Here is a 56485-nt window from a genome sequence, read left to right on the forward strand (position 1 = left end):
TGATTCAAATTGTTAAAGAGCGACGCAGCTTTTGGCTGCTGCGGGAGTGGCATTCTACTCAACCGCCTTCTCGAGTCAAGCCTTATTTTACGAGGATTTTTCGAGGCACCGACGGGCTTGTTTGCGTTGCCGCTTGCCCTGTCGATGGAGGCGCATTATAGAGACATAGATCACATTAGCAAGCTCTCATCGCAATAAAATTGCAAAAAAATGCCAATTCTTAGTTATTCATATCAAAACACAGTTTTTATACAGACTTACCCACAGGGCAAACCCGGAAAGGGCTCATTCTGCACCCTATTACCTCCCGTTCCTCTCTGCCCGTCTCCTGTTCGAAGGGTTGCTGACCATATCAATCCATATATAAAGGAAGAGAATCGCAAAGTGACGCTCAGACCAGTCCTGCCTCAGCAACCCAGGCAGCGATCAGCTCGGCTGCCGCCATGGAGCGGCAACCCGATATATTCTGCCCGGCCCAGAGTGGCGAGAAACCGCGGTCACCCGCCTTTTCGGCTGCAGCACGCAACGGAGCCAATGCGCCGCTGGCATACGGGAAGTCTGGCGGCAGCACCGAAAGGGGGCCGAGTTCCCGCATCAAGCGGTTGACTATCCCCCGCGCCGGACGGCCGCTGAACAGATTGGTCAGTGCGGTGTGTTGGCCATGCCTCCCCTGCAGCGCCGCACGGTGCAGGGGCGAGGTCGTCGCCTCGTGGCAACAGAGGAACGCCGTTCCCACCTGCACGGCGCTCGCCCCCAGAGCAAGGGCGGCTCTGATGCCCTTCCCATCCACGATGCCTCCTGCAGCGATGACCGGGATCGCTACTGCCGCCACTACCTGTGGCAGAAGGGTAAAGGTGCCCTGCTGCAAGCTGAGATCCTCACTCAGGAAGTGACCGCGATGGCCCCCCGCCTCCAGCCCCTGGGCGATGACGGCATCGGCTCCGTGGTCGGCAAGCCACTGCGCTTCTGCCACCGTGGTGGCGCTGGCAAACACTTTTGCGCCTGTGGCTTTTACCTGGGCAAGCAATTCGGGCTCGGGCAAGCCGAAGTGGAAACTGACCACGGCAGGTCTGAACTCTGCAAGCAGGGCCGCATGCTCGTCATTGAAGGGGGCCCGAGAGGGGGCTCGCGACGGCGCCGCGGCATCCACCCCGAACTCGGCGTAATAGGGTAACAGTACCTGGCGCCAGCGCTGCTCCGCTGCCGGTTCCGGCTCGTGCTGCCGATGGCAAAAGAAGTTGATGTTGTATGGGCCTGGCCCGCTGGCGGCGAGGCGGCTAAGCTCCTGGCGCAGCTCGGCACCACTCAGCATGGCGGCAGGCAGGGAGCCCAGTGCCCCCGCACTGGTCGCCGCCATCGCCAGGGCGCTGTCCTGCACGCCCGCCATGGGGGCCTGAATGATGGGATAGCGCATCCCCAGTTCGGCAAAGAGCGTCATATGATGGTTTCCTGTTTCTGATGGTGAGTCTGGCTGTGCGCCAGAGGAGGGTTGAGTCGGCAGATCGCACCTGACGTGCTGACACGTCGTCTGGCGATATCGCCTGTCCAGTTCCCGGCCAGACATCCTGTCTTGGCTTTCATCCATCAGGCTCCTTGAGGTTCATTGCACATCGGGCCCGCGAAGGGCCCGAACGTGAAGTGTCAACGCACGCTGCGCAGCAGGAAGTCCGGCTGGCCACAGGAGCGGCGCTCCCGCTTCTGCATCTCGTCGGAGCAGGGAACGGCATCCGTCCCCTGCTTGTTGATGCAGATGTAGATCTCCCGCAGGAAGCGGCCCCCATCGGCGCAGGCCACCGTGATGTTATCGGGGGCCAGCCACTCGTTGGCGCTCGACAGATCGGCCTTGAGCTGGAAGCTGTTTTTGCGCAGCGGCTCTTCCGGCGATTGATAGGCGGCCGGGATCTTCACCTTCTGGCGCAGATCGCTGGCCAATTGGTGAAATGCCTCCTGGCTCAGCCCGGAACAGGTGCCGTGCTTCTCCCATTCATGGCGATAGAGGAAGCGGCTGGGGTAGAGCCCGGCAAACTGCTGCTCCATATCCGCATCCAGCCGCTCGCGGGTGCAGCTGGCGGGGTAGCCGCGCTGATACTGGGGCCAGAGCCCATGCAGCACGAACCCCAGCTTGCGGGCGCACTGCTCCCGATCCCCTGGCTTGATGGCGCAATGCTCGGGCGACCAGGAGAGTGCCATGGCGTAATAGTCAAACTCCCCCGCATAGCCTTTGCCCTGGGCGGCGGAGATCCACAACAGCGACCCCACCAGCCATACCATGACCTGCTTCATCTCTCGTTCCCCCTCATCTCTTTGCACCCGGTGGCGCCCCATTTTGCGCCCTCATGCTCCCATAACAGGGAGTCAAAGAACAATCGCTCAAAATGGCCTTACTCACTGTGGGTCAGACCAGTAAAAGGTTTCCCCTGCCGGATCAGAGGCGTAAGCTGGCTCTCCGGCGGGCCTTCATGACGCGCCACGTTTCCCCGATTTCATCAGCAACAGGACGTAACATGATCCGCAAGAATCCCTCAGGTCACCTGCCCGTTATCGACGAATCCGCCTATATCGACAAGACCGCCATCATCTGTGGCAAGGTGATCATCAAGGAGAACGTGTTTGTCGGCCCCTATGCCGTGATCCGCGCAGACGAAGTGGACGAGAGTGGTGACATGGAACCCATCGTCATCGGCGCCAACTCCAACATTCAGGATGGCGTCGTCATCCACTCCAAATCCGGCGCTGCCGTCACCATCGGCGAGTTCAGCTCCATCGCCCACCGCAGCATCGTCCACGGCCCCTGCGAAGTGGGTAACCGGGTCTTCATCGGCTTCAACAGCGTGTTGTTCAACTGCCACATCGGCGAAGGGTCCGTGGTGCGCCACAACTCCGTGGTCGATGGCTGCGATATTCCCCCCGGCTTCTATGTCCCCTCCACCACCCGCATCAACCAGCAGAGCGATCTGGCGCAGATCCCGCGCGTCACCGTGGACGCCACCGAGTTCTCCGAGGATGTGGCTCACACCAACATCGACCTGGTCAGGGGTTACAAGGCGCTCTCCAACGAGTTTTGATCCGGTGAGCGGTTCACGACACACAACGGGCGCCACGGCGCCCGTTGTCACAACTGTAAAGAGGGCGAAAAGAGGGTGTAAAGGTGGTTGAGCCGGGCGCACGCGTCGCGTTTGATGGGGGCGTTCCCATCAATGGAGTCATCATCATGTCACGCTATCCTGTCGCCCTTGCCCTGCTGCTGGGCACCACGCTCCTTCATGCCGGCGAGATGCCGCCCCCGATGGGCGCCCGCCAGGGAGGCCCCATGACACCGCCCCCCTCCGTGCTCTATCACGCCAGCAAGCAGGGTGCGGATCCCCAGGTCCTGGTCCAGGCGCTGTCCAAAAACATTGATGCCGCCAAGCCGGATACCCGCTACGAGGTCACGGTCAGCGTGCGCGAACTGCCGCCCCAGCCACTCAAACCCCAGCCCGCCGGTGCACCGCTCAAGGGGCAGTGAGATGAGTCTGCACCGCCCTTCACTCTGGCTGCTTGCCATGGCCATCGCCCTGCCCGCCATGGCGGGTCCGGGGAACATGGGCAGACCGGGCGGATGGGAGAGCCCTGCCCCGCAGTACGGCCATGGGGCTGGTCCCGGCTTCGGCCACCGCGTCGACCGGCTGCCGAGAGGGGTGGAAACCTTGCTGCTGGCCGGGCTCACCTACTATGTGCTCGACGGCATCTTCTACCGCCGGCAGGAGAACCACTATGTGGTGGTCTCCCCACCTCCTCAGGTCCTGGTGGTGGCAGAGACAGGGCTCATCCCCCTGGATCTGGATGGCCGCCGCTATTACGTCAGGGAGGGTCACTACTACCTGCGAGAAATAGACGGGCGCTACACCGAGGTGCCGCCGCCAGCGGCGCTGCGCTGAATCGCACGGAGGAACAGATACGAGCAGGGGGCCTTGGCCCCCTCTTTCATTACCGGGGTGTTTACCCCACTCAAGCCTGAGCCGCGAGCCTCAGGACGGGTCATGCAGGGGCAGCGTCATGGTCACTCTCAGCCCCCCCTGTGCGCGATTGCGCGCCTGGATGGTGCCGCCCTGCAGAATCACCGCCTTGCGGGCGATGGCGAGCCCGAGCCCGTAGCCCTTGCCCATGCGGGGTGAGCCAATGCGCACGAAGGGGTCGAAGATCCCCGCCAGCTTCCCCTCCTCCACCCCGGGCCCCCGATCGGCGATGGAGAGCTGTACCCCCTGGCCCAGGCGCAGCAAGCGAACACTCACCATCTGGCCCGACTGCGAGAAACGCAGGGCGTTGCGCACCACGTTCTCCACGGCGCGGCGCATCAGCTCGGCATGCCCCAGCAGGAGACAACCCTCCCCCAGCGCCTCCTCGAGCCCTATCTCGACTCCGGATTGCTGGGCTTCGAACCTGGCATCCTGGACGACGGTCTCCACCAGCGCCAGCAGGTCGTAGTGGCTCTGCTCAAGCCCGTGGCCCTGCTCGGCACGGGAGAGGGTCAGCAGCTCCCCTATCATCCTGTCCATCCGCTCCGTCTCGAGCCGGATCCGCGCCAGGGCGTCGCTTGCCTTCTCCGGGCGCTGCTCCGCCAGACCGATGGCCATCTGGATGCGGGCCAGGGGGGATCGCAGCTCGTGGGAGACGTCGTGAAGCAGTTGCTCGCGCCCCTCGACCAGTTGCTGCAACCGCTCCACCATGAGATCGAACTCCTTCGCCACCTCCGTGAGCTCGTCCCGACGCCAGCGCAGAGCGGGCCAGAGTCTGACCCCCAGATCCCCTCTGGCTACCCGATCGAAGCTGCGCCGCAGGGCGTTCATGGGTCGGGTCAGGTGCCAGGCGAACAGAATGCTGAACAAGAGTCCCCCCAGGCCGCCAATCCAGAGCATGGGCGGGGGAATGTTGAACCAGGAGAGGGGACCGGGAGCAGGCCCGCCGGGGAGGACGCGCGGGTCCGCTCTGGTCTGCAGCAGATAGGTCTGCCCGTCGCTGGCAATCACGGTGCGTGTCAGCACGGTGCCCGGGCCAGGTTCCCCGGAGGCTGTCAACCTGGATGCCCGGGGCGCTGGCCGGGGAGGCGCATCGGAGACATCGAGGAGTGTTATCTGCAGCAACGGCGGCGACATGGCCTGGCTCAATGCCGTCGCAGCCTCGATTCCCCCCTTTGCCAGCACGGCTGCCGCCATCTCCAGATGCTGGCTCGCCAACTGCTGGGCCAGGTGCTCTTCCGGGGGGTCACGCTCGGCACGAAAACCGAGCCAGAGCAGTTGGCTGACCAGCACGATGGCCAGCCAGAACCCCAGCAGAATCTTCCAGAACAAACGTCCCTTGAGGATCACCGTATCTTGTACCCTATGCTGCGCACCGTCTCTATGGTGACGGCCTCCCCCGCCTTCTGCTGCAGTTTCTGCCTCAGGTTGCAGATGTGCACATCGACGCTGCGATCATAGGCCTCCCTCGGGCGCCCTACCCCTTGCAGGGAGAGGGTGTCCTTGGTTACCACCTGCTCCGGTGCTCGCACCAGCAACACCAGCATGTTGAACTCGGTGGCGGTCAGCTCCAGCGGCTCCCCCTGCCAGAGACAGACCCGGTTGGCCGGGGTGACCGTCAGATCCCCCAGGATGAGGGCATCCGGCGAGGGGGTTGCGCTCCCCCCCTCGTTGACCCGCCGCAGAACGGCCCGCAGCCTGGCCACCAGCTCCCTGGGGTAGCAGGGCTTGGGCACATAGTCATCGGCCCCCATCTCCAGTCCCACCACTCGATCCACGTTGTCCCCCTTGGCGGTCAGCATGATGATCGGCAGGCGGCTGCGCTGGCGCACCTGGCGCAGCACCTCGGTGCCGCTCAAGTCGGGCAGCATCACATCCAGCAGCAGGGCGCTGTAACGGCCGGAGAGGGCATGGTGAACACCTTCCCCTCCGGTCAGCACCTGGGTGGTATCAAACCCCTCTCCCCCCAGGTATTCACTCAACATGGCGCCCAGTTCGGCATCGTCATCCACCAGCAGGATCTTCATATGCGGTCTCCCTTGTCGGCGGCCATTTTCGCCGCTTGCCACGCACTTGGCAGCCATTTTTACGAAACCCTTACGCTTGGCGCAAAGAGCCTTAACCCGGCTCTGGGGTAGAGTGCCGCCGTGATCGTCATTCAGGATACAGGTTGTCATGCCCACGTTCTCCCCTCGTCTCTTCTGGCTGCTGCCCCTGTGCGCCCTCGCCCTGTTGCTGGCCTGGCGCCCCCAGGCCAAGGCACCCGCCAGCGACTACATCACCGCCAGTGCCGAGACCCGGGATCTGGAGCAGCTCATCATGGCGGACGGCACCCTGAAGGCGCGCAAGCAGGTGAGCGTGGGCGCCCAGGTGTCGGGCCAGATCAAGAAACTGCACGTGACTCTGGGGCAGGAGGTCAAACAGGGGGAGCTGCTGGTCGAGATAGACGATCTGCCCCAGCAGAACGCCCTCAAGGATGCCCTGGCCCAGCGCGACAACCTCCAGGCCCAGCTGGATTCCAAAGAGGCCACCCTTCGCAATGCCCGTCTGGCATACCAGCGCCAGCAGCAGATCGTCGCAAGAGGCCTTGGCAGCACGGCCGACCATGACAGCGCCAAGGCGACCCTGGACGAGACCCTGGCCGATATCCGGGCCCTCAACGCCCAGCGGGTGCAGGCCGAGATCGCGGTGGACACAGCCCGGGTCAACCTGGGGTATACCCGGATCCTGGCCCCCCTCTCCGGTACCGTGGTGGCCATGCCGGTGGAGGAGGGGCAGACCCTCAACGCCAGCCAGAGCACCCCTACCCTGCTCAAGATTGCCCAGCTCGACACCATGACGGTGGAGGCCAGGATCTCCGAGGCCGACGTCATCAACGTCCGGGTCGGCATGCCGGTCTATTTCACCATTCTTGGCAACAGCCAGCGCCGCTTCGAGGGATCCCTGCGGGCCATCGAGCCCGCCCCCGACACCATCAATGACGACGACACCACCACCAGCAGCAGCGACAGCAGCGCCATCTATTATCACGGCCTGTTCGAGGTGCCCAACCAGGATGGTCAGCTCAGGATCAGCATGACGGCCCAGGTCTATCTGGTGGTCGCCCGGCTCAAAGATGCGCTGGTGATCCCGGCCATCGCCCTGCAGGGGGATCAGGTCAGGGTGGTCGACGACGGAGGCCGGATCAGCCTGCGCCGGGTCAAGGTCGGCCTGAACAACAAGGTGGATGCCCAGATCCTGTCGGGCCTGAGCACCGGTGAACGGGTCATCGTCAGCGAAGTGAGCGCAGGCCAGAGCAACGCCGCCGGGGGCATGCCGCCCCCCATGGGGATGTGACCATGGGCGCCTTGTTGCAACTGCGGGGCATCCGCCGCCACTTCAAAGAGGGTGAGCGCACCGTCACCGTGCTCGATGGCATCGATCTGGCGATCGCCCGTGGAGAGATGGTGGCCATCGTCGGTGCTTCGGGCTCCGGCAAATCCACCCTGATGAACCTTCTGGGCTGCCTGGATCAGCCGAGCGAGGGGGCCTATCTGGTGGCCGGGCGCGATACTGCCACCCTCAGCCGGGACGAGCTCGCCGCCCTGCGCCGGGAGCACTTCGGCTTCATTTTCCAGCGTTATCATCTGCTGGCGGATCTCGATGCCCGCACCAATGTGGAGGTACCCGCCCTCTACGCCGGTCTGGATCCGGCCGAGCGACGCCAGCGGGCCGAGGCCCTGCTGACCCGCTTCGGCCTCGCCAGCCGGCTCGAACACAAGCCAAGCCAGCTCTCCGGCGGCCAGCAGCAGCGGGTCAGCATCGCCCGGGCCCTCATCAACGGCGGCGAGGTGATCCTGGCCGACGAGCCGACCGGGGCCCTCGACAGCCAGAGCGGCGCCGAGGTGATGGCGAGCCTTCAAGCTCTGCATCGCCAGGGCCACACCCTGGTGATCGTCACCCACGACATGGACATCGCCCGCCACGCCGAGCGGATCATCGAACTGAAAGATGGCCGGGTGATCGCCGATCGCCGCACGCGCGAGCCACAGGCCTTTCCCCTGGCGACCCAGGCCGCCACCAAGACGTCCGCCAAGGGGAAGACCCCGCTGATGGCGGGACTCGGGAATGCCCTGCAGATGGCCCTCAAGGCCATGGTTGCCCAGCGTCTGCGCACCTTTCTCACCATGCTCGGCATCATCATAGGTATCGCCTCGGTGGTGACCGTAGTGGCCCTCGGGCAGGGCTCCCGGGAGCGAGTACTGGAGAACATCAACGCCATGGGCACCAGCACCCTGGAGGTGTTCCCCGGCCGCGGCTTCGGGGACATGCGCTCCGCTACCATACAGACGTTGCGGATCGGGGACGCCGAGGCCATCGCCCGGCTGGACTACGTGCACAGCGTCACCCCCAGCCTCAGCACCAGCGCCACCCTGCGCCTCGGCAGTACCGCCGTCTCCGGCACCATCAACGGCGTCGGCGCCCAGTTCTTCCAGGTCAGGGGCTATCGCCTGGCCCAGGGCATGGGCTTTGATCGCCAGAGCGAGGAGAGCCTGGCCCAGGAGGTGGTGATCGACGAGCACACCCGGGACAAGCTGTTCGCCCCGACCCAGTCCCCCCTGGGCCAGGTGATCCTGCTGGGGGATCTGCCCTGCCGGGTGATCGGGGTCGCCATCAAGAACCAGAGCGGCTTTGGCAGCGACGAGACCCTCAACGTCTGGATCCCTCATACCACCGCCATGAGCCGCCTGCTGGGGCAGAGCCATCTGCGCAGCATCAGCGTGCGGGTGCGGGACGAGGTGAGCCTGGACGCCGCCCAGGACGGCATCAGCCGCCTGCTCACCCTGCGCCACGGCAGCCAGGACTTCTTCCTGCTCAACACCGACAGCATCCGCCAGACCATCAGCCAGACCAGCGCCACCCTGACCACGCTGATCGCCCTCATCGCCCTCATTTCCCTGATCGTCGGGGGCATAGGGGTGATGAACATCATGCTGGTCTCGGTCACCGAGCGCACCCGGGAGATAGGGGTGCGGATGGCGGTCGGCGCCCGGACCCGGGATATCCAGCAGCAGTTCCTCATTGAAGCCGTGCTGATCTGCCTGCTGGGGGGCGTGCTCGGCATCGCCCTCTCCCTGGTGCTGGGCCAACTGTTCGACCACTTCAGCAGCGGCGTCCGGATGAGCTACTCCCTTGCCGCCATGGGGGTGGCCTGCCTTTGCGCCAGCCTGATCGGGGTAATATTCGGCTTCGCCCCGGCCCGCCGGGCCGCCAGGCTGGATCCCATCCACGCACTGGAGCGCGAATAGCCCGCATTGACGCCGGGGTGACGCCACTCACCCCGACACCGGATCAGGGGCCGATGCCCGGCCCCGCCACCAAGCCTGAACGCCCGCACTTCTTCCCTGAATGCGCGGGTTCTTTGACCGGGTCCCGTACCCGGTCTTTTTTTGTCTCCCGCCCGCCACACCCACAAAAAAAGCCGCCCGAAGGCGGCTCTTGTCATCACGGGCCAGGCGGTTACCCCGGGCCATCAGGCGCCGATGATACCGCCATCGTCCCGGGTGATCCGCAACACAGCGGAGCGGGGAATGGCGGTGCCGCCGTCCGGGAAATGGGAGGGCGCCCCCTCCTCACCCGGGTGCTGCACCCCGACGAACAGGGTGCGCCAGTCAGGCGTGAAGGTGAGGCCCGTTATTTCGCAGGCCACAGGGCCGGTCAGGAAGCGGCGCACCTCGCCGCTCGCGGGATCGGCGCACAGCATCTGGTTGTTGCCCATGCCGGCAAACTGCTTCTCGTTGGAGTAATCGCCGTCGGTCTGGATCCAGAGCCGCCCCGCCTCGTCGAAGCCGATGCCGTCCGGGCTGTTGAACATGTTGTCCGGATGGATGTTGGCACTGCCCGCCATCAGCCCCTCCTTGTGCACGCCAGGGTTGCCCGCCAGCAGGAAGAGATCCCACTCGAAGCTGTCGCTCCCGTGATCGTCCCCCATCGGGCGCCAGCGGATGATCTGGCCATAGGGGTTCTCGGCCCTGGGGTTGGCGCCATCGAGAGGTTGGTTCTCCTTGAGGCCGCGGTTCTTGTTGTTGGTCAGGGTGCAGTAGACCTCGGCTCTGTGGGGATGCACGGCCACCCACTCGGGCCTGTCCATGGTGGTGGCGCCGAGCCGGGTCGCCGCCTCCCGGGCGAAGATGAGCACCTCCCCCTGATCGGCGAAGCCGTTCTCCCGGGTCAGACCGTGCTCGCCGTGCACCAGGGGCAGCCACTGGCCGGTGCCCTTGAGCTCCCCCTCCCTCGCCTCGAAGCGAGCCACATAGAGGGTGCCCTCATCCAGCAGATCCCGGTTCGCAGGATCGTTGCCCGGCGCCACCTTGTTCTTCGAGACGAAGCGGTAGATGTGCTCCCCCCGCTCGTCGTCGCCGAGGTAGACCACGGCGCGGCCATCCTGGTTGATGGTGAAGGCCGCATTCTCATGCTTGAAGCGGCCAAGGGCGGTACGCTTCTTCGGGGTGGAGGCGGGATCGCGCGGATCGATTTCCACCACCCAGCCGAAGCGGTGCGGCTCCTGGGGATGCTTCGCGAGATCGAACCGCTCGTCAAATTTGTGCCAGCCAAAGCCTGCATCCTCGGCGGCCAGGCCGTAGCGGGCGGCGCGCTGGTCCAGCACCGGCTTGCCCTCGCTGCCGAAGTAGCCGTTGAAGTTCTCCTCGCAGGTGAGGTAGGTGCCCCAGGGGGTCTGGCCATTGGCGCAGTTGTTGAAGGTGCCAAGGGCGGTGCGCCCCTCGGGATCGGCCTGGGTCTTGAGCAGGGCATGGCCCGCCGCCGGGCCGCTCAATGTCATGGGGGTCGTGGCGGTGATGCGGCGGTTGAGGGCCCCCCTGGGGTTGGCCTGCCACTTGCCACCGATGCGCACCAGCTCCACCAGGGAGACCCCGTGGGCCGCTTGGGCCTTGGCGACAGCCTCTGCACTGAGGGTCTTGCCACCATCTTCAAACAGGTATTCGTAGTTGGTGTATTCGTTGTTGACGGCGAGCAGGGCGCGATCCGGCCCCAGGGAGAAGAAGCTCATGCCGTCGTTGTTGTCGCCAAACTGGCGGGCCTGGGCCTTGGCATCGTTGCTTTGGGCAAAGGCGGGGGCATCGGGGAAGAGGGCATCTCCCCAGGCGATCAGCACCTCGGCCTTGTAGCCGGGCGGCACCACTATGGTGTCGGCCACCGAGGCGGGCACGGCCTGGAAGCCAAGCAGCGGCCGGGTGGCGGCAGCCACGGCCTGGGCCACGGGGCTCGCGGCAAAGAAGGCCACCATGCTGGCGGCGCCCACCCCTTTGAGGAAGCCACGGCGGCTCAGGCCCGCCTCGATGAGGCGGTTGAATGCCGGCTCCTGCTCACGGGGGTGGTTGGCACTGTCTTTCTCGTCAAAACGGCTCATCGGCTTTTCCTTGTTATCTCGGCGCAATCATTGCGTCATCACGGCGTCCGGCCACAGCATGGCAGCGCTTTATTAAACGAGGATGACAAATGATGAGATAACCGGCTGGCCCGGCAAGACGCCACCGCCAACGACAAGGGGCGGTGGACACCAGTCCCACCGCCCCAAGAGACACATCGCCGACAGAAGCTCTCCCCTCTATCTAGCCGCACCTCTTCAGACTGCTATGCCCGTTTGTACCGGATAGCGCCCGATGGCAACGTCTAGTTGCACTTCTTCAGACTGATATGCCAGTTGGCGCCGGATTGCACCTGATGTTTGGCGGCGAAGCTGTCCATGTTCAGCGCCACCGACACCTGCAACAGGCTGTTGAGGTAGACCAGGGGCTGCCCCTCCGGCACATCGCCAAAGCTGCTGACGTAGGGGGCCTTGCCCTCGTATTTCAGCGCATCCCCTTCGCTGATCCTGATGCAGGCGTTGTCCCCCTTGTGGATACCCGCCTTGGTCAGCAGGCTGTCGTCGATATTGGTCCAGACGTTGCCGTACTGCACGTCCAGGATCGGAATGGTGCCCTTGAGGGTACCGTCTTGCTCGGCCACCGCGGGCTGATAGGGGATGGTCACCACCTCGGCGGGCAGCAGAGGCCCCACCTGCTCGAAGCTGATGGCACCGGAGGCGAGGCGCGCGCCGGTGTAGGCGTAGACGTCGCGGCCGTGGAAGGTGTAGGACTTCTCGGAGCCCTTGAGGCGGTTGGTTTTCTCGTCGATCTGGCGCACCGCCTCGATGCCGAAGTGCTCCGCCACCAGGGTCAGGGTGCCGTTGTCCGGGCTGACGATGTAGTGGCCGCTCCTGGTCTTGAGTACCACCGACTTGCGTTCGGTGCCGACACCGGGGTCCACCACGCTGACGAAGACGGTGCCCGCGGGCCAGTATTGCAGGGTCTGATAGAGGCGGTAGGAGGCTTCCCAGATGTTGTAGGCCGGGATCTCGTGGGTCAGGTCATGGAGCGGCAGGGTGCGGTCCACCCCGAAGGCGACCCCCTTCATGGCCGAGACGGCGCCATCCTTGAGACCGAAGTCGGTCTGGAACACCAGAGCCTCGTTGGCAAGGGCACTCGCCCCCACCAGAGAGAGGGCGAGCACGAGGGCGCGGTGGACGATACGAATATCCATGTCAGGGCTCCTTTAAAGACGTTTGGACGTCCAGATTGCCACTCATAGCAATCTTTGCAACCCCTGATGCCCGAATGGGGGGCGAAATGACTCGCCAATCCGCCCCGTGCGGGTGTATCCATGGGGCATCCAACGCCGGGAGCACATCAGATGACCAGAGAGCATCACGACACCATTTTGCTGAGCCTGGGCAATACCCGAAGCCAGGTCGCGCTCACCGCGGCCGATGGCTCCAGCCAGACATTTGCATTGACACTGGGGCTCGATGCCCTGACCCCGGGACCCTTTCGCCAGGATCCACCGACGCCCCTGGAACTTGAGCAAGCCATCATGGTGGTGGAGGATGTGCTGATGCCCCTCGCGGCACGGATCCCGCCCCACCCCGTGCTGCACCTGCAAAGCCCGGAGCCCCTGGCCGAGGTGCTCGGCAACCGGGTGCAGAGCCGGGAGAACATAGAGCGGTTGTTCGGCCAGCTTGCCGCCATGGTGGAGGGGGATCCCCTGGCATCGGCCCAGTTGCCGAGGGAGAGGCGCATCGCCGCCGCCCTGCTGATCCTGCGGGAGTGGATGCACCACCTGGATGCCGGGAGCGTCGTCCTGGTCGATGGGTGATGCCCTGTCACACAGCGGGTTCGAAGCGCCGCCGTGACACCGCCCAGGCCAACCCCAGGCTTGTCAGGGTGCTGCCGACGAAGAGCAGATCCAGCGCGACGCCAAGACCGGCCCCGTCGCTCACCCAGCCCAGCAACACGGGTACCCAGTTCGCCACATAGGCGATCACATAGAAGAGGGAGAGCAGCCGCGCGTGGCTGGCCGGGGGCGCGATGCGATTGATCAAGGTTGCACTGCCCACGAACACGGCCCCCTGGGCATAGCCCGCCACCAGCAGCCCGAGTCCCGCCAGCCAGCTGGGCAGGCCGTGAACGGCCCCGGCAAAGAGCAGCACGCACAGCGCCAGGGCCAGCACGCCGCTTTGCAGGGTATGGCGGGCATCGAGGCGACGGGCCCAGAGCTGGCAAAGCCCGGAGAAGACCAGATAGGCCGCGACGAGATAGCCGAACAGCCCCAGATCCGTCATGCCCAGCATCTCGCTCACCACCTTGGGACCCATGGCCAGCAAGCTGGCCGCCACCGCCCAGGCGGTGAAGAGCGCCAGGGCGCAAAGGAAGAACCCGGCCCCCGTAGCCCTGAGCCCCTCTCCCAGGGAGCCGCCACCCTGCCCGCTCGGGGCGGCATCCGTCGCCCTGACCCCTTTGGGCCAGCTCAACACCAGCCCCCCGATGGCGCAGGCCGCCATCCCCAGGATCAGCAGAAACGGCAACGTGGTCGGGTAGAGATCCTGCTGCAGCGCCAGCCCGCTGAACACGGGGCCAAGGGCCAGCCCGGCGGTGAACGATAATGTGGCGCTCAGCGCCGCCCGCTTGCCCCCATCCCTGGGGCCAAAACGCAGCAGCGCCACATTGGCGGCACCGGTCAGGCTGCCCGTGCCAATCCCGGCCAGCAGCCGCGCCAGCAAAAGGGTCCAGAAGCTGTCGGCCAGGGAGAAGAGCAGTGCCCCGCCCCCGACCGCCACCAGGGCAGGCAGGATCAGGGTGCGCAGATCCGCCACGCGTCCTGCCAGATTGCCCACCCCGAACAAGGCGATGAGCACGCCCCCCGCATAGCCGCCATAGATGAGGCTGAGGCCGAGATCGCTCAGAGCCAGCGCCGCCTGGTAATGGGGATAGAGCGGGGTGGGCACGCTGCTGTTGAGCAGGGCCGACATCAGGGCGAGGGAGAGAAACCAGCGCAGACGAGGATGGACAACCTGACCTGGCTCGCAAGCCGGGACGCTTGAGACAGACATGGACACTCCAGTGGCAGACGAATGAAACCGCAATCGGGAGCGACATCATAGCGATCCCGCCCACCCCGGACTGCGGCAGTTCTGCATCACGCCGACTCAATCCTGCATCACGTCGGGGTGGCGCGCGCCCTTGGCCGGGGCACCGGACCCGGTCTATCCCCTTGTGCTGCCATCCCCGCTGGCATCTAATATTGCGGCGCCAATCGGGCGTTCTGCTTGAGTGAGGAGCAAGCATGATCAACTGGGACGATGCCCGCTTCTTCCTGGCCCTGGCACGGCGGGGCAGCCTGCGGCAGGCCGGGCTCGAGCTCGGGGTGGATCAGGCCACCGTCGGGCGACGGATCACCCTGCTCGAGCAGCAGCTGGGGGCCAAGCTGTTTATCCGCACCCCCAGACACTATCGCCCCAGCCCCCTGGGGGAAGCGCTGCTGCCCCAGGCCGAGGCCATGGCGCAGGCGGCCCTGGCCATGATGCGCACCGCGAGCCTGGGGGAGTTGGAAGGGGAGCTTTGTATCGCCACCACGGATACCCTGGCCCAGGGCTTCGTGCTGCCCGCGTTCACCCTGCTGCGCCAGCGCCACCCCGGTATCCGCCTCAAGTTGCTGACCGCCGTCAGCGTGAGCGACATCCCTAATCAGGAGGCGGATCTCGCTATTCGCAGCGTGCGCCCCGAGCAGGGAGATCTCGTGGTCAAACGGCTCGCCACCATCAAGATGGGGCTCTACGCCTCTCCCGACTACCTGGCCAGACGGGGCACGCCCCGTTCGGGTCAGGCACTGCAAGAGCACGACCTGCTGCTCTTTCCCAAAGAGCTGGTGGCCCGTCACTGGCTGAGTCTGTGCGGCGAACCGCTCCACGAACCCAACGTGGTCCTGCAGAGCAATGCCCAGCTGGTGCTGATGGCCGCCGCCCGGCAGGGGCTCGGCATCGCCCTGCTCTCCACCTTCCTCGCCGAGGAGGATCCCGCCCTGGTGCGCCTGCTGCCTGACCAGCACGATCCCATCGACATCTGGATGGTGCTGCACCCGGATGTGCAGAAGACGGGCCGAATGCGCGCCCTGGTGGCAGCCCTGGAGGAGGTGTTCCAGCCCCTGCAACAGACCCAGCCCTCCGCTCTCCCCTGTCAAACGCACAGGGATTGAGCGGGTATGCCCCCCATACGGGGCACTTTCTTCGCAACGAACCATGTTAGAGTCCGCCGCTGTTTTTTCCTTTGATAACGGGGCCTTACATGAAGAAGTTTGTTGTTTCATCCAGTGTCATCCTGATGGCGGGCTTGCTGACAGCCTGTGCGAGCGAGTCGTCGCGCACCCTGGAGGTGCCCAAGGTTGCCTCCTATCAGAGCCACTATCAGGGCGCACGCAGCCCCATCGCCGTCGGCAAGTTCGACAACCGTTCCAGCTACATGCGTGGCATCTTCTCCGACGGCGTGGATCGGCTGGGCAACCAGGCGAAAACCGTGCTGATCACCCACCTGCAGCAGACCGGCCGCTTCAGCGTGCTGGATCGCGACAACATGGCGGAGATCCAGGCCGAAGCCGGGATCAAGCAACAGGCTCAGCAACTCAAGGGCGCCGACTACGTGGTCACCGGCGACGTCACCGAGTTTGGTCGCAAGGAAGTCGGTGATCATCAGCTGTTTGGCATCCTGGGTCGTGGCAAGTCACAGATCGCCTATGCCAAGGTCAACCTGAACATCGTCAACGTCACCACCTCGGAAGTGGTCTTCTCTTCCCAGGGTGCCGGGGAGTACGAACTCTCCAACCGCGAGATCGTCGGCTTCGGCGGCACCGCCAGCTACGACTCCACCCTGAACGGCAAGGTGCTGGATCTCGCCATCCGCGAGGCCGTCAACAATCTGGTGAACGGCATCGAGACCGGTGCCTGGCGCCCGGCCCAATGAGGAGAGACGAGATGACGCGGTTCCGTCCTTCCCTGCTGCTGGCCAGCGGCCTGCTGCTGAGCGCCTGCGCCCAGGGGCCGCAGACGCTCTACAACTGGGATCAATATCAGGGGGTGGTTTACCAGCACATGCAGGGTGACGACACCGGGGTCGAAGCGCAGATCGATGCGCTGGAGAAAAACCAGCAAGAAGCGAGCGCCAAGGGGCAGGCTGTGCCACCGGGCTTTCACGCTCACCTCGGCATGCTGTACGCCCAGCTCGGCAAGGATGCCCAGACTCGCGAGCAGTTCGAAACCGAGAAGCGCCTCTTCCCCGAATCGGCCCCCTTCATGAACTTCCTGATGTCCAACAAGAAGGGAGAGACCCAATGACCCTGCGCACCCTCCTTGCCCTCATGCTGGGCGCCCTCCTTCTGGGCGGCTGTGCACAGGGCCCCGGTTACGACTACAGCAACTTCAAGGAGAGCAGACCGACCTCCATTCTGGTGCTGCCGCCGGTGAATCACTCGCCGGACATCAAGGCGGGCCCCAGCCTGCAATCCCAGATCACCTATCCGCTCGCCGAGTCCGGCTATTACGTGCTGCCGGTAGCGGTCACCAACGAGACGTTCCGGCAGAACGGCGTGACCGAGCCCGCCGACATCCAGGCGCTGCCCATCAAGAAGCTCCACGAGATCTACGGAGCCGATACCGCCCTCTACCTCGACATCAAGGAGTACGGCACCAGCTATCTGGTCATCTCCAGCGAGACAGTGGTCACCGCCAGTGCCCGCCTGGTGGATCTGCGCACCGGCAAGCTGCTGTGGGAAGGCAGTGCCAGCGCCAGCAGTGCCGAGCAGCAGGGCAATTCGGGGGGCGGCCTCATCGGCATGCTGGTGGTGGCGGTGGTCAATCAGATTGCCAACACCCTGACCGACAAGGGTCATGAAATCGCCGGTATCACCAGCGTCAGGCTGCTCAGTGCCGACATGCCCAACGGCATCCTCCATGGCCCCCGCTCGCCGAAATACCAGGCTCGCTAAGGCGCCCGTCACAGTCCACACAAGAGGGCGCCATGCCCTCTTGTTTCAGTCGCCACCCCTTTCCCTGCCTGACATCGCATGACGCCTCATCGTCTATCTTTTTGATATTGTTGGCTCATTCTTGCGCATGCCGGGTGACGACCCACCAACTGCATCTGGTGATGCCCGGCAAAATCAGTTACAAGAATGGCCTCTGTCACCATGGACGAGTTCACTGCATGGCTGGATCACTGTTGCGTATCATCCCCCGTCAATGGCTCTACCGGTTTGGCTGGCTATGTCTGGCTCTGACAGGGCTCGGGCTGGTAGCCAACTACACCTACTTCGTCATCAGGCACGACATGGCGCTCATCACCGCCAAGCAAGCCAACCTGTTCGAGGTGTTCTATCAGCGGGCCCGCATCCTGGCGCCAGAGAAACTGGCTGACTTCATCGACAACAGCAGCATCAAGATGCCCATCTTCAGCGAGAACGGGGATGCGGCGGCCTATGCCTATGGCTATGATCTCCCCACCCTGAAGCGCCTGGCGGTCATTCCCGTGCTGCCCCCGGCCAACCAGATGCTCCTCGCCTACCTGTACGTCATCTCCAACCCCGAGGTCCTCAACCTCTACGCCTTCTATGACGATCGCCGCCTGCTTGGCATGGTCGCCAACAAGGGGATGCTGCCGAGCCAGCTGCTCCCGGTCAACACCGACCTCAATGACATCGAGCCCTGGACCCACTTTTTCGGTTGCGCCTCCTTCGCCTCCACCCATGTCCCCTGCAGCACGGATGAAGCCTGGGTATCCGAGATCTACACCGACACCTTCACCGGACTGAATACCATCACCCTCTACTTCCCCTTCGTCTATTACGAGCCCGCCATCAAGGACTACCGCTATGGACTCAAGGGCATAGACATCGCCGTCGACCGGGCGTTCAAGGATGTGCTGCACCCCTTCGAGAGCCTCAATCCGACCCGGACCGTCCTCTCCTTCGAAGAGGTCGAGCCCTGCCGCCCGTTCCACCTCTGCCTGAGCACGCCGCTGATGCGCACTCAGGCAGGCAATGATCTCTACCTCAAGTGGTCATACAGTTACGGCGATTTCATCCGGTCCGTGCTCTACGGGGCGGCCTTCAAGCTCTATCTCATCATCCTGCTGCTGATCATGCTGACGGGGCGCAGCCTGGTTACCCGTCTGCGCATCCTGGCCCAGACCGACCACCTGACCCGGCTGCCACGCCGTGACATCCTCAATCAGGCGCTGCTGCGGGAGCACGACTACCTGATGATCCTCGACATCGACAACTTCAAGTCCGTCAACGACACCCATGGTCACGGGGTGGGTGACCTGGCGCTCGTCGCCTTCGCCAATCACCTCAAGACCAACATCCGCAAGGGCGATGTCGCCATTCGCTGGGGCGGGGAAGAGTTCATCGTGCTGTTCAAGGGGATGGACGATGACAAAATGATGCATCACTCCGCCGCCCGCCTGCTGGAGCGGCCATTGCGCATCCCCGAGCTGCCCGCCCCCATCACCTTCTCCGCCGGAGTAACCCGCATTCGCGATTACCTGACGGTGGCCGAGGCGGTGCAACTGGCCGACGACCTGCTCTATCACGTCAAGCAGCACGGCAAGCGCAATATCGCCTATTACCAGGGGCAGACCATCCGCCTTGTCCGCGATCCGGGTGACAATTCAGCCCCCTGAGCGGCCCGGCTTCTGCCGCTCCCCTGCTATCTGTTACCATCCCGCCCACGCTGATTGTTTCCGTCCCGGCCACGGGGCGGGATAACCCCATACTGGTGCCCTATGTCCATTGCCTCTTTCGCCGAACTGGCCCTCTCCCCCCGCTTGCAGCAAACCCTGACCGAGCTTGGCTACGCCGCCCCCACCCCGGTGCAGGCCAGCGCCATCCCCCTGATCCTCGCGGGGCGGGATCTGATGGCGGGCGCCCAGACCGGCACCGGCAAGACCGCCGCCTTCGTGCTGCCGCTGCTGGAGCTGTTGTTGCAACACCCGACGAGCGATGGCCCTCGCCCCATCCGTGCCCTGGTGCTGGTGCCGACCCGCGAGCTGGCGGTGCAGGTTGCCGAGAGCGTCACTCGCTACGCCAGGGGCACCACTCTCACCAGCACGCTGGTCTACGGCGGGGTGAGCATCGCCGCACAGGTGGAGGCGCTGAACGCCGGGGTGGATATCCTCATCGCCACCCCGGGCCGCCTGCTCGATCACCTGCGCCAGGGGGCGCTGAGCCTCGCAGCCCTGCGCCATCTGGTGTTTGACGAGGCGGACAGGATGCTCGACATGGGCTTTATGGACGAGATCCAGGCGCTGTTGAAGCAAATCCCGGCGGATCGCCAGACCCTGCTGTTCTCGGCCACCTGCGATGACAACCTGTTTGCCCTCTGCAAGGTACTGCTGCGCGACCCGGTGTTGGTGGAAGTAGCAACGCGCAACACCACGGCGGCCGAGGTGGAGCAGCGGGTCTATGCGGTGGACGGGGAGCGCAAGTTGGCGCTGGTCGAGCACATGCTGACCGTGAAGGGTTGGGCACCGGCGCTCATCTTCAGCCGCACCCGCCAGGGGGCGGACAAGCTGGCCCAGCAGCTCGGCAAGGCGGGCATCAATGCGCTCGCCTTCCACGGGGATCTGTCACAGAGCGCGCGGGAGAAGGTGCTGCTGGCGTTTCGCGCCGGCACCCTGCAGGCCCTGGTGGCGACCGACGTGGCGGCCCGCGGCCTCGACATCAGCGATCTCAACCATGTGATCAACCTGGAATTCCCCCATCAGCCTGAGGATTACGTGCACCGCATCGGGCGCACCGGCCGCGCCGGCAACAAGGGGCTCGCCATTACCCTGTTCAGCCCCGAAGACGCGCCCCTGCTGGAGAAGGTCGAAGCCGTGCTCGATACCCGGCTGCCCCAGCAGTGGTTCCCGGGCTTTGAGCCGGATCTCACCCGTTTCGACCCCGAGCCACGGCGCGCCAGCAAGGGCGCCCAGAAGCAGAAGGCCAGAAAGCAGGCCCTCGCGGGCAACAAGGGCGGCAAGGGACGAAAAGCCTGACACGACTGTTTACTGGGGCAGCCATGCGCCTGCCCCAGCATTACCCCTCTCCAGACCCAGGCCTGTGGGGTGACGCCGACCGCTTTCCTGCCCCCCTGTTCTGCTCCGCGCCCCCCTCCTCAGCCCGCTTGCCCTGACCCGGCGACCCTTTGCCACACTCTGCTACAAAAGAGGTAGTCAGGGGGCACACTTTCGCCACAAAGCAGGCGTGCAATGGAGGCATGGACAAGGAGGACATCATGAAACCCGCATCCCTCGTCTGGGCCCTGCCCCTGACCCTCACCCTGCTCTGGCTTGCTGGCCTCACCCAGTGGCCCGCCAGCGTCTGGCCCTGGCGCCACGAGCTGCTGATCCTGACCGGCCTGATTGGCCTTGGCGCCATGACCCTCTCTTTGCTGCTGGCCCTGCGCCTGCCCAGGCTCGAAGCCTGGTGCGGCGGGCTGGATCGCATGTTGCACCTGCACCGCAGCAGCGCCCTCTGGGCCACCGGCACCCTGGTGGCCCACTGGCTGCTGGTGGAAGCCCCCAAGTGGGCCGTCGCCGCCGACTGGCTGACCCGGCCGGCGCGCCGCAGTGCTGGTGCTGGTGCTGGCGCTGGCGCTGGCGCTGGCAATGATGCCCTCTGGCACAGCCTCGGCAATACCCTGGGGGAATGGAGTTTCTATCTGCTGCTGGCGCTGGTGGTGGTAAGCCTGCTGGCGGTGGTGCGCTACGAGCGCTTCAAGGTGGTTCACCGGCTGGCCCCGGTCATCTATCTGATGGGCTGGCTGCACGGGCTCTGCCTGCTGCCGCGCATCGGCGCCCTGACCCCGGTCGGCCTGACCCTGCTTATCGGTGGCGGGCTGGGTGCTCTTGGGGCGCTCTACTCCCTGCTTGGCCGGGTGGGGCGGGACGCACGCCGCCAGGGGACGGTCAGCGCCCTCACCCCTCTGGACGAGCGCACCCTGGAGATCCGGGTTGGCCTCACCGCCCCCCTGCACGGCTATCGCCCGGGGCAGTTCGCCTTCTTCGACTTTGCCGGGCGCGGCGAGCCCCACCCCTACACCCTGGTCGATGTCTCGGCGGATGGCCGCACCCTCACCCTGGCGGTGCGCGCCCTCGGGGATCACACCCGCTGGCTGCACCGCCACCTCAAGGTGGGGGATACGGTGATCGTGACCGGCCCCTATGGCGCCTTCGCCCTGCCGGCGCCAGCCCCCGCGCTCTGGGTCGGCGCCGGCATCGGCATCACCCCCTTCGTCGCCTGGCTGGAGGCCCTGGTGCGCCGTGGTGAACAACGCCCCGGCACCACCTTGCTGCAATGCGCTCCCAGCGCCGAGGCCGCCCCCTATCACAGTCGGCTGGCCGAGCTGTGCCGCCGGGCCGGGATCGACTACCGGCTGCATCTGGAGTCCGAGCGCGGCCGGCTGGATCTGGCCGCCCTGGGCGAGCGCCAGCACACCCCGGTGTGGTTCTGCGGCCCCGAGCCCATGGCCCACACCCTGGATGCCCATCTGGCCGCCCCGCTGCACCGGGAGCTGTTTCGCTTTCGCTGACGGGCCAACCGGCGCAGCCAGCCATCGGCTGCGCCGTTTTTCTCGGTGCGGGGCGCAGGCGGGCCGGCAAACAGCAAGATTGTCCAAGCGAGAGGCACACCCTTGGGGCTAGATTAGGGGGGCAGTCTGGTACAGGAGGGAAAGATGGCGCAGGACAACCAGTTCATATTCGCACACAGTCAGCACCTGGCGAGCCTGACTGCGCTGCGGGTCAACATGACGGAATTTCGCTACGACCGTCACGCCCACGAGGAGTACTCCTTCGGGGTCACTCTGGCCGGGCGGCAGAACTTCTTCTGCCACGGTGGAGCCCACTCCAGCCCGGCAGGCAGCGTCATCCAGTTCAATCCCGGGGATGTCCACGACGGCCATGCCGGGGACAACGCCAGCCTCGACTACACCATGCTCTACATTCCGCCCCACGAACTCACTCCGCTGTTTGCCGATGCCGCGGGCGAGCGGGCAATGGGGACCTACCGGTTGTTGCAGCCCCTGGTGCGCGATGAGGCGCTGAGCGCCTGCATCCTCGATCTGGCCCAGGCGGTACGCGGCCAGGCCGACAGCATAGAGCAGGAGTTTGCCCTCTATCGCCTCGCCACCCGGGTGATGCAGCAGGCGGGACGTTTTGAGCCCAATGGCCGGGTGAGTCGCATCGATCGCCTCCTGTTGCAGGCCAGGGACTTTATCCACGCCCACTTCCAGCAGGATATCTCCCTGGCCGACATCAGCGCGGCGGCCAACATCTCCAAGTACCACTTCCTGCGGCTGTTTCGCCAGCAGCTTGGCATCACCCCCCATCAATACGTGATCAACTGCCGTATCAATGCCGCCCGGCGCGCCCTGGCCGCCGGAGAGTCGGCGCAGGATCTGGTGTACCGCTACGGTTTCACCGATCTCAGTCACCTCAACCGTCGCTTCAAGCGCATCTATGGCATGACCCCCACCCAATACAGCGCCAGCCTGATCCGCTGAGCCCAAGGAACGCCCCCATGATTGAGCTCCTCGCCTATGCCATCGGCATCATGTATACCCCTGGCCCCGTCAACCTCATCGGCCTCAATGCAGGCCTGGGCGGCCGCACCCGCGCCTCCCTTGGCTTCTTCCTCGGGGTTGGCATCGCGATGTTCGTGCTCCTGCTGCTGTTTGGCTGGGCGGGCACCCGCCTGGTACGGGAAGATACCCTGATCTATGTCAGCCTGGTGGGGAGCCTCTATATCGCCTATCTCGCCATCAAGATCGCCAGCGACAGCGGCAACCTCGGTGCCAGCGAGGCGCCTGCCCGCCCTCTGGGGGTGCGCAGCGGCTTCGTCATCCAGCTGCTCAACCCCAAGGCGATGATCGCCACCCTGCCCATCACCAGCATCCAGTTCCCGGCAGCCCAGATCCACGGCTGGAGCCTGCTGCCCTGGTCCCTGCTGCTCGGCCTGCTGGCCGCCGGTGCCCCCGGCAGCTACTCGATGGCTGGCAGCCTCATCGGACGTCATCTTCAACATCCTCGCTGGTTCAGGTACTTCAACCTGCTGATGGCCGCCCTGCTGCTCTACAGCGCCATCGCCCTGGCCTACCAGCATGTCTACCTGCCGTTGGCCGCCTGAGCAGGTCAATTGCCCATGCCAAAAACGGTAAAACACCACCGATGAAATGGCACTGCAACTGAGAAGACACAGGCCGGGCACTGCTGCACCGGCCTTGCCCGGGTCATTTTCTCCATGAGCCGGCTATCCTCACGGGGTCTTGTGCCCGAAGTGACGCTACCCATGGTTCGCTTCGGTACCAGAGGCAGACCCCTTCCCTCATCGGCGTCAGCGCAGCAATACGACGCCATGACCAAAACCCTCATTCGGATATTGATGCGGGTTGAATGAATCAATATCATTTTGCCGCCCCTGGTCATGGATAAGAATGTTGTATGTCCTTTGATAAAAAGCACGGTGAGTTCATCTTCAATGTGCAGGAACACCTGGTCACCTGCGAGCTGATCGGCCCTTTCAATGAAGAGGGTATGCTGGCGTGGATTGCACAGATAAAGTCCGTGGTGAACAGCCTGGATGGAAAGCCTTTCTGCGCCCTGGTGGACCATCGCCAGCATCAGGGGGTGGTGCTATCTGCCCTGCCCCATCTGCAGGAGACCTACCAGTGGCTGACCCAGAAGAATCTGGTGGCCATCGCCTCCCTCTATTCGGCCAAGGTGCTCCATCACATCGCCCTCTCCTGCCTCTCCCTCACCCACCCGGACCATATCCAGGCATTCAACGACCCTCAAGCGGCCATCGCCTGGCTGGATGCGCAATATCGGGCGCAGTAGCCAGCCCGACCTGTGTTGATGGGCACTGTGCCGTGAAATCACCGGCCCGGTCTGGTTAAAAAGGCCGGTATCAACTCCCTCAGGTGCCACGCCCGGCAACAACCGATGGCAGAGCCCCCTGGGGCTGGAAATGGGCCTCCTTCGGGAGCACCGCAACCTGGGCGGTTAGCTGCCCCGGCACGGCAGTATCCTGGCCAAGGGGCATCTGCGCCGCCCGCACGCTGCCGCCCCAGAAACTCGCCACCAGTATCAAGGCCCCGACCAGCCCGTATTTGATCCAGGATTTCATCCTCTTGCTCCCCTCTCGTTGGCCCTTGCCACTCCTGTGGCAAGCCGGGCCTTTTAAGCAGTGGACAGAAGATACGGGGGATTTGTGAGGGGAAAATGAGGTTGTGTGAAGAGAAGGTGAAGTCAGGGGGACGTTCGGAAAAATCGGCAACGACCTCCTGTTCGCGATCGTCCGAATACGCTGCGCTATTTGAATCTACAGTCCTCATACCGTGGGTCTGAGAGACTGGTTTATTTTAGTGATTTTTATCCAAAAATAATGTATAAGCACTAGGCCATATCTATCTATAGAAATGAGATGATAAAATGATTAAACGCCTAATAATTAAAAATTTAGGACCAATTAAAGAAGCAGATATTTTATTCGGCAACTTAACTATAATATGTGGTAAAAATAGTGTAGGGAAAACTTATTTAAGTTACACTCACTATCTTTTAACAAGCATTTTTTTTGATGCATTCCGTTCATCTATTAAATATCCAGAGCTAGAAGCATGGATAAAAAACAACTACGCAGATGATGTATCTAAATTTACATTCACATTAAATGTAGATGAGATAAAAATAAACACCAATAAGATAATAAATGAATTGAGATCTGCTGATACTGCCATATTTCTTGCCAATAGCTTAGAGCTGAACTCTACCACTTTACCTGAAATAGATGTTGAGATTGACAACGACTTTTTGGAAAGAGTATCTAAAGGTAATGGAGAAATAAATGCATTTATTAGTGATAGTAATATCTCCATCAGAAAATCGGCTGATGAAAACTTATTTAAAATAGATATAACTCGTGAGGAAAATGCACAATCTACAAGCAATAAAAAAATAACTGATGATATATCAAATGTATTAAATTATTTCATTTGTAGAAGATTTCTTTCACACTCTCAATTTGCCATAACTTCTGAGCGTACAGGAATATCATTGTTTTATAATGATCTGGATAGCTCGTTAAGAAAAAACATCATTGATTTTGGTTATAAAAATCAAGCTGCTTCCAAAAGCATTTATATAAAGCCGATTGAAGATAATATAGCAACCATTCGCTCCTTATCTAATGGAAGGAGTTTTTTTAGATTATCAGCAGGTAACAGAAAGAATTCTGACACCGTAAAAATCATGCGTGATTTAATTGGTGGGAAATATAAGAGCGAAGAAAAAACCATCAAATTCATGCCTGAAAACCGTGAAAATGTTGTCGTTTCATTAAAGGCATCTTCTGGTGCAGCAAAATCGATGCTGCTATTAGACCATTTTGTTACTCAACTACAGACAATGAATGGCATTCTGATTATTGACGAACCAGAAATGAATTTGCATTTAGATAATCAGAAAAAAATGGCGCATTTATTGGCGGCATTGTCAAATAATGGCGTAAGAGTTATCGTTACGACTCATAGCGATCACTTTGTTAGAGAAATCAACAACTTAATAATGTTATCAAGTTCTAAAATAGACCGTAAATCCAAATCTGAATTATTGAAAAAAGCGAATGTCAAGGATGTATCCATTTTACGTCCAGAAAATATTTCAACTGTTGTCATAGAGTCTGAACTAGGTAAAACAAAGGCTATGGCTGTATCCGAATTTGGTATCGATCTTACTCTTTTCAATGATGAAATCATAAAAAGCATTGATATTGCAAATGAAATTAGCATGGCTATTTATGAAGGTTCATAATTTTCATGATAGAGATAATTAGAAATGTAATAAATCCTAATGTAAAGGTAAAGCATCAGGACAAACAAATAGTTTTCACTGAAGCTAGTGAAGATGCCAAATTAAAGAAGATTATTTTTAATCTTACTAATTTCCATACTCTTGGTGGCGGTGAGTTAAAAAATGCGATCGTTGTTTCTAGCGATCATGCATCAGACCTATTGCAACAATTTTCACATTTTATAAATCCGAACTGTGCAGATATCACTAGAAAATGCGATTACATTATATTTCATGCAAATGAAAATAAGTTAAATGTCATCCTTTGTGAATTAAAGTCAAGTGCTCTAGGGACTGCGGGGCGTTGTCCTGCACAATTTGAGTTTAGTGGGAAGTTTGCATCCTATATTATCGAGATAGCAAAGTCACATGGTCTTTTGCATCTTGACGATTTTAAACCAGAACAGATAATAACCACGTTCTATAAAATCGTCTTTCTACCAGGCCCCGCTATTGCTCAACACCCAGTTGGGGTTGACAATATTATTAAAAAGATAATGAAAATGGCAGATAACGGCATTATTTCAATTCCAATCACAGTAACATCAAAAGGTTCATGCAATATATCTTGGCGCCATTTCCTTGAAGCATTGGAATAAATAATGACTTTATATACAGCACTATCCAAAAGGAGTCATTGAAGGATGTCGTATATATTTATCCATTCGGCCAATTTTAACAGGCTAAGAATATATAAACTTTCTAATTACTCTTCCTGTGTATCAAAACCCTAGCACCTACACCACCAATTTCGGAAATAAAAACCACCTGTACATAGCAGGTGGTTTTTTCGTTATCATCAGCCCAACCCAGAACGACCATCACCCCAACGGCGGCGTGCGTGGCGGCACCATACGCTTGCTGCCGGTGGACTCGAAGGCCGAGGCGACGCGCAGCAGGTTGTTGTCGTCATAGGCGCGGCCGGCGAAGGTCAGGCCCACCGGCATACCGATATCGGCCATGATGCCCATGGGGACGGTGACGGTCGGCACGCCGAGGTGGCGAATGGCGAGGTTGCCGTTGGCAACCCAGATGCCGTTGCTCCAGGCGATATCGGCGGAGGCCGGATTCACGTCCGCATCAGCCGGGCCCACGTCGGCGACGGTCGGGAACAGCACGGCGTCGAGCTTGAGCCCGTCCATCCAGTCCTCCAGATCCAGCTTGCGGGTCTTTTCCAGCCCACGCAGGCCGTCCGGCACAGAGGCAATCTCGTCAAAGCGTTTGAGGCCGCGCTTGGCCATCTTGACGTACTCGTCCATGCCCGCCGCGAGATCGCCCTCGCGGTTCGGCAGGGTGCCCGGATCGTGGGGGAAGATCTTCGGCCCATCGACATCTTCAAGTTTGTTCAACTTGGGATCGCCGTTGGCGCGCAGGAAGTCGTCGAACGCCCAGCCGGAGAGCTCCCACAGCTCGTCGTTGAGAAACTCCGGGCTCACGATGCCGCGATTGAACACGGTCGGAGCGCCGGGTCTGTCCCCTTCACAGTTGGAAACCAGCGGGAAGTCCACTTCGATGACTTCGGCGCCTGCGGCTTCCAGCGCCTGACGGGCCTGTTCCCAGAGGGCAATCACGGCCTCGCGGGTATGGATGCGCTGACCGGTCGGGCCGCCGATGCCGGGATTGTCGCTGGTGCCCGCCAGTTCATCCTTGTTGATAAACATGCGCGGCACGCCGAGGCGCTTGCCCTTGAGGGCATCGGGCTTGGCAGCCAGCTCCAGATAGGAAGCCGGACGCACCTCGGACGCCTTGGGGATCTTGACCCAGGGCTGCAGGCGCCAGAGATCACCGCGAGTGTCGGCATCGTCGGCGACCACCACATCCAGCACTTCCAGCAGATCGGCCATGGTGCGGGCGTAGGGAACCACCACATCCATGGTCGGGGTCAGGGGCCAGTTGCCGCGCACCGAAATCACGCCACGGGACGGGGTGTAGGCACACAGGCCGTTGTTGGACGCAGGACCCCGGCCGCTCGACCAGGTCTCTTCCGCCAGACCGAAGGCGGAGAAGCTGGCGGCGGTGGCAGTACCGGCACCGTTGGAGGAGCCGGAGGCAAAGGGCGCGGTCAGGTAGTCGGCGTTGTAGGGGCTCTCGGCACGGCCATAGACGCCGCGCTGCATGCCGCCATTGGCCATCGGCGGCATATTGGTTTTGCCAAGGCAGATGGCGCCGGCGGCGCGCAGGCGTTCAACGGTAAAGGCATCGCGCTGGGCCACCAGATCCTTGAAGGCCGGGCTGCCGGAGGCGGCGGTCAGCCCCTTGACCAGATAGCTGTCCTTGGCGGTGTAGGGGATGCCGTCGAGCGGCCCCAGGGTCTCGCCACGGGCGCGGCGGGCATCGGACGCTTGCGCCTCTTTCAGGGCATCGGGGTTGGGCACCACGACGGCATTGAGGCGGGTTTGTGTCTCGGGGCCGTCATAGGCATCGATCCGGGCCAGATAGGCCTTGACCAGCTCGACCGCTGTGGTGCGGCCTGATTCGAGCGCATCGCGCAGCTCGGCAATGGAAACCTCGGTCACTTCGATCATCTGGGATCTCCTGTAAAAGGGTGACTGTTTGTCATGATGATCGCCGCATCGGCGCCGGCGCTCATCACATCATCAAGAGAGAAAACCCCACTGAGTGGGGTTTTGAATACTCACCGGAACCGGTTCTTATTTGCCGGAAGGGATCTGCTGGGTAATGCAGTGGATATTGCCACCGCCCAGCAGGATCTCCCGGGCCGGTACGCCGACGACCTTATGCTCCGGGAAGATCTCTTCCAGAATGCGCTGGGCTTCGCCGTCGGTGGCGGCATCCAGCAGCGGGTAGACGATGCGATCGTTGGTGATAAGGAAGTTCACGTAGGAACCGGCCAGACGGCCTTCTGCCTCGCGCGGCACACCGCTGCCGCTCTCGACGCCGGCGGACTCTTCCTGGGTGCAGTAGAGCGGGCCCGGCTGGGGCAGCTTCCACACTTTCAGCTTGCGCCCCTTGGCATCCACCGCCGCTTCCAGCACCTGGAGGGCGGCCAGGGAGCGGGCGTACTGGGGATCGTTCTCGTCATCGGTCCAGTGCAGGGCCACTTCACCCGGGCGCACGAAGCAGCACATGTTGTCGATGTGGCCGTCGGTTTCATCCATGTAGACCCCTTCGTCCAGCCAGATAAAGCTGGTGACGCCCAGATAGTCGCGCAGGTAAGCTTCGATCTGCGCTTTGGTCAGGTGCGGGTTGCGGTTTTCGTTGAGCAGGCACTCGGCGGTAGTCAGGCAGGTGCCTTCGCCATCCACATGGATGGAGCCCCCTTCCAGAATGAGCGGTGCATCGTAACGATCCATGCCGTGCTGTTCCAGCATCCGGGCTGCGACCTCTTCATCCTGGTTCCACGGGTAGTAGAGACCCCCCTTGTGGCCGCCCCAGGCGTTGAAGCCCCAGTCCACCCCACGGCACTCGCCTGCGGCGTTGGTGACGATGGTGGGGCCGGTATCGCGGGCCCAGCAGTCATCGCTGGCCATCTCCACCAGGGTGACGTGGGCGGGCATGATGGCGCGGGCCTGCTCCATAAACTGGGCCGGTACCCCCATAAACACAGGAGTGGCCTGCCCGATGGCATCCGCCACCTTGGCGAAGGTGGCCTGGGCGAAGCGACCGGCTTCCCGCCAGTTGTCCGGGCGGAACGGCCAGATCATCCAGACGGCCTGCTGGTGAGCCCACTCGGCGGGCATGGTGAAGCCGTCAGCGGCCGGCGTGGTGTTCATGGTCTTGATGCTCATCGCAAGGCTCCTTGCATGGATTGAGGCCCCCGATTTGCCTGGGAACCCTGAAAAAAATAAGAGTGGGTCGCAGTGTAAGAAGTTGCGCGCCCATCCATCAAATGAATAGGATTAATTGTCCCATAAACACGGCGAATAATCCCCCCATGAAACTGCACCAGCTCGACCTCAATCTGCTGCTCGCCTTTGACGCCCTGATGACGCAAGGGAGCGTGACCCGCGCCGCCGAATCGCTCTTTATCAGCCAGCCCGCCATGAGCCACTCCCTCGGCCGGTTGCGGGCCTTTCTCGGCGACCCGCTGCTGGTGCGCACGCCCCAGGGGATGTTGCCGACTCCCCGGGCCCAGCGCCTGCATCTGGGGGTGCAGCAGGCGCTGCGGCTGCTGGAGCAGCAACTCTGGGAGGAGGACGAGTTCGCGCCGCACCAGTCGAAGCGCCGCTTCGTGCTCTGCACCACGGATTACGTGGAGTGCGTGCTGATCCCGCCCCTTATCCAGCGCCTCAGGAAACTGGCGCCGGGCGTCACCATCGAGATCCGCATCCTGCGCGATACCCTGCCCGAAGCCGAGCTGGCGAGCGGCGAAATCGACCTGGTGCTGGGGTTTGACGAGTACATGCAGGTGCCGGGGTATCTGGGCAAGGAGACCTGGCTCACCGAACCCCTGGCCGGGCTGGTGCGCGCCACCCTGGAGCTGGAGGAGGAGCGCATCACCCTCGAGCAGCTAATCGAGATGCCCCATGTGTTCCACTCGCCGCTCGGCACCTCGGAGGCGAGCCTCGACCGCTATTTGCAGAGCCTGGGCCATAGCCGCACCATCTCGGTCAACAGCCAGAGCTATATGTCCGCCGCCGCTATCGTGAGCCAGAGCGACCACCTGCTGGTACTGCCCAGCATGGTGGCCGAGCTGCTCGCCAGCCACTGGCCGCTGAAAAGCCTGCCCCTGCCCGACGACGTGCCGGACTATCACCTCAACTGCGTCTGGCACCCGGTCCACGCCCAGCAACCGGCCTTGATCTGGTTGAAGGCATTGATGAAGGACCTGGTGAATCCGGGCTAAGCGGCAGCGGCTGGCAGTTCCGCCCCCTCATCCCCAACCCTCCTCCCATTCTTTTGTAAATGAGCGGGAGAAGGGGGCAACCCCCCTGCTGCGAGGGACATGCCCAGCAACAACAAAGGCTCCCGCGGGAGCCTTTGTTGTTTCCATCCTCGCCATCACGCCCGCAGGGCGCTCATCATCCGGGCGACGACACCGGCCAGCAGAGGGCGGTCGGGGTGACACTGGGCGAAGGTGACCAGCCCCTGGATATGGACCTGCAAGAAGGCGGTCAGGGTGGGGATGTCCCCCTCTTTTGCCAGCTCTCCCTTCGCCTTTGCCAGGGCCAGCTGCCCGGCCAGATCCTGTTCCAGCTCGCCGTAGATGGCCTTGAAGCGAAGGTGCAGCTCCTCGTCCTGCTCCGCCAGCTCCATCAGGGTGCGGGTCAGCAGGCAGGAGCCCTGCAGGGCATCGTCCACCACCTGCTCGAGGTAGGCGTGCAGCCCCGCCAGCGGGCTGGGCTGTGCCAGGCAGCGGCGGCGCAGGGCTCCCTTCTCTGCCACATAGTGATCGACCGCCGCCAGCAGCAGGCCGCGCTTGTTGCCAAAGGCGGCATAGAGGCTGCCCGGGTGCAGGCCGGTTGCGGCCACCAGCTCCTGCATGGTGGTCTTGGCATAGCCTTTGGCGCGAAAGGCTTCCATGGCGTTTCGCAAGACGGCATCCCGATCGTATTCGGCGCTGCGCATGGGGTCTCCGGTGGCAAGGTCCCGCGGGACGGAAAAAACAGGGCGGCAAGTTTACCCCAGCCTCCCCCGTCAATCCATGTTGAATGCTTGCTCAAAAAATACTTGCACACAAACCAAAAAACGTCTTGAATGCCCGTTCAAGAATCACTCCCTCAGGACAGACGATCATGAATACCCTGTTTCAGCCCTATCGCCTCAACGACACCCTCACCCTCGCGAACCGTTTCATGATGGCCCCCCTCACCCGCTGCATGGCGGGCCCGGGTCTGGTGCCCACCGAACAGATGGCCGCCTACTACGGCCGCCGCGCCGACATCGGCCTCATCATCTCCGAAGCCACCATCATCCGTCCGGACGGGCAGGGCTACCCCAATACCCCGGGGCTCTACAGCGCCGAACAGATCGCCGGCTGGAAGAAAGTGACCAGCGCCGTGCATGCCAACGGTGGCAAGATCTTCGCCCAGCTGTGGCACGTGGGCCGTCTCTCCCACCCCTTCTTCCACCACGCCGAAGTGCTGGCCCCCTCCGCCATCGCCCATGAGGGCACGGTACCGCGCATGCGCGAGCTGGTCTATCAAGTGCCGCGCGCCCTGACCGGGAGCGAAATCGCCCAGCTGGTCGAGGATTACGCCCAGGCCGCCGCCAACGCCATCGAGGCGGGCTTTGACGGGGTGGAGATCCACGGTGCCAACGGCTACCTCATCGATCAGTTCCTGCACCACGCCAGCAACCTGCGCACCGACAACTACGGCGGCAGCCCCGAGAACATGAGCCGCTTCGCGCTGGAGGTGGTGGATGCCATCGCCGCCCGCATCGGCGGGGATCGCACCGGCCTTCGTCTCTCCCCCGGCGCCTATGTGCACCTGGAGGGGGATGCCCGGGATCGCGCCGTGTTCGACCACCTGCTGGCCGAGCTGAACCAGCGCACTCTGGCCTATCTGCACCTGGGCATCTTCGATGACAGCCTCACCTTCGACTACCTGGACGGCCGCGCCTCCGACTACCTGCGTGCCCGCTACGACGGCCACCTGGTGGGGGTGGGCAACTACAACGCCGAGACCGCGCTCGAGGCCATCGAGGCGGACCGCTTCGACCTCGTCGCCATCGGTCGCCCCCTCATCGCCAACCCGGACTACCTCGCCAAGGTGAAACAGGGCGACGCCCTGGTGCCCTATGCCGACACCATGCTGGCCGAGCTGGTCTAACCCTCGCCGGCCCCTTGCCTGACCAAGGATGGGATCCGCGCCCCCGCGCGGGTTTCCAATGTTTGGGCCCCCTCCCGGGCCCTTTTTTCTGCCTGCCTTTCGCCCTTTTTCACGCAAATGGTTGTCATCAACAACCAAAGGATGGTATTGGTTGCGCATAACAACCAAATGCCATCACAAGGAGACAACCCCATGGATCCCCGCCCCCTGCGCGCCCTGTCGAGGGAACTGGTACGCGAACTCGGCATGCTCTCCCAGCAGTGCGGCTCGCTGGCCCTGAGCCCCCTGGAGGCCCACCTGCTCATCGAGCTGGAGAACGGTCCCGCCACCAACCAGCAGCTTGCCGAGCGCCTTCGCATCGACAAGTCCAACGCCAGCCGCCCCCTGGCCCGCCTCGCCGAGCGGGAGCTGATCGCCTGGCAACCCCACCCCTCGGACGGGCGCAGCAAGGAGGCGAGCCTCACCGAGCCGGGCAAGGCACAGCTTGAGGAGCTGCACCGGCAGATGGACGAGACCATGGCGGGGGCCCTGGCCCAGCTCTCCCCCGCCGAGTGCGAGCAGATCTGGGAGGGCATGCGGCTCTATCGCAGCGCCCTCTCCCGCGCCCGCCGCCAGCAGGGATTCGTCATCCGCCCCATCACCCCGGCCGACAATCCCCGGATCGCCGCCGTGGTGCGCGCCGTCTCCGCCGAATACGGCCTCACCGCCGACAAGGGGTACGGGGTGGCGGATCCCAACCTCGATTTTCTCCACGAGACCTATCAGGGGGAGCGCAGCCGCTACTGGGTGATTGAGGGACCGGACGGCACCATTCTTGGCGGGGGCGGCATAGCGCCGCTGGCGGGGGCAGCGGATGTGTGCGAGCTGCAGAAGATGTACTTCCTGCCCGCCCTGCGAGGGCTGGGCCTGGGACGGCGGCTAGTGTTGCAGGCGCTGGCCGAGGCCCGCGCCCTGGGTTACCAGCGCTGCTATCTGGAGACCACCGCCGTGCTGCGGGAAGCCACCGCCCTCTATGAATCCCTGGGCTTCGAACACCTGCCGGGGCCCCTTGGCTGCACGGGCCACGACGCCTGCGAGATTTGCATGGTGCTGGCGCTCGACTAGCTCAAACAACAAGGGGCCCATGGCCCCTTGTTGTTTCATCTGTCGCCCCCTGATCAGCCAGCGCGCTGCTCCAGGGTCCCAGCAGGCCGGGAAAGCGGTCGCTTGGCCCAGACCCCGGCCAGCAGAGAGCCGGACAGGTTGTGCCAGACCGAGAAGAGGGTGCCAGCCATGGCCGAGGCGGGAGTGAAGAATTTCATGGCCAGCGCCGTGGCGAGGCCAGAATTCTGCAACCCCACTTCGAAGGCCACGGTGCGGCAGATCCGCTCCTCAAAGCCCAGCCAGCGACTGACCCAGTAGCCCGCCGCAATGCCGATGCCGTTGTGCAGGATCACCGCCAGCGCCACGATGGGGCCGATGCTGGCGAACTGCCCTGCGTTGAGGGCGACCACGATGGCGATGATCATGACGATGGCGGCCATGGAGACGAGCGGCAGCACGGGCTCGATACGTGCCGTCAGGGAGTGGAGGAAGACATTGGCAACCACCCCGAACACCACGGGTATCAGCACTATCTTCACCAGGCTCAGCAGCATGTCCAGCACCGGCACGTCGACGCTCTTGCCAGCCAGCAGCTGCACCAGCAGGGGGGTGACGAGGACCCCGAGCAGGGTGGAGAGAGCTGTCATGGTGATGGAGAGAGCGACATCGCCCTTGGCCAGATAGCACATCACGTTGGAAGAGGTGCCACCGGCGACGCTGCCCACCAGCACCATGCCCACGGTCAACTCGGCATCAAAGCCCAGCAACAGGCTGACCAGCAGAGCGGCCAGCGGCATCACGCTGAACTGCAATACCAGCCCGAGGCCGATGGCCTTCTTGTTGCGCACCACGTCGAGGAAGTTCTGGGGTTTGAGGGTCAGCCCCATGGCCAGCATGATGATGGTCAGCAGCGGCACTATCTGGCCCTTGAGGCCGACGAAGGGCTCGGGCTGCCAGTAGGCCAGCAGGGAAAACAGCAGGGCCCAAAGCGGGAAGAGGTGGGTGATGCGTCCAAGCATGGTGTACTCCTTGTTATTGTCCAGACGCGGGCAGACCAGGGGATGCCCGCAGGGAACTTTCTCTTATACCAGCTTTGTCGCCGGCAGGCCCGTGTAGCGGCGCTCAGGAAGGGAAATAGAACCAGGCGGTCTGGATAAGACCCTCCTTCACCTCGAACACCGCCACGCTCTCGATGGGCTCGGGGGAGAGGCCGTGGATCAGCTCGTGATCGAACACCTTGTTGCCCAAGACGGTGCGTGACAGCAGCTCGGCCTTGAGCAGCGGGTTGTTGAATCTGTGCTGTGCATAGAAGGCCCGCAGCGCCCCCTTGCCGACTGTGCTCGGCGTCTCGGTCGGCATGCGATAGCCTTTGAAATCCGGGGAAAAGCAGGCCACGAAGGCGTCGAGATCGTGGGCATTGTAGGCGGCAAACTGCGCCTCTACGGGTTGGGTGACGGACATGTCTCTCTCCATGAATGAATTTTAAATCACTTATCATTTATTTTTATTCACCAATCAAGCCCCGGATGGGGATCGCCGCCCCTTCCAATGAAACGCCCCATAACAAAAAACCCCGCCGAAGCGGGGTCTCTCTGGTCATCAGCCACCCGCTGGGTGCGGGCGGGGTGATCAGTGTTCGCGGGTCTGGCGGAAGTGAACGTCCGGGTGACGCTCCTGTGCCAGGCGCAGGTTGACCATGGTCGGCGCGATGTAGGTGAGGTTGTCACCGCCATCGAGGGCCAGGTTGACCTCGTTCTTGCGCTTGAACTCCTCGAACTTCTTGACGTCGGTCCCTTCCACCCAGCGGGCGGTGGCGACGTTGACCGCCTCGTAGATGGCCTCGACGTTGTACTCGCTCTTCAGACGAGAAACCACCACGTCGAACTGCAGCACACCGACCGCACCGACGATGAGATCGTTGCTGATGAGCGGACGGAACACCTGCACCGCCCCCTCTTCGGAGAGCTGCACCAGCCCCTTGAGCAGTTGCTTCTGCTTGAGGGGGTCACGCAGGCGGATGCGGCGGAACAGTTCCGGCGCGAAGTTCGGGATACCGGTGAACTTGAGATCTTCACCCTGGGTGAAGGTGTCGCCGATCTGGATGGTGCCGTGGTTGTGCAGACCGATGATGTCGCCGGCACAGGCCTCGACCGCCTGTTCACGGTCACCGGCCATGAAGGTGACGGCGTCGGAGATGTTCACGTCCTTGCCGATGCGCACGTGGCGCATCTTCATGCCCTTGCTGTAAGTACCTGACACGATACGCATAAAGGCGATACGGTCGCGGTGTTTCGGGTCCATGTTCGCCTGGATCTTGAACACGAAACCGGAGAACTTCTCCTCGGTCGCCACCACTTCGCGGCTCTCGGCCTTGCGCGGCATGGGGGCTGGCGCCCAGTCGGTCAGGCCGTCCAGCATGTGGTCGACACCGAAGTTGCCAAGGGCGGTCCCGAAGAAGACCGGGGTCATCTCGCCGGCGATGAAGGCATCGTGATCGAACTCGGGAGAGGCGCCCTGCACCAGCTCCAGCTCGCCACGCAGCTGGGCCGCCAGATCGTCGCCGATGGCGGCATCCAGCTCGGGGTTGTTCAACCCCTTGACCACCCGCTTCTCCTGGATGGTGTGGCCCTGACCGCTCTGATACAGGTAGGTCTCGTCCTTGTAGAGGTGGTAGACCCCCTTGAAGGACTTGCCGCAGCCGATGGGCCAGGTGATGGGGGCGCACATGATGTTGAGCTCGCGCTCCACCTCGTCCATGACCTCCATCGGGTCGCGCACTTCGCGGTCCAGCTTGTTCATGAAGGTGAGGATGGGGGTGTCGCGCAGCCGGGTCACTTCCATCAGCTTGCGGGTCCGGTCTTCAACACCCTTGGCGGCGTCGATGACCATCAGGCAGCAGTCGACCGCCGTGAGGGTACGATAGGTATCTTCGGAGAAGTCCTCGTGACCCGGGGTGTCGAGCAGGTTGACCAGGCAGTCGGCGTAGGGGAACTGCATCACGGAAGTGGTGATGGAGATACCGCGCTGCTTCTCCATCTCCATCCAGTCGGATTTGGCGTGCTGGCCCGAGCCACGGCCCTTGACGGTACCGGCGCGCTGAATGGCCTGTCCGAACAGCAGGACCTTTTCGGTGATGGTGGTTTTACCCGCATCCGGGTGCGAGATGATCGCAAAAGTGCGTCTCTTGGAGACTTCACTCAGAAATTCAGCTGACATAATTCGACGTTCTTCTATTGAGCGGCGGCCTGGAGCCACCGTGGGAAAAATGCGGGACAGCACCTTGGAATCAGGGCGCCCATGCAGACAACGACACCACGCGGGCGGGTCAGTGACCGCCGGTGGAGACAGGAGAAGCGCGTTGCATTACATGGGTCTGGCCCCGGATCAAAGCAAAATTGCGCGGCATTATACCCGCGCGAGTGAAAAATACCCAGCCCGCTATCACGGGGGCCCGGGGTCGGCCTCACCGGGCCGTCATCACCCGGTTGCGCCCCGCCAGCTTGGCCTCGTACATGGCCTCGTCGGCCCGGCGTACCAGCTCGCCCAGGTTGTCATCCTCGGGTTTGTACTGGGCGCAGCCGATGCTGATGTGGATGGGGTGATCCGCAGGCACTCCCTCAATCTCGAGGCAGGCGACGGCTTGGCGGATCCGCTCCGCCACCTCGACGGCCTCGCCCAGGAGGGTATCCGGCAGCAGCACCAGAAACTCCTCGCCGCCGTTGCGCCCCACCCTGTCGAGGCTGCGCAACTGCTCCTCGATGCACTGGGCCACGGCGGTGAGCACCCTGTCCCCCACGTGGTGGCCCAGCTGGTCGTTCACCTTCTTGAAGTGATCCACATCCAGCAGCAGCACGCACAGGGGTTTGCCCTCCTCCCGGGCCTGGGTGAACCATTTGCGCCCCTTGGCCTGGATCTGGCGCCGGTTGTGGATGCCGGTCAGTTCGTCCGTCATGGCGAGACGCTGCATCTTGCGGGTGCGCCCGCGCTGGTGCACCACCAGGGTGCCCATCACCACCAGCAGCAGGGCCACCACCAGGTATTGCCAGTAGCGCCGCTCCTGCAACTGCTTGAGTTTCTCCGCCTGCAACTGCTGCTGGGACCTGAGGGTCTGGTTTTCCAGCTCCTTGCGGGCGAGATCGAACTCGAAACGCATCTGCAAGGAGCGCTGTTCCCGCAATCTGAGCTCGAGGGCCTGGCGGGTCTCGACATAGGTCTTGAGGCTGGTGAGGGCCGACTGGATATGCCCCTGACGCTCCAGCACCCGGGCCCGTGTCTCATGCACCCGGGCGAGGAAGCGCAGGTTCTGCTCCCGGGTAAAGATGGGCTCGGCCTCGTCCAGGTGCCGCAGCGCCTCGCCGGGTTGGTTCAGGGCCTCGAGGACCTCGGCCATGACGAGGTGCCAGTGGCCCAGGGTGACGCTGTCCGCCCCCTCCCCCTGATGAAGGGAGGCTGCCGCCTGATCGAGCTTGATCATGGCCTGGTCCGGCTTGCCCTGTTTCTGCAGGATGGTGGCCAGCTCGATTCGGCTCCAGGCCAGGACCCCTTCCTGGTTTGACCCCAGATAGTAACGCTCCGCTTCGGCCATCAGGGGCAGCGCCTTGTCGTACTCTTCGGTGTCGATGTAGAGGAGCCCCTGCTGGCTGTGAATGTCCACCAGGTACTCCTCGACCCCGAGCTGCCGGTAGTCGTGCTCCAGCTCCTTGAAATAGCTCTCGGCCCGCTCATAGAGCCCCATCCTGCGATAGGCATTGGCAATATTGGCGAGCACCTCGCGCCCCTTGGCCTCCAGCCCGAGCGCCTCGTAGCGCTGGTGGGCATCGATGAGATCCATCAGCCCCTCCGCCAGCTCCCCCTGGTAGGAGTACATCTCCCCCCGCAGGCTCAGGATGTCGGCACGCTGGCGCTCATCCCCGAGCCGGCGAGCCAGGGTCAGGGCGGCGTCGTAATCCTCCCCGGCCCCGGCCATGTTGCCGAGCAGTTGCCGGTGATACCCGCGGCAGGCGAGCAACCCCACCTCGGTGACCCTGTCCTTGCGGGCACGGGCCTGCGCCAGCCCCTGCTCGGCAAACGCCACCGCGCGGCGAAACTCCTCGTCTCGTTCACTCGGCTGGGCCCAGCACTGCAGCCGGGCAAGGCGGCCCTGCACCTCGGGCGGATAGTGTGCCTGTTCGGCAGTCAGGGCGGCGACGCGCTCGCGAAACACCTGCACCGGCATCGTCGACTCTTCCAGTCGCTGCAACGCCAGTTGCAACTCGTACCCAGCCAGTGGCGTCGCCTGGGCCAGGGCAACCCCCAGCAACAGACCACCTCCCATCAGGATCTTCATGCGGACATTTTCTCCTCTTCACTGGCCGGACGCCGCGCTCACCGCTGTCATCATATCCCCACAGACTCTGGGCGCACAGCCGCCAGAGGGTGGGAAAACGCCTCATATCGGACAAGAGCCTCCCCTATCCCCTTCTTTACAGAAGGAGAGAGTGCATCGACTATATATGCTTTCGAACAGGGGAAGGGATGAGGAATGACCTACGAGGAGCTGAGGGAGGCTTACGACAGGTTGTTGCTGGAGAACGAGCGTCTCAAACGCATCGCGGATGACGCGCGGGAGAAGCTGGACGCCGCCATGGACGGCACCGGCCTGTGCATCTGGCAGAACCATGTGCCCACCGGCAAACTCATCATCTTCAACCGGCGCTGGGGCTCCATGCTCGGTTACCAGCCCAAGGAGCTGTCGGCCCACTTCGACGTCTGGCGCGCCCACCTGCACCCGGAGGACAGGGAGCAGGTGCTGCAGGCCTTCTTCGACCATCTGGAGGGCAAGAGCCCGTTTTATCAGGCGATGCACCGCATGATCGCCAAGGATGGCAAGACCACCTGGGTGCTGGACCGGGGCCGGGTGGTGGAGCGGGATGATCAGGGCAACCCCGTCCGGGTGATGGGCACCCACATCGACATCACCCACGAGAAGGAGTACGAGCAGCAGCTCGCTCAGCTTGCCCACCGGGATCCCCTCACCGGCCTGTTCAACCGCACCGCGCTGCACCGCCACTTTCCCGGGGAGTACCAGGCCATCTGTTTCATCGATCTCGATGACTTCAAGCTGGTGAACGACAACCTGGGCCACCGGGCAGGTGACGAACTGCTGGTCTCCCTTGCCCAGCGCCTTCGCCACTGCTGCGGCGAGGAGGTACGGCTGGGGCGCATCGGCGGGGACGAGTTCGTGCTGCTGCTGCCCTGGGCGTGCGACGATCCCCGCACCAGCCACCTCGCCCGCCAGTGCATCGATGCCATCGCCACCCCCTTCGAGCTGCCCAACGGGGACGCCTCGGTGGGACTGAGCATGGGAATTGCGGCCATCCGGCCCCAGGACGATTTCGGCGCGGCACTGGCCCGGGCGGATCAGGCCATGTACAGGGTCAAGCGCAGCGGCAAGCGGGGTTTTTATATTGCCCAGCCAAGCGGTCAGCCGCTGCTGGATCAGGAGCAGGTCAACGAACGGGGCCTCTACCACAGGCCCACTCTCTGAGCCTGAGCACCCTCAATGGCGCTGCCAGCGCCGCAGCAGGCGTCCACGCAGGCCGCAATCGAGCAGCCAGCTGTTGTCGAACACCCGCAAAATGGCCGCCTTGGCGTGACGGGACATGGCGACCGCATGGAAGCGTGTCTGCTGCGCCCGTCGCCGGTTCATCCGCTCGAGCAGGGGGTGGGGCAGGTTCTGGGCGATGAAGTCGGAGATCACCAGCACGTCGGCCTTGGCAAAGGCGGGTTGTTCGAGCTGGGTCAGGGCCTGCTCCAGGCAGGGCACCAGATCGGTCCCCCCGTGAAAACTCATGGAGAGAAAGCGCTCCGCCTTCTCAAGCCCGGTGTCGGCGGTGATCTCCAGGGTCGCCACCTCGGTGGAGAAGAGCATCAGATAGCAGCCCCGCTTCTCCTCCATCGTCCCCTTGAGCAGGGCGAGAAACAGCGCCTTGGCACACTCCTCCGGATAGCCCCCCATGGAACCTGACGTATCGACGCAGACGATGAAGGGGCCACGCGGCTGCACCTCCTGCCCTCCCTGCTCGGGGGAGCGCAGCATCAGACGCTGGCGCGGCAGGGTGCCCCGCGACTGGTAGCTCAGCAGGCGCCGCTCCAGATAACGGCGATAGAACTCCAGTTCCAGCTCCGGCAGCGCCAGCATCACCGCCTCGCTCGGCAGGAGGCGCATCAGATCGCTGGCCGGGTGCACCCCCACCAGATCGTCGGGCACATCGTCACTTTGCACCTCCTCCAGCTCGTGCACAGGCACCGGCGGCAGCGTCCTGTCCTCGCTGCGCCGCTCCCGCTCGCTGCGCCCAAGCAGGGCGGCGATCTCCGCGAGCAGAGGCTCCTGCTGCAACATGCGGGCGTACTGCTTCACCAGCGCCAGGCTGCGCTTGTGCCAGCTCCCCTGGGCCAGATCCCAGAGCCCCCCGGCGGAGATCTGGTGCGGATCCAGGGCATCGGCCAGGGTCCGGTTGGCCAGCAGTTGATCCTCTATCTCCTGGCGCTGCTTCTCCCGCTCCGCCTCCGCTATCTGCTGCTGCAACTGCAACAGGCTGCCCACCAGGCTGGCGCGCCATTTCTCGATGAAGAGCTGGCGCAGCCCCTCGGTGGGCTGGGCCACTATCTGGCGCACCAGGCTGCGGGCATCCCCCGCGAAGGGGCTGTGCTGCTCAAGGGCTTCCAGCAGGGCGGGCAGTCGCCCCACCAGCTCCGGCAGGGGCAGTTGCCGGTGGGCCTGATAGAGCAGGTATTCCCGCTCGAGAGCCACCGGCACCGGCTTGTGACGCATCTCCTCCCCAAGCTGTTCGCTCCAGGTCTGGATGCGCTTTCTGAGCAGCTTCCCCTGCAGGGGCGAGCGCTTGAGGAACTCGGAGATCTTGGGGGTGGAGGCAAGCAGCAGCGCCATCTCCCCCGCCAGCTCCCCCTCCCCCATGAGCAGCCCCAGGTCCATCATGCCGATCTCTAGCATGGGCCACCCCGGATGTTGAGATGTGATGGAGTATCATGCTGACGAAACATGTTTTTCATCCTGTTTATTTCACCAATCCCACGTCAGGCGCGACGTCACCCCTGTGCATCGAGAAGAGGCAGACGATCCCGCCACTGCTGCAGCTCGGCCCCCAGCCGCTCCAGGTCCCGGCTCAGCACGAAGAAGCTGTCCTCCACCTGACGCAACCAGTTGTCCCCCACGAACAGGTGAGGCTGGTGACGGTCGAACAGGTTGCGCTGGCCCTTGAGGTTTTGCAGCACCCGGTTCACCTGGCCCGTCAGGTCGTCCAGGGCCGACAGCCAGGGGGCCATCACCACCTCGGGGATGGGGGTGCGCTCCACCAGCATCAAGGGCACGGGCTGGCGCTGGATATCCAGCACGTGCAGCCGCAACTGCTCGTCCAGCACCAGCTCGTAGTGCCCCTCCTTGGGGTTGCCGAGGGGCCAGCCCACCAGCGCCTCCCCGGTGGGGTGCCAGTGAGAGAGCAAAGTGCGATCGAAGGTGAGGGTGCCGGTGAGGCGTTCGGGATCACTGCCATCCAGGGGCGCCGGAGTGAGCAGCTGGAAATGCACCAGCTTGCCGAACGGCCTGGCGTTGGCCAGCGGCAGTTCGGTGCCGCGGGCGCGGCGGCCGAACCACTGCTTGCGCTTGACCGCCTTGCAGCCGATGCGCAGGGCGACCGCCCCCTGCAACTGCTTGAACTGCTCGCGCAGGGAGAGCAGCTCCCGGGTCAGCGCCAGTTGCTGGTAGCCGTAGAGGCGGGAAAACTCGCCGATCATCTCCAGCAGCGCGGTGCGGGAAGCCTCGTCGTGCCAGAGGCAATCCTTGAACAGCAACAGATCCAGGGGTGCCACCTCGTCGCGGCCATTGAAGAAGGCGCTCGCCTTGATGAGCCGCACGGCCTTCTTCCAGCGCCGATCCGAGACATAGCAGCCGTGCCCGAGCTGGCTGTCGAGCTGCTGGCGCAGCTGGTAGATGAGTTCGAAACAGGCGTCCGGCAGGCGCACCTGCTCGATGGCATCCTGCCAGGCGTCGTACTCTTCCCCCCGAATCTGCACCGCCGGGGTCAGGTTCTGATGGGACTGGCCATCGCTCGCCAGCATGGCCTGGAAGTTGGATTTCTCCTGCACCCTGTCCATCCAGACCCGCACCAGCATGCGGTCGTAGAGCGCCTCCAGCCCGCTGTCCGGGGCAGGCAGCTCGTTCGAGGCGGTGACCAGCAGCCGCATGGGAATGGGGTGCTGGCTGTCGCCGTTGCGAAACTGCCGCTCGTTGATGGCGGTGAGCAGGGTGTTGAGGATGGCGGGGCCCGCCTTCCAGATCTCGTCGAGGAAGACCACCTCGGCCTCCGGCAGGTAGCCGCTGGTCAACCGCAGGTACTTGCCATCCTCCTTGAGCGCCTGGATGGAGAGGGGGCCGAACACCTCCTCCGGCGTACTGAAACGGGTCATCAGGTATTCGAAATGGCGGGCATCCTGAAACGCCAGCTTGAGGCGCCGCGCGATCAGGCTCTTCGCGATGCCCGGGGGGCCCAGCAGAAAGACGCTCTCGCCACTCAGGGCCGCCAGCAGGCCGAGCCGCAGGGCATCCTGGCGCTCATACAGTCCCTCGCCAAGGGCGGAAAGGAGCCGTGGCAGGCGCTCATGAATGGGGGTGGCACGAACAGTATTCTGGGCTAAAGGCGGCATAGGCACAGTTCCGAAGCTGATAGGTCATCCGTGGTGACGGGGTCCGGCCTCTGGCCCCGCCCCACTCTCATTGTCTGTCATCTCTGCCCCCGGGGAGGCGCTCGTTTGCCATCGCCACAGGGCTAAAAGCGCACGTCCGGGGTGCAGCAAATCCCGCGAGAGTGTACTCTGCGCATCATTATTTACCCCAACGCAGATCAAGAGTGAGCCTTCGCCATGCAAGATCCCCTGCTGGACCCGCTGCGCCAGCGCATCCTGGCCCGCATGGGCATCCCCCTCTGGCAACAAAGAGGCAGACTCCTGGCGGGAGGCACCAGCCCCGACGGCGTCGCGCAGCCGGCAAACACGCCCGCCGACGAGGTGCTGGCCCCGCAGGAGACTGCCCCTCTGCCGACCGGCAAGCTCTGGCTGCTGGCAGAGACGCTGCCCGCGCCCTCCCTGCTCGGGGACATCTGCCGCTGGCTCGGCCTTGGCACGGACGAGGTCTCCCTGCTGTCCGAGATGCCTTCCCTGCCCGCGGGGGCCACTTCGCCCCTGCTCTGGCTGACGGCGCCGGACCCTCGCTGGCCCGATGCCCTGGTCTGCCCGCTCAAGCCCAATGGGGCGCACAAGCGCGCCCTCTGGCAGCAGTGCCGGCAGCGCCACACCCCTTGATGCTCACGACCATGGCACGGCCATGGTGTCCATCGCAAGCCTGAATCCCGTCCGGAGTGACCATGTCTGACCTCTTGCCCCACTTTCGCCCCCTGCTCGAATCGGACTTCGAAGCCATCTACCCCATCGAGCAGGCCGCCCACCAGGAGCCCTGGAGCCAGGCCAACCTGCTCTCCTGCTTCGGGCCGCGCTATCTCAACGGCCTGATGCTGGTGGACGGACGACCGGCCGGTTTCTACATCTCGGATCTGGTGGCGGGAGACAGCTCCCTGATGAATCTCTGCGTGCATCCCGATTTTCAGGGCAAGGGGCTGGGGCGAGCGCTGCTCAGGGAGTATTTGGCCCGCAGCAAGGCCGGCAAGGCCGAGGCCTGGTTCCTGGAGGTCAGGGCCGGCAACCGCACCGCCATCAACCTCTACGAGAGCGAGGGGTTTGCCGAATATTGCCGCCGCGCCGACTACTATGGTACCGGGCAGGAGAGGGAGGATGCCGTGCTGATGTCCCGTCTGTTCGACTTCGGCTGACAACCCGCAGCAGACCGCCGTCAGCGGGCGCCCCCCTCTGACCTCCCTGAATCCCCCGCTTCGCTTCCCCCTCAGGGCAGGGGCGCATTGTCGATGGAGGGGTCTTCCAGGCTCAGGGTCACCCTCAGCACGGCCTCGAAGGCGGCTCCCGAGAGGGGCATGAAGAAGCCGCGGCCGTAGGTGACGCCGGGCATCCAGATCTGTTCGATATCCACCGCGATCTTGATGGGGCGAAGCGGCTCACCCGGTCGCTGGACATAGATGCCAGGGGCCGTCGCAACCTGGGGGAAGCGGCGCAGAATGTGCTCGCTGCCATCCCCCGCATCCGGGTTGAGTCGCACCTTCACCAGCCCCGCCAGGGCGGATTGCATCTCGGGGGCACGCCACAGCCTGGTATTCAGCGCCTTGCAGCGTCGGCACTTGGCGCGCTCGATCACGTAGAGCAAGGGGTATCCTTCCCTCAGCGCCAGCCGCTGCGCCTGCTCATAGCCCTCGGCGCCGCTCAGCCAGGGATTCTCCTGCTCCCCCGCGCCCCCCAGCAGATACCAGAGGGCGCCTGCCCCCGCCAACAGCAGCAACACGCCGGTGAACAGGCTCTTGATCCCGATATTCATGGTGCAACTCCCTGAATGAATCCGATCCCTGCCCCCTATCATGCCTCACTCTCATCTGGTTGACGACTTTGTGATCCAGGACAAATGGCGCACACTTGTAAGCTGTAATGTTAGAGTTTAAACTCCAGCCCCGATTTTGGTGCCCCTGCGGGCGCACAACTGTTACTTGAGGATGCGTGAGATGTCGCAGTTTCATCTGGTTAGAGTGATGCGTGAGCGTATTGCCCGCCTTGGCAACAAGGCCGCCCTGCGCGTCCAGCAGGATGGCCAGTGGCGCGCCATCGGCTGGCGAACCCTGGGTCAGGCCATGGATTATTGCGCCCAGGGACTGATCCGGGCGGGCCACCAGTCCGGCGAGATGGTCGGCATCTATGCCCGCAACATGCCCGAGTGGACCCAGGCCGACCTCGGCATCCTGGCCGCCCGCGGCGTCAGCGTGCCCATCTACCCCACCAGCACCCTCGATCAGCTGCGCTACATCGTCAAGGATGCCGGCATCAGGATGCTGTTCGTGGGGGAGCAGCCCCAGTTCGATCAGGCGCTGCACCTCATCGACAGCGGCGAGATAAGCCACATCGTCGCCCTGGACGGCACCGTCGATCTGCGCGGCTGCGCCTCGGCCAGCCACTTCCAGGCCTTCCTCGTCTCCGGCAACCACCAACCCAGCGAGCAGGTGCTGCGCGAGCGCGAGCGCCACTACCGCATGGACGACCTGCTGACCCTCATCTACACCTCGGGCACCACGGGCGAACCCAAGGGGGTCATGCTCGATTTCGCCAACATGGCCGCCTGCTTCGAGATGCATGACGCTCGCCTCGACCTCAGCGAACAGGATGTCTCCCTCTGCATGCTGCCGCTGAGTCATGTGTTCGAGCGTGCCTGGAGCTACTACGTGCTCTATTGCGGCGCCGAGAACGTCTACATTCGCGACCCGCAGAAGGTGATGGATGTCATCGGCGAGGTGAAGCCCACCGTGATGTGCGCCGTGCCCCGCCTCTACGAGAAGGCCTACGCCATGATCCAGGCCAAGGTCGCCCAGGCGCCGCGCCTGCGCCGCGCCCTGTTCGGCTGGGCCACCCGGGTGGGCAAGCAGATGGTCGCCACCCGTCAGGCGGGCAAGTCCGCCTCTCCCCTGCTCTATGGCCAGCTCTGGCTTGCCGAGCGCCTGGTGTTTCGCAAACTGCGCGCCCGTTTCGGCGGTCGCACCCGCTTCCTGCCGGTGGCGGGCGCCCGTCTCGCGGACGAGGTGAATCTCTTCTTCCAGGCCATGGGGCTCAACCTCAAGTACGGCTACGGCATGACCGAGACCACCGCCACCGTCTGCTGCTATGAAGACACCCAGTTCAGGCTGGGCTCCATCGGCACGGCGCTAAACGGCATCGAGGTGAAACTCGGCGAGAACAACGAACTGCTGGTGCGCGCCCCCACCGTGATGCGTGGCTACTACAACAAGCCGGAGGCCACCGCCGAGGTGATGACCGAGGATGGCTTCCTGCGCACCGGCGATGCAGGCGAGCTGGATGACGAGGGCAACATCTACTTCACCGAGCGCTTGAAGGAGCTGATGAAGACCTCCAACGGCAAGTACGTGGCGCCGCAACTGGTCGAGGGGACCCTCGGCAAGGATCGCTTCATCGAGCAGATTGCCATCGTCGCCGATGCCCGCCACTTCGTGTCGGCGCTCATCGTGCCCTGCTTCGAGTCCCTGGAGGAGTACGCCCGCTCCATCAACCTGCAGTACCAGTGCAAGACCGAGCTGCTGCGCCACTCCCGGGTGATGGAGTTCTTCGAGGCCCGCATTCAGGATCTGCAAAAGGAGCTGGCCAAGTTCGAGCAGGTGAAGAAGTTCACCCTGCTGCCGAGCGCCTTCTCCATGGAGCTCGGGGAGATCACCCCCACCATGAAGCTGCGCCGCAAGATCATCGAGGCCAAGTACCAGCGCGAGATAGAAGCCATGTACAGCCACGTCTGATCGACGGGCCTGATATGAAAAAGCCGCTCATGGAGCGGCTTTTTGTTGGGCGTCTCTCCCTTATGGCAGCTTGACCAGGGGTTGCTCGCGCAGCTCGGTGGCCCGACCGCCCTGGATCTTCTCCACCTGGGCCAGGGCCTGCTTCACCTCGTCGGCATTTTGCAGCAGGCGATAGGTCAGATCGAAGGTCTTGGTCTCCCCCGGCTGGATCTTGGGGACCAGCCCGAGCGGGCGCTGGTACTTGGTGCTGTAGGCATAGCTGGTACCGGGTTCGATGCCGGTCACATAGCCCTGGGCCCGGGTGTCGGTGTTCTTCCACAGGGTCAGCACCGGCAGCTGTCGGGTGTTGTAGCCCACCGCCACTCCGGCGTTGCCGGCCCGGTTGTTCAGCACTGCCAGGGTATTGCCGTCGGCGTCGCTGTAGGGCACTAGGTTGAACACCATCTCGTCGAAGCCCTTGGTGGGCCCCAGATAGGTTTGCCAGCCCTTGAGTCCGGCCTTGGCGTAGTCATTGAACGGGGAGATCTGCTTCACCGGCGTGCTCACCCTGGCTCCCTCCTCCAGAATGGGGGCCCCGAAGTTGCCGTGATAGATGATCTGGTACTCGTTCTCGTAGTCCGCGTGGTTGGTCAGCTTGTCCTGCAGGGCAAACTCCGCCTGACCGGGCACCACGCTCAGCTGGGTCCAGGTGACCAGTTCGCTCATCTTGAAGGTGCGCTCGTCCACCCGGCCCAGCACGTGGATGGCATAGGGCGGCTCTTCGTCCACGGTCACGCTGACCACGGAGGCAGGAATGTTCTGCACCCGGCCATGCAGGCTCTTGAGGCGGCCGTCGTCATCCACTCCGGGATGACCCGTCCACTCGTAGCCGCAGCGCACCAGCATCTCGTTGAAGCCGTCGAGCCAGCCGAGGCCGCCACGGCTCTCGAGATCGATGAAGGCGGGGTTGACCACCTCCTTGACCGGTGAATCCCAGCCGAGGCGCAGATCCGCCGCCTTGACCTCCTTGATCCCCATGCCGCGGGTCGGCACCAGGGTGATTTTCATGACGCCGTTGTCGACGATGAGCAGATCCACCCCTTCCTGGCGGCCGCCGTGCAGGCGTTTCTTCTCGATGGTGAAGGGAACCGGGCTCTTGATACCGAGCTTCTCGCTGGTGATCTTCCAGTCACCCACATCCAGCCCTTGCTGGGAGTCGGTCAGCAGAAATTCGGCGGCGTGACCCGCGGTGGCGCCCAGGGCGAGCAGCACGGCAATGGAGAGTTTCTTCAACATGGATTTATCCTCGTGTCTCTTGTTTTTGTGAAAGCTGAATCGTTTCAGTGATCGAAAACTAGGCGTCTGACGCCCCGGACTCAAGAGACAAAAAGAGGAAATGTGAGCCGATTGACAATAAAAACGGCTTCAGCCCTGCTGAAATGAAGGCTGACTCACAGTTATGAAAGGAGGAAAAAACAGGCGGGGCGCCGAGAGGGGCGCCCCCTCACCCCGCCCGCACCACATCAGGCAAGGGCCAGCGTCACCGCGGCTTCGGCGTGGATGGCGGTGGTGTCATAGAGAGGCACGGCGGCCTGGCACGCCCCCACCAGCAGGGCGATCTCGGTGCAACCCAGGATCACCGCCTGGGCACCGGTCTGTGCCAGATCGGCGATGATGGCCAGATACTCGGCCTGAGACGACTCGCGAATATCGCCGAGGCAGAGCTCGTCATAGATGATGCGGTGCACCCGCTCCCGTGCAGCGTCATCAGGCACCAGCACCTCCAGCCCGAAGCGCTCCTGGAGCCGCCCCTTGTAGAAATCCTGCTCCATGGTGAAGCGGGTGCCGAGCAAACCCACCCGGGTCACCCCGTCGGCCTGGAGGCGATGGGCCGTGGCATCGGCGATGTGGAGCAGGGGAATGTCGATGGCGGCCTCGATCTCCGGCGCCACCTTGTGCATGGTGTTGGTCCCGATCAGCAGAAAATCGGCGCCACCGGCCTGAATGGCCCTGGCCTCGGCCGCCAGCAGACGGGCGGTGGCGGGCCAGTCACCGGCGTGCTGCAACCGCTCTATCCCGGCAAAATCCACGCTGCTCAGCAGCACCCGCGCCGAGTGCAGACCGCCGAGCCGCTCGCGTACCCCCCGGTTGAGGGCCTGGTAATAGCTGACGGTGGACTCCCAGCTCATGCCACCCAGCAGACCGATACATTTCATGGGATCTCCTTATGTAACCCGATGGTGCAAACCAATGCTGCAATTCCTCAGGGGGCGCGTCTGATCGCACCGCCCCGGCAATAAAAAAGGCCCCGAAGGGCCAACAAGACAGCCGGTAAAGGCTCAGGCCGAGGCCTAAACCCAGATCATCAGCACGCAGGCCGCCGTGGCGAGCCCCATGCCCAGATTGAAACGACGCCAGCCGGTGGCGGTGCGGATGAGGCGGCGCACCTGGGCACCGAACAGCACCCAGAAGGCTCCGGTATAGAGGCCGGTCACGAAGAAAATGCCGAGCACCCAGCCCGCGGACGGCCAGTAAGCCTCCCCCGCCAGGGTGAAGCCGCTGATGGCGGAGAGCGCCATCATCCAGGCCTTGGGATTGAGCAGTTGCAGCATGGCCCCCTGATGGGCCGGGATGAGCGGCCGGTTCCCCTCCGCCGGGCCACTGGCGTTGGCCACCTTCCAGGCCAGCCAGAGCAGGTAGGCCGACCCCACCAGCTTGAGGCCGTCGTGCAGCAGGGGCAGACGCTCGAACACCACCCCGAGCCCCAGGGCCGTGGCCAGGATCATCAGGTTGATGCCCCCCACCACCCCCACCAGCAGAGGCACGGAGCGGCGAAACCCCTGGGCGGCCCCGGCACTGGTGAGCAGCATGTTGTTGGGGCCCGGCGTGCCACAGGTGATAAGGGCAAAGCCCGCCAGGGGGAGCAACCAGTTCAGATCCATCTCAACCTCGTTCAGATACGGCAAGCCTCCTAATATGCAGAGCCGACGCCCTGACGACAAGGTCAGCAATGCATTTTCTTTGCATGAATAGTCAAGGTGCTGTTAATACCAGAGCATCACCACGCACAGGGCGGTCAAGGCACCCAGGCTGCCGTTGAGACGACGCCACCCCTTGTCCGAGTTGATCCAGCGGCTGAGCTGATGGCCAAACATCACCCAGGCGAAGCAGACCGGGAACCCCGCCATGGGGAAGACACTCATGATGCCCCACATGCTCGGCCAGTAGTCGCTCCCCGGCAGGCTGAACAGACTGATGGCCGAGATCCCCATCATCCACGCCTTGGGATTGAGGAACTGGAAGCCCAGCCCTTCAAGCAGGGTCAAGGGGCGGGCACGGCTGGCGGGATCTCCGGGGGCGCCTGCCACCGCGATGCGCCACGCCAGCCACAGCAGGTAAAGGCTGCCCAGCACCTGCAGGCTCAGCTTGAGCAGGGGCCAGCGCTCGAACAGCGGATAGAAGCCGAGCGCCAGCACCAGTTGCAGCACAGGCTGGCCCACCGCCACCCCGATGAGATGGGGCAGGGTGCGACGCACGCCGAAGTTGGCGCCGGACGCCGTCAACATCAGGTTATTCGGCCCGGGAGTGCCGCAGGTGAGCAGGGCGAAGCCAAACAGGGTGGCATACCATTCGATGGTCATGGGGAGACTCCTTTCTCGCCACATTGTACCGATACAATGTGTGCTTGTTGGTTGTGTAAAGGCTGATAATCACGCTATATTGCGGACAATCTTGGATCAATGGATTTATTGTCACCATGACAATCTGGACGCCCGACCTCACCCCTTTCGAGGGGCCCCTCTACCTCAAACTGGTCAAGGCCATCGAGCAGGCCATCTCCACCGGCATCCTCTCACCCGAGACCCGGCTGCCGACCCACAGGGCCCTGGCAGACAAGCTGGGGGTCACCGTGGGCACCGTCACCCGCGCCTACACCGAGGCGGAGCGACGGGGCCTGCTGGCGGCCCGGGTCGGGCACGGCACCTGGGTCAGGGGAGCGGCGGATCCCGCCAACGAATGGGTGATCCGCAATGAAGACAGCCAGCGCATCGAGTTGTGGCAGAACCTCCCGGTCCAGCTGGACAGGGGCGCCATCATCAGGCCCCTGCTCACCGAGCTGGCGCAGGGGGATCTCAACGGCCTGCTCGGTTATGACAAGGAGGCCGGACGCCCCGCACAGCGCCAGCTGTTCGTCGACTGGCTCGCCGAGCAGGGCATCACGGCGAGCGAAGATCGCCTGCTGTTCAGCCATGGTGCCCAGCACGGCATCATGCTGGCCCTGCTGGCCACCGGCTGCGTGGGAGAGACCCTGTTTTGCGAGGGACTGAGCTACCCCGGCATGCTGGGCAATGCACGCCAGCTCAAGAATCAGGTGGTGGGACTGGCGATGGATGAGGAGGGACTGCTGCCAGAGGCGCTGGATGCCGCGTGCCGTACCCGCCGGGCCAAGCTGCTCTACCTCACCCCCACCCTGCAAAACCCCACCACGGCCACCATGAGCCTGGCGCGACGCGACGCCATCGTCGCCATCGCCCGTCGCCACGATCTGCTGATCGTCGAGGATGACGTCAACGGCCTGCTGCCCGAAAGTGCGCTCCCTCCCCTGGTCAACCTGGCACCGGAGCGGGTCATCTACCTCGGCAGTCTCGCCAAGATCGCCTGCGGCGGCCTGCGGGTCGGCTTCGTGTTGTCCCCTCCCGCCCTTCGCAACGGCTTCGCCCAGGCGATGCGGCTGTCGAGCTGGATGGTGAGTCCGCTGCTCATCGAGCTGGCCTGCAAGCTGGTGAGCCAGCGCCAGATCATGCCGCTCATCGAACACCAGCGAAAAATCCTGGCGCGCCGGGGTGAGCTCCTGCACCACCTGTTGCCGGGAGCGCGCTGGCAGCCGGGGTCTATGCACGCCTGGCTGCCGCTGCCCGAGCCCTGGCGCAGCCAGGAGTTTGCGGAGGCCGCCAACGCCCTTGACGTGGGGGTCGCCAGCGGAGAACACTTCGCCGCTGGCCAGTTTGCCGCCCCGCAGGGAGTACGCCTCAGCCTGAGTCAGCCCGCCACCGACGCCCGCGTCGCCGAAGGGCTGGAGCGCCTCGCCGGGCTGCTGAGGGGCACGCCGCCCACCAATCCCCTGCTATAGTCATTGACCCTGGCACCCGAGGAACCTTCATGTCTGCCGTCCGTCCCGCCCTGCTGATCGCGACCCTGCTGCTGGGAGGCTGCGCCTCCCCGGCCCATCAACAGCTTGGCGCCGCCCTGAGCGGACTGGAGGGGGAGCTGACGCGGCTGGAGGAGGAGTTGGCGGCCATGAACGGCCTTCACTATCAAAAAGCCATCGACGCCCCGGTGGCGCTGCGCCGCTATCTCAAGGCCCCCGCACCGACGGCGGAGGGGCTGGTGCCCGTGCAAAGCCGGCTGCAAGATGGCCCCCTGCTGCGCTACGACTACCGGCTGCCCGCCGGGATGACGCAGCTGCCCACCGACAACCCCTGCCTGCGCTACGAGTTCGAGCTGCGCCGCCTCGGGCGCCTGGGCCAGCTCGAGCTCGCCTGGCAGGGAGAGGCGGGCGCCGGGGAGCTGCGTGTCCCCCAGCGGGACTGCCCCTTCTCGGCCAGGGGGCCCGGCCTTCAGTGATGCTATCTTTGCCCCGCCCAAGGCCGGCACTTAGCCATTCCTGACCCAGGTGGGGTATTGACCCCCTCTGGCTCTCGCGGGAGAGTGGAGGCTAACTTTGAATCCAACCTCGCCACCCCCGACCGGCGAAGGAGCGTCAAAGATGCAGATCCTCCTCATCGAAGACGATGCCATGATGGGCTCGACCCTCACCCAGGGACTGAGTGATCTGGGGCTGCCCCCCACCGAGCTGTTCCACTGCAAAGAGATTGCAAGCCTGCCCGTCCTGCTGCGCCAGCACGCCTTCGATGCCATTCTTTGCCGCCAGTATCACCACCAGGCCCACGAGGGAGTCAGGCTGCTGCATGAAGCACACCACCTGGGCCTGCTCGCGCCCGGCTGCGTGCTCCTGCTGCTGGAGCAGGACGAGGACACCGGCCAGTTCCCCCCCTCCGACCTCTATTTCGCCCTGCGTCTGGCCGTGCCCTTCACCACGGAGCAGTTGGCGCACAGCCTGCAAGCGCTGCTGGCACTGACCACGGTGACCCGCCCCCTGGCCACCCCCATGGCGCTCAGGGAGTGGCGCAGCGCCTGCGCCCAGTGCGAGGATCTGCTTTACCGGCACGCCAGCCACAAGGGGCTGGAAGCACAGATGGACAGGGTAAAGGGCTACATGCTGCTGCAAGCCGGGGAACGGGTGCAGGCAGCCCAGCACTACGCCATTTGCACCACGGAGTACGATGCCTGGTGGCCACGCCAGGGGCTGAACCAGGCCCTGCTCGGGCTGAACCGGGTGGAGAGTGCCCACAAGGATCTGGCCCGCAACCAGGAGCGACTGCCCCCCGTCACCCATCAGGCGCTGGTTCTCGCCTGCCAACTGCACGAGGCGCAGTGGGATCCTGCCTGGGAAACCTTGTCAGGCTTGCTGCAACGCTGCCCCTGGCAGCCGCAGTGGCGCCAGCTGGCCATTTTGCTGGCCTTGCTGCGAAGGGATGAAGGTCAGGTGCTGGCGCAGGCCAGCGATTTCATCCTGCGCTACTTCCCCAAACAGACGTTTCGCCACTCCGTCGAACGCTGCCTGCTGGATGCGACCCTGGCGGTGCTCTGGCATCCACCGGGAGAGGCCAGAGTTCATGAGCTGCAGCAGGCCCTGGAGGAGCTCGGCCAGCAGGCAGTGACCCTGCGAGCCCACGAGGAGGGGCTGCTGCGCGCCCTGATGCTGGGTCTGGATTATCGATTCGATGACGCCTTGATGCTGCTGGCCAAGCACCCGCCGGAGGCGGCGCGGGACAATCACCTCAACCAGTTGCTCGGGGTGGCCGTCAGCCAGTTCTGCGGGCTTCCCCACCATGCCCAGCGTTATCTGGCCCAGCTCGGCCAATATCAGGGGCCGGTGGCACAGACCCCGCTGCTGCAGGGGCTCATTTTGCAGGTGGTCGACGATCTGGCGCGGCAACTGGCGCAGCGGGAGCAGCAGCTGACCCAGCTGCGCGAGGAGCGGCAACGGGCCATGACCACGGGTCAGCTCCAGCTTGCCGTGCAGAGCGCTCTGACCCTGCAGGAGCGATTCCCGGCCCAGGCGGGGGATGCCTGGCAACTGCTGGTATTGCTGACCCAGTGCTGGCCCGCTGGCATGGCGGCCCCGGCGGTGGCCCGCCTGGTGGACAGGCTGGAGCAGCGTCTCAACCACAGTGCCGCCTTCCTGGAACACCATGGGAACGCCTATCGGGAGACCCTGCAACAGGTGAGATCCCACCTGGCCCCCAAACTGCCGCCCCTCGGTCCCCATCAGGGCCTATAGCCATCCAGGGCGGTGCATGCCGCCCTGGCAGGTGCGTTACAACAAGCCCCGCACCAGGATCCCCGCGATCAGCAGGGGGGCGACCAGCCGCCAGCACCAGAGCAGCGCACCACGCATCAGCGGCGAGAGATCCGCAGGCACAATACTGTCCCCCAGCTTCCAGCCAAGCAGCAGGGTCAGCACCAGACCGAACAGGGGCATCATCAGGTTGGAGGTGAGGTAATCCAGCAGATCGAACAGGGTCTTGCCAAACAGGGTGTAGTCAGCCCAGGGCCCGAACGACAGACTGACCGGAATGCCGCAGGCCATGATGAGCAGGGTCAGTACCCGGCAGGCATTGCGGCGCGACCAGCCCCACTCCTCGGTGGTGAAGCGCACCAGGTGCTCCAGCATGGAGATGGAGGAGGAGAGCGCCGCCACCAGCAGCAGCAGGAAGAAGATCACCGCCAGCCCCTGACCGAACGGCAGGTGGTTGAACACCGCCGGCATGGTCATGAAGGTGAGGCCGGGGCCGGCGGCAGGATCGATGCCGGTGGAGGCCAGCACCGGGAAGATCATCAGCCCCGCCAGCACCGAGATGCAGCTCGCCAGGGTGACCACCCAGACCCCGGAGCGCAGCGCCCCGTCACTGCTCGGCAGGTAGGCGCCATAGGTGGTGTGTACCCCGAGGCCAATGGAGAGGGAGAAGAACGCCAGCCCCAGGGCGTCGAGCACCCCCTGCCCCGTCAGGTGGGAAAAGTCGGGCATCAGGAACTGGCGTACCCCGGCCATGGCCCCCGGCATGGAGAGCCCGGTCACCACCAGGAGCAGCATCATCACGAACAGGGCCGGCATCATCCAGCGCAGCGCCCGCTCCACCCCCTGTTGCAGCCCTCCCTGCACGAACCACCAGGTGAGCCCGGCGAAGACGAGATGGGTGAGGGCCGGCCAGAGGGGATCGCTCACATAACCGGTAAAGAGTGCGGTGAGGGTGCTCGCCTCACTCAGGTTGAGCTCGCCGCCCACGGCCAGGGCCGCATAGCCCACGGTCCAGCCCCCCACCACGCTGTAGAAGCTGTAGATGAAGAAGCCACACAGGATCCCCATGTAACCCATCCAGCGCCAGTTCGGCCCCACCAGCTTGTGGAAGGCGCCGAGCACGCCGCGCTGGCTGCGGCTGCCGAGCAGGGTCTCCCCCACCAGCACCGCGACCCCCAGGGTGAAGCTGAAGAGCAGGAACACCAGCAGGAAGGCACCGCCCCCGTTGGTGGCTGTCACATAGGGAAATTTCCAGATGGCGCCAAGGCCGATCGCCGAGCCGGCGGCCGCCAGCACATGACCAATACGGGAAGACCACTGAACCTGGCTCATACAACCTCCGGGCAAGACAACATCAGTTCGATACTCCATGGCTAGACGCGGTGTGCGCCGCAACAAAAAAGGCCGCCTGAGGGCGACCTTTGCAATGAACAGTCAGACAAACGACACCTGCAAGGTCACCTCTCCAGGAAGGGGCTAAATCGGCCACAGAGAGCGATAAGGGGTGACATGGGAGGGCGACGCCTGCACGGTAAAAAGGAGCCACAGCCTA

Annotated in this window: 51 protein-coding genes; 28 read left to right on the forward strand and 23 right to left on the reverse strand. The window is 63.5% G+C overall.

Annotated features, from left to right (window positions below; genetic code table 11):
- Positions 1–391: 391 nt before the first annotated feature.
- Positions 392–1438: a nitronate monooxygenase gene (locus tag AB5Y89_RS10065; RefSeq protein WP_323934698.1), complete on the reverse strand. Its 1047-nt coding sequence runs from the start codon at positions 1436–1438 to the stop codon at positions 392–394.
- A gap of 203 nt (positions 1439–1641) precedes the next feature.
- Positions 1642–2283 carry a ribonuclease gene (locus tag AB5Y89_RS10070; RefSeq protein WP_223925193.1) on the reverse strand — a complete coding sequence of 214 codons (642 nt, stop codon included), beginning with the start codon at positions 2281–2283 and terminating at the stop codon, positions 1642–1644.
- 221 nt (positions 2284–2504) lie between these two features.
- Between AB5Y89_RS10070 and AB5Y89_RS10075 the strand changes: the two genes are divergently transcribed.
- The 3 genes from AB5Y89_RS10075 to AB5Y89_RS10085 all read left to right on the forward strand — a co-directional run bounded on the left by AB5Y89_RS10075 (position 2505) and on the right by AB5Y89_RS10085 (position 3917).
- A complete protein-coding gene (locus tag AB5Y89_RS10075) occupies positions 2505–3065 on the forward strand; it encodes a carbonate dehydratase (RefSeq protein WP_010672952.1) in 561 nt (186 codons plus the stop codon).
- A 146-nt stretch (positions 3066–3211) separates the two neighbouring features.
- Positions 3212–3505, forward strand: coding sequence for a hypothetical protein (locus tag AB5Y89_RS10080; RefSeq protein WP_041214573.1), 294 nt, complete (start codon positions 3212–3214; stop codon positions 3503–3505).
- A gap of 1 nt (position 3506) precedes the next feature.
- Entirely contained in the window at positions 3507–3917 is a 411-nt protein-coding gene (locus AB5Y89_RS10085; RefSeq protein ID WP_368223684.1) for a DUF6515 family protein, read from the forward strand.
- Between the two features lie 90 nt (positions 3918–4007).
- On the opposite strand, the gene AB5Y89_RS10090 is transcribed toward AB5Y89_RS10085, so the two are convergent.
- A complete protein-coding gene (locus AB5Y89_RS10090) occupies positions 4008–5327 on the reverse strand; it encodes an ATP-binding protein (RefSeq protein WP_368223686.1) in 1320 nt (439 codons plus the stop codon).
- Positions 5328–5341: 14 nt separating this feature from the next.
- On the reverse strand, positions 5342–6022 hold the full coding sequence (locus AB5Y89_RS10095) for a response regulator transcription factor (protein WP_010672948.1): 681 nt from the start codon (positions 6020–6022) through the stop codon (positions 5342–5344).
- A 148-nt stretch (positions 6023–6170) separates the two neighbouring features.
- Between AB5Y89_RS10095 and AB5Y89_RS10100 the strand changes: the two genes are divergently transcribed.
- Together AB5Y89_RS10100 and AB5Y89_RS10105 are read left to right on the forward strand one after the other, a co-directional pair.
- Positions 6171–7331, forward strand: coding sequence for an efflux RND transporter periplasmic adaptor subunit (locus AB5Y89_RS10100; protein WP_323956504.1), 1161 nt, complete (start codon positions 6171–6173; stop codon positions 7329–7331).
- 2 nt (positions 7332–7333) lie between these two features.
- Entirely contained in the window at positions 7334–9283 is a 1950-nt protein-coding gene (locus AB5Y89_RS10105; RefSeq protein WP_368223687.1) for a MacB family efflux pump subunit, read from the forward strand.
- 224 nt (positions 9284–9507) lie between these two features.
- Here AB5Y89_RS10105 and AB5Y89_RS10110 read toward each other — a convergent pair whose 3' ends face one another.
- Together AB5Y89_RS10110 and AB5Y89_RS10115 are read right to left on the reverse strand one after the other, a co-directional pair.
- Entirely contained in the window at positions 9508–11403 is a 1896-nt protein-coding gene (locus AB5Y89_RS10110) for a PhoX family phosphatase (protein WP_368223689.1), read from the reverse strand.
- 263 nt (positions 11404–11666) lie between these two features.
- A complete protein-coding gene (locus AB5Y89_RS10115; RefSeq protein WP_368223691.1) occupies positions 11667–12575 on the reverse strand; it encodes an S-adenosyl-l-methionine hydroxide adenosyltransferase family protein in 909 nt (302 codons plus the stop codon).
- Between the two features lie 150 nt (positions 12576–12725).
- On the opposite strand from AB5Y89_RS10115, the gene AB5Y89_RS10120 reads away from it, so the two are divergent.
- Positions 12726–13187 (forward strand): hypothetical protein, encoded by a 462-nt coding sequence (locus AB5Y89_RS10120; protein WP_266140250.1) that lies wholly within the window; start codon positions 12726–12728, stop codon positions 13185–13187.
- 7 nt (positions 13188–13194) lie between these two features.
- Here AB5Y89_RS10120 and AB5Y89_RS10125 read toward each other — a convergent pair whose 3' ends face one another.
- Positions 13195–14421, reverse strand: coding sequence for an MFS transporter (locus AB5Y89_RS10125; RefSeq protein WP_182955048.1), 1227 nt, complete (start codon positions 14419–14421; stop codon positions 13195–13197).
- 233 nt (positions 14422–14654) lie between these two features.
- On the opposite strand from AB5Y89_RS10125, the gene AB5Y89_RS10130 reads away from it, so the two are divergent.
- The 10 genes from AB5Y89_RS10130 (at position 14655) to AB5Y89_RS10175 (ending at position 24235) form a co-directional block, all read left to right on the forward strand.
- Entirely contained in the window at positions 14655–15563 is a 909-nt protein-coding gene (locus AB5Y89_RS10130; protein ID WP_139737229.1) for a LysR family transcriptional regulator, read from the forward strand.
- Between the two features lie 89 nt (positions 15564–15652).
- A complete protein-coding gene (locus tag AB5Y89_RS10135) occupies positions 15653–16324 on the forward strand; it encodes a CsgG/HfaB family protein (protein ID WP_029313711.1) in 672 nt (223 codons plus the stop codon).
- A gap of 11 nt (positions 16325–16335) precedes the next feature.
- Positions 16336–16695: a DUF4810 domain-containing protein gene (locus AB5Y89_RS10140; protein ID WP_151028381.1), complete on the forward strand. Its 360-nt coding sequence runs from the start codon at positions 16336–16338 to the stop codon at positions 16693–16695.
- The gene (locus AB5Y89_RS10145) at positions 16692–17345 is read left to right on the forward strand and encodes a DUF799 domain-containing protein (RefSeq protein WP_368223693.1); all 654 of its coding nucleotides are present in this window, start codon (positions 16692–16694) and stop codon (positions 17343–17345) included. Before AB5Y89_RS10140 ends, AB5Y89_RS10145 begins: the two co-directional genes overlap by 4 nt.
- Positions 17346–17563: 218 nt before the next feature.
- Entirely contained in the window at positions 17564–19039 is a 1476-nt protein-coding gene (locus AB5Y89_RS10150) for a GGDEF domain-containing protein (RefSeq protein WP_045523432.1), read from the forward strand.
- Between the two features lie 102 nt (positions 19040–19141).
- Positions 19142–20395, forward strand: coding sequence for a DEAD/DEAH box helicase (locus AB5Y89_RS10155; RefSeq protein ID WP_368223695.1), 1254 nt, complete (start codon positions 19142–19144; stop codon positions 20393–20395).
- A 221-nt stretch (positions 20396–20616) separates the two neighbouring features.
- Positions 20617–21930, forward strand: coding sequence for a ferric reductase-like transmembrane domain-containing protein (locus tag AB5Y89_RS10160; protein ID WP_368223696.1), 1314 nt, complete (start codon positions 20617–20619; stop codon positions 21928–21930).
- A gap of 144 nt (positions 21931–22074) precedes the next feature.
- Positions 22075–22902 carry an AraC family transcriptional regulator gene (locus AB5Y89_RS10165; protein ID WP_268453854.1) on the forward strand — a complete coding sequence of 276 codons (828 nt, stop codon included), beginning with the start codon at positions 22075–22077 and terminating at the stop codon, positions 22900–22902.
- Positions 22903–22919: 17 nt separating this feature from the next.
- The gene (locus AB5Y89_RS10170) at positions 22920–23525 is read left to right on the forward strand and encodes a LysE family translocator (RefSeq protein ID WP_368223698.1); all 606 of its coding nucleotides are present in this window, start codon (positions 22920–22922) and stop codon (positions 23523–23525) included.
- Positions 23526–23839: 314 nt separating this feature from the next.
- A complete protein-coding gene (locus AB5Y89_RS10175) occupies positions 23840–24235 on the forward strand; it encodes a hypothetical protein (protein ID WP_368223700.1) in 396 nt (131 codons plus the stop codon).
- A 79-nt stretch (positions 24236–24314) separates the two neighbouring features.
- On the opposite strand, the gene AB5Y89_RS10180 is transcribed toward AB5Y89_RS10175, so the two are convergent.
- Positions 24315–24524 (reverse strand): hypothetical protein, encoded by a 210-nt coding sequence (locus AB5Y89_RS10180; protein ID WP_323934680.1) that lies wholly within the window; start codon positions 24522–24524, stop codon positions 24315–24317.
- Positions 24525–24829: 305 nt separating this feature from the next.
- On the opposite strand from AB5Y89_RS10180, the gene AB5Y89_RS10185 reads away from it, so the two are divergent.
- Both AB5Y89_RS10185 and AB5Y89_RS10190 read left to right on the forward strand, forming a co-directional pair.
- A complete protein-coding gene (locus AB5Y89_RS10185) occupies positions 24830–26209 on the forward strand; it encodes an AAA family ATPase (protein WP_368223702.1) in 1380 nt (459 codons plus the stop codon).
- A 5-nt stretch (positions 26210–26214) separates the two neighbouring features.
- The gene (locus tag AB5Y89_RS10190; RefSeq protein WP_227274262.1) at positions 26215–26847 is read left to right on the forward strand and encodes a hypothetical protein; all 633 of its coding nucleotides are present in this window, start codon (positions 26215–26217) and stop codon (positions 26845–26847) included.
- Between the two features lie 222 nt (positions 26848–27069).
- Here AB5Y89_RS10190 and AB5Y89_RS10195 read toward each other — a convergent pair whose 3' ends face one another.
- Positions 27070–28773: an amidase gene (locus AB5Y89_RS10195; protein ID WP_368223704.1), complete on the reverse strand. Its 1704-nt coding sequence runs from the start codon at positions 28771–28773 to the stop codon at positions 27070–27072.
- A 126-nt stretch (positions 28774–28899) separates the two neighbouring features.
- Positions 28900–29997, reverse strand: coding sequence for an agmatine deiminase (gene aguA, locus AB5Y89_RS10200; RefSeq protein ID WP_368223706.1), 1098 nt, complete (start codon positions 29995–29997; stop codon positions 28900–28902).
- Between the two features lie 146 nt (positions 29998–30143).
- Between aguA and AB5Y89_RS10205 the strand changes: the two genes are divergently transcribed.
- A complete protein-coding gene (locus AB5Y89_RS10205) occupies positions 30144–31055 on the forward strand; it encodes a LysR family transcriptional regulator (RefSeq protein WP_045523416.1) in 912 nt (303 codons plus the stop codon).
- A 155-nt stretch (positions 31056–31210) separates the two neighbouring features.
- Here AB5Y89_RS10205 and AB5Y89_RS10210 read toward each other — a convergent pair whose 3' ends face one another.
- Positions 31211–31777 carry a TetR/AcrR family transcriptional regulator gene (locus tag AB5Y89_RS10210; protein WP_049635917.1) on the reverse strand — a complete coding sequence of 189 codons (567 nt, stop codon included), beginning with the start codon at positions 31775–31777 and terminating at the stop codon, positions 31211–31213.
- Positions 31778–31944: 167 nt separating this feature from the next.
- Here AB5Y89_RS10210 and AB5Y89_RS10215 point away from each other — a divergent pair, with 167 nt between their 5' ends.
- Together AB5Y89_RS10215 and AB5Y89_RS10220 are read left to right on the forward strand one after the other, a co-directional pair.
- Complete coding sequence (locus AB5Y89_RS10215; protein WP_180344825.1) at positions 31945–32982, forward strand: alkene reductase; 1038 nt, start codon at positions 31945–31947, stop codon at positions 32980–32982.
- A gap of 192 nt (positions 32983–33174) precedes the next feature.
- On the forward strand, positions 33175–34086 hold the full coding sequence (locus AB5Y89_RS10220) for a bifunctional helix-turn-helix transcriptional regulator/GNAT family N-acetyltransferase (RefSeq protein WP_113069660.1): 912 nt from the start codon (positions 33175–33177) through the stop codon (positions 34084–34086).
- Between the two features lie 53 nt (positions 34087–34139).
- Here AB5Y89_RS10220 and AB5Y89_RS10225 read toward each other — a convergent pair whose 3' ends face one another.
- From AB5Y89_RS10225 to AB5Y89_RS10240, 4 genes are all read right to left on the reverse strand, one after another.
- On the reverse strand, positions 34140–35084 hold the full coding sequence (locus tag AB5Y89_RS10225; RefSeq protein ID WP_041211045.1) for a bile acid:sodium symporter family protein: 945 nt from the start codon (positions 35082–35084) through the stop codon (positions 34140–34142).
- Between the two features lie 103 nt (positions 35085–35187).
- Positions 35188–35526 carry a nuclear transport factor 2 family protein gene (locus AB5Y89_RS10230; RefSeq protein WP_368223709.1) on the reverse strand — a complete coding sequence of 113 codons (339 nt, stop codon included), beginning with the start codon at positions 35524–35526 and terminating at the stop codon, positions 35188–35190.
- 168 nt (positions 35527–35694) lie between these two features.
- Positions 35695–37284, reverse strand: a complete 1590-nt coding sequence (gene prfC / locus AB5Y89_RS10235) for a peptide chain release factor 3 (protein WP_089503670.1) — start codon at positions 37282–37284, stop codon at positions 35695–35697.
- A gap of 244 nt (positions 37285–37528) precedes the next feature.
- Positions 37529–39391, reverse strand: coding sequence for a diguanylate cyclase (locus AB5Y89_RS10240; RefSeq protein ID WP_368223711.1), 1863 nt, complete (start codon positions 39389–39391; stop codon positions 37529–37531).
- A gap of 195 nt (positions 39392–39586) precedes the next feature.
- Between AB5Y89_RS10240 and AB5Y89_RS10245 the strand changes: the two genes are divergently transcribed.
- Positions 39587–40591 (forward strand): sensor domain-containing diguanylate cyclase, encoded by a 1005-nt coding sequence (locus AB5Y89_RS10245; RefSeq protein WP_039039409.1) that lies wholly within the window; start codon positions 39587–39589, stop codon positions 40589–40591.
- Between the two features lie 12 nt (positions 40592–40603).
- Here AB5Y89_RS10245 and viaA read toward each other — a convergent pair whose 3' ends face one another.
- The gene (gene viaA / locus AB5Y89_RS10250; RefSeq protein ID WP_368223713.1) at positions 40604–42058 is read right to left on the reverse strand and encodes an ATPase RavA stimulator ViaA; all 1455 of its coding nucleotides are present in this window, start codon (positions 42056–42058) and stop codon (positions 40604–40606) included.
- Positions 42059–42153: 95 nt separating this feature from the next.
- Positions 42154–43767 carry an ATPase RavA domain-containing protein gene (locus AB5Y89_RS10255; protein WP_201970096.1) on the reverse strand — a complete coding sequence of 538 codons (1614 nt, stop codon included), beginning with the start codon at positions 43765–43767 and terminating at the stop codon, positions 42154–42156.
- A 216-nt stretch (positions 43768–43983) separates the two neighbouring features.
- Between AB5Y89_RS10255 and AB5Y89_RS10260 the strand changes: the two genes are divergently transcribed.
- Both AB5Y89_RS10260 and rimI read left to right on the forward strand, forming a co-directional pair.
- Entirely contained in the window at positions 43984–44421 is a 438-nt protein-coding gene (locus tag AB5Y89_RS10260; protein WP_319911434.1) for a DNA polymerase III subunit psi, read from the forward strand.
- Between the two features lie 74 nt (positions 44422–44495).
- The gene (gene rimI, locus AB5Y89_RS10265) at positions 44496–44945 is read left to right on the forward strand and encodes a ribosomal protein S18-alanine N-acetyltransferase (RefSeq protein WP_103255305.1); all 450 of its coding nucleotides are present in this window, start codon (positions 44496–44498) and stop codon (positions 44943–44945) included.
- Between the two features lie 71 nt (positions 44946–45016).
- On the opposite strand, the gene AB5Y89_RS10270 is transcribed toward rimI, so the two are convergent.
- Positions 45017–45559: a hypothetical protein gene (locus AB5Y89_RS10270; RefSeq protein ID WP_010672910.1), complete on the reverse strand. Its 543-nt coding sequence runs from the start codon at positions 45557–45559 to the stop codon at positions 45017–45019.
- A gap of 181 nt (positions 45560–45740) precedes the next feature.
- On the opposite strand from AB5Y89_RS10270, the gene AB5Y89_RS10275 reads away from it, so the two are divergent.
- Positions 45741–47531: a long-chain fatty acid--CoA ligase gene (locus tag AB5Y89_RS10275; RefSeq protein ID WP_103260800.1), complete on the forward strand. Its 1791-nt coding sequence runs from the start codon at positions 45741–45743 to the stop codon at positions 47529–47531.
- A gap of 60 nt (positions 47532–47591) precedes the next feature.
- Here the strand turns inward: AB5Y89_RS10275 and AB5Y89_RS10280 are convergent, their stop codons facing one another.
- The 4 genes from AB5Y89_RS10280 to AB5Y89_RS10295 form a co-directional block, all read right to left on the reverse strand.
- Positions 47592–48806 carry an aldose 1-epimerase family protein gene (locus AB5Y89_RS10280; RefSeq protein ID WP_039039404.1) on the reverse strand — a complete coding sequence of 405 codons (1215 nt, stop codon included), beginning with the start codon at positions 48804–48806 and terminating at the stop codon, positions 47592–47594.
- 227 nt (positions 48807–49033) lie between these two features.
- Positions 49034–49726 carry an aspartate/glutamate racemase family protein gene (locus tag AB5Y89_RS10285; RefSeq protein WP_043155387.1) on the reverse strand — a complete coding sequence of 231 codons (693 nt, stop codon included), beginning with the start codon at positions 49724–49726 and terminating at the stop codon, positions 49034–49036.
- A gap of 135 nt (positions 49727–49861) precedes the next feature.
- The gene (locus AB5Y89_RS10290) at positions 49862–50452 is read right to left on the reverse strand and encodes a LysE family translocator (RefSeq protein ID WP_010672906.1); all 591 of its coding nucleotides are present in this window, start codon (positions 50450–50452) and stop codon (positions 49862–49864) included.
- 102 nt (positions 50453–50554) lie between these two features.
- Positions 50555–51151, reverse strand: coding sequence for a LysE family translocator (locus tag AB5Y89_RS10295; RefSeq protein WP_039039402.1), 597 nt, complete (start codon positions 51149–51151; stop codon positions 50555–50557).
- A gap of 116 nt (positions 51152–51267) precedes the next feature.
- Here AB5Y89_RS10295 and AB5Y89_RS10300 point away from each other — a divergent pair, with 116 nt between their 5' ends.
- The 3 genes from AB5Y89_RS10300 (at position 51268) to AB5Y89_RS10310 (ending at position 54915) form a co-directional block, all read left to right on the forward strand.
- The gene (locus AB5Y89_RS10300; protein WP_139699999.1) at positions 51268–52641 is read left to right on the forward strand and encodes a PLP-dependent aminotransferase family protein; all 1374 of its coding nucleotides are present in this window, start codon (positions 51268–51270) and stop codon (positions 52639–52641) included.
- Between the two features lie 29 nt (positions 52642–52670).
- Positions 52671–53135, forward strand: a complete 465-nt coding sequence (locus AB5Y89_RS10305; RefSeq protein ID WP_113069655.1) for a hypothetical protein — start codon at positions 52671–52673, stop codon at positions 53133–53135.
- 142 nt (positions 53136–53277) lie between these two features.
- On the forward strand, positions 53278–54915 hold the full coding sequence (locus AB5Y89_RS10310) for a hypothetical protein (RefSeq protein ID WP_182935809.1): 1638 nt from the start codon (positions 53278–53280) through the stop codon (positions 54913–54915).
- Between the two features lie 36 nt (positions 54916–54951).
- On the opposite strand, the gene AB5Y89_RS10315 is transcribed toward AB5Y89_RS10310, so the two are convergent.
- Positions 54952–56265 carry a sodium-dependent transporter gene (locus tag AB5Y89_RS10315; RefSeq protein ID WP_041211033.1) on the reverse strand — a complete coding sequence of 438 codons (1314 nt, stop codon included), beginning with the start codon at positions 56263–56265 and terminating at the stop codon, positions 54952–54954.
- Between the last annotated feature and the right edge of the window lie 220 nt (positions 56266–56485).

This window comes from Aeromonas sp. s4 (genome assembly GCF_040907855.1).
GTDB lineage: Bacteria > Pseudomonadota > Gammaproteobacteria > Enterobacterales > Aeromonadaceae > Aeromonas > Aeromonas caviae.

What these genes read in the sequence shown, in the direction of transcription:
- AB5Y89_RS10065 (WP_323934698.1), bottom strand. Translation starts at nt 1,438, where the DNA reads ATGACGCTCTTTGCCGAACTGGGGATGCGCTATCCCATCATTCAGGCC.
- AB5Y89_RS10070 (WP_223925193.1), bottom strand. Translation starts at nt 2,283, where the DNA reads ATGAAGCAGGTCATGGTATGGCTGGTGGGGTCGCTGTTGTGGATCTCC.
- AB5Y89_RS10075 (WP_010672952.1), top strand. Translation starts at nt 2,505, where the DNA reads ATGATCCGCAAGAATCCCTCAGGTCACCTGCCCGTTATCGACGAATCC.
- AB5Y89_RS10080 (WP_041214573.1), top strand. Translation starts at nt 3,212, where the DNA reads ATGTCACGCTATCCTGTCGCCCTTGCCCTGCTGCTGGGCACCACGCTC.
- AB5Y89_RS10085 (WP_368223684.1), top strand. Translation starts at nt 3,507, where the DNA reads ATGAGTCTGCACCGCCCTTCACTCTGGCTGCTTGCCATGGCCATCGCC.
- AB5Y89_RS10095 (WP_010672948.1), bottom strand. Translation starts at nt 6,022, where the DNA reads ATGAAGATCCTGCTGGTGGATGACGATGCCGAACTGGGCGCCATGTTG.
- AB5Y89_RS10100 (WP_323956504.1), top strand. Translation starts at nt 6,171, where the DNA reads ATGCCCACGTTCTCCCCTCGTCTCTTCTGGCTGCTGCCCCTGTGCGCC.
- AB5Y89_RS10105 (WP_368223687.1), top strand. Translation starts at nt 7,334, where the DNA reads ATGGGCGCCTTGTTGCAACTGCGGGGCATCCGCCGCCACTTCAAAGAG.
- AB5Y89_RS10110 (WP_368223689.1), bottom strand. Translation starts at nt 11,403, where the DNA reads ATGAGCCGTTTTGACGAGAAAGACAGTGCCAACCACCCCCGTGAGCAG.
- AB5Y89_RS10115 (WP_368223691.1), bottom strand. Translation starts at nt 12,575, where the DNA reads ATGGATATTCGTATCGTCCACCGCGCCCTCGTGCTCGCCCTCTCTCTG.
- AB5Y89_RS10120 (WP_266140250.1), top strand. Translation starts at nt 12,726, where the DNA reads ATGACCAGAGAGCATCACGACACCATTTTGCTGAGCCTGGGCAATACC.
- AB5Y89_RS10125 (WP_182955048.1), bottom strand. Translation starts at nt 14,421, where the DNA reads ATGTCTGTCTCAAGCGTCCCGGCTTGCGAGCCAGGTCAGGTTGTCCAT.
- AB5Y89_RS10130 (WP_139737229.1), top strand. Translation starts at nt 14,655, where the DNA reads ATGATCAACTGGGACGATGCCCGCTTCTTCCTGGCCCTGGCACGGCGG.
- AB5Y89_RS10135 (WP_029313711.1), top strand. Translation starts at nt 15,653, where the DNA reads ATGAAGAAGTTTGTTGTTTCATCCAGTGTCATCCTGATGGCGGGCTTG.
- AB5Y89_RS10140 (WP_151028381.1), top strand. Translation starts at nt 16,336, where the DNA reads ATGACGCGGTTCCGTCCTTCCCTGCTGCTGGCCAGCGGCCTGCTGCTG.
- AB5Y89_RS10145 (WP_368223693.1), top strand. Translation starts at nt 16,692, where the DNA reads ATGACCCTGCGCACCCTCCTTGCCCTCATGCTGGGCGCCCTCCTTCTG.
- AB5Y89_RS10150 (WP_045523432.1), top strand. Translation starts at nt 17,564, where the DNA reads ATGGCTGGATCACTGTTGCGTATCATCCCCCGTCAATGGCTCTACCGG.
- AB5Y89_RS10155 (WP_368223695.1), top strand. Translation starts at nt 19,142, where the DNA reads ATGTCCATTGCCTCTTTCGCCGAACTGGCCCTCTCCCCCCGCTTGCAG.
- AB5Y89_RS10160 (WP_368223696.1), top strand. Translation starts at nt 20,617, where the DNA reads ATGGACAAGGAGGACATCATGAAACCCGCATCCCTCGTCTGGGCCCTG.
- AB5Y89_RS10165 (WP_268453854.1), top strand. Translation starts at nt 22,075, where the DNA reads ATGGCGCAGGACAACCAGTTCATATTCGCACACAGTCAGCACCTGGCG.
- AB5Y89_RS10170 (WP_368223698.1), top strand. Translation starts at nt 22,920, where the DNA reads ATGATTGAGCTCCTCGCCTATGCCATCGGCATCATGTATACCCCTGGC.
- AB5Y89_RS10175 (WP_368223700.1), top strand. Translation starts at nt 23,840, where the DNA reads ATGTCCTTTGATAAAAAGCACGGTGAGTTCATCTTCAATGTGCAGGAA.
- AB5Y89_RS10180 (WP_323934680.1), bottom strand. Translation starts at nt 24,524, where the DNA reads ATGAAATCCTGGATCAAATACGGGCTGGTCGGGGCCTTGATACTGGTG.
- AB5Y89_RS10185 (WP_368223702.1), top strand. Translation starts at nt 24,830, where the DNA reads ATGATTAAACGCCTAATAATTAAAAATTTAGGACCAATTAAAGAAGCA.
- AB5Y89_RS10190 (WP_227274262.1), top strand. Translation starts at nt 26,215, where the DNA reads ATGATAGAGATAATTAGAAATGTAATAAATCCTAATGTAAAGGTAAAG.
- AB5Y89_RS10195 (WP_368223704.1), bottom strand. Translation starts at nt 28,773, where the DNA reads ATGATCGAAGTGACCGAGGTTTCCATTGCCGAGCTGCGCGATGCGCTC.
- aguA (WP_368223706.1), bottom strand. Translation starts at nt 29,997, where the DNA reads ATGAGCATCAAGACCATGAACACCACGCCGGCCGCTGACGGCTTCACC.
- AB5Y89_RS10205 (WP_045523416.1), top strand. Translation starts at nt 30,144, where the DNA reads ATGAAACTGCACCAGCTCGACCTCAATCTGCTGCTCGCCTTTGACGCC.
- AB5Y89_RS10210 (WP_049635917.1), bottom strand. Translation starts at nt 31,777, where the DNA reads ATGCGCAGCGCCGAATACGATCGGGATGCCGTCTTGCGAAACGCCATG.
- AB5Y89_RS10215 (WP_180344825.1), top strand. Translation starts at nt 31,945, where the DNA reads ATGAATACCCTGTTTCAGCCCTATCGCCTCAACGACACCCTCACCCTC.
- AB5Y89_RS10220 (WP_113069660.1), top strand. Translation starts at nt 33,175, where the DNA reads ATGGATCCCCGCCCCCTGCGCGCCCTGTCGAGGGAACTGGTACGCGAA.
- AB5Y89_RS10225 (WP_041211045.1), bottom strand. Translation starts at nt 35,084, where the DNA reads ATGCTTGGACGCATCACCCACCTCTTCCCGCTTTGGGCCCTGCTGTTT.
- AB5Y89_RS10230 (WP_368223709.1), bottom strand. Translation starts at nt 35,526, where the DNA reads ATGTCCGTCACCCAACCCGTAGAGGCGCAGTTTGCCGCCTACAATGCC.
- AB5Y89_RS10240 (WP_368223711.1), bottom strand. Translation starts at nt 39,391, where the DNA reads ATGAAGATCCTGATGGGAGGTGGTCTGTTGCTGGGGGTTGCCCTGGCC.
- AB5Y89_RS10245 (WP_039039409.1), top strand. Translation starts at nt 39,587, where the DNA reads ATGACCTACGAGGAGCTGAGGGAGGCTTACGACAGGTTGTTGCTGGAG.
- viaA (WP_368223713.1), bottom strand. Translation starts at nt 42,058, where the DNA reads ATGCTAGAGATCGGCATGATGGACCTGGGGCTGCTCATGGGGGAGGGG.
- AB5Y89_RS10255 (WP_201970096.1), bottom strand. Translation starts at nt 43,767, where the DNA reads ATGCCGCCTTTAGCCCAGAATACTGTTCGTGCCACCCCCATTCATGAG.
- AB5Y89_RS10260 (WP_319911434.1), top strand. Translation starts at nt 43,984, where the DNA reads ATGCAAGATCCCCTGCTGGACCCGCTGCGCCAGCGCATCCTGGCCCGC.
- AB5Y89_RS10270 (WP_010672910.1), bottom strand. Translation starts at nt 45,559, where the DNA reads ATGAATATCGGGATCAAGAGCCTGTTCACCGGCGTGTTGCTGCTGTTG.
- AB5Y89_RS10275 (WP_103260800.1), top strand. Translation starts at nt 45,741, where the DNA reads ATGTCGCAGTTTCATCTGGTTAGAGTGATGCGTGAGCGTATTGCCCGC.
- AB5Y89_RS10280 (WP_039039404.1), bottom strand. Translation starts at nt 48,806, where the DNA reads ATGTTGAAGAAACTCTCCATTGCCGTGCTGCTCGCCCTGGGCGCCACC.
- AB5Y89_RS10285 (WP_043155387.1), bottom strand. Translation starts at nt 49,726, where the DNA reads ATGAAATGTATCGGTCTGCTGGGTGGCATGAGCTGGGAGTCCACCGTC.
- AB5Y89_RS10290 (WP_010672906.1), bottom strand. Translation starts at nt 50,452, where the DNA reads ATGGATCTGAACTGGTTGCTCCCCCTGGCGGGCTTTGCCCTTATCACC.
- AB5Y89_RS10295 (WP_039039402.1), bottom strand. Translation starts at nt 51,151, where the DNA reads ATGACCATCGAATGGTATGCCACCCTGTTTGGCTTCGCCCTGCTCACC.
- AB5Y89_RS10300 (WP_139699999.1), top strand. Translation starts at nt 51,268, where the DNA reads ATGACAATCTGGACGCCCGACCTCACCCCTTTCGAGGGGCCCCTCTAC.
- AB5Y89_RS10305 (WP_113069655.1), top strand. Translation starts at nt 52,671, where the DNA reads ATGTCTGCCGTCCGTCCCGCCCTGCTGATCGCGACCCTGCTGCTGGGA.
- AB5Y89_RS10310 (WP_182935809.1), top strand. Translation starts at nt 53,278, where the DNA reads ATGCAGATCCTCCTCATCGAAGACGATGCCATGATGGGCTCGACCCTC.
- AB5Y89_RS10315 (WP_041211033.1), bottom strand. Translation starts at nt 56,265, where the DNA reads ATGAGCCAGGTTCAGTGGTCTTCCCGTATTGGTCATGTGCTGGCGGCC.